Consider the following 57671-nt stretch of genomic DNA (forward strand, 5'->3'; position numbering starts at 1 on the left):
CAACGGGCGTCTGAGCGTGGAGAATTCGCCCAGCGGGGCGACGATCACGGCGACGCGTGACGGCGCGACCGTCCTGACCCCGCCCGGCAAGGGCCCCGCCTACGTCGGCAGCCCCCCGCTCGTCGGCGGCGACAACACCCTGACCAACGGGACGGGCGGCACGACGGTCTCCACCCGGGGCGCCCATCCCTTCGCCGCGCCCGGCACCACCGTCAGCCACAACGGCGACGGACACGTGACCGTCGAGCACGGCGCGGGGACCGGGAGCTTCGGCCCCGGCGGCGTCACGCACCTGGGCCCCAACCCGAACGGCCCGGTCGATGCCCAGGGCAGGCCCGTCGACACGGGCGGCAACCCGGTCGGCAACGGGCCGGGCGAGACACCCGTGTCCACCGTGACCGGCGACGGCCAGGGCGGCATCACCGTGCGGACCCCGGGGAACGGCCCCACGATCCACCACACCGGCGGCTTCGGCGGCCGGTCCACGGTGGACACCGGCAACGTCACGGTCACCAAGTCCGACAGCGGCTACGCCAACGCGACCACACCGGCGGAGAAGTCCGGGGTCCTGCCCGGCAAGGACAGCCCCTTCGCCCCGCAGGGCCCGCCCGCCACCTTCACCGTCGGCGCGAACCACCCGGGCGGGCCCAGCGTCCGGGTGCCGATCTGGGGCGGCGGCTCCGGCGTCACCAGCGGCAGCCTGCACGTCGACCACACCGGCAACGGGACCTTCCAGGTCGGCGGCCCGGGCGGCCCGGGCGACTCCGTCACCGTACGGCCGGACAACAGCCTCACCGGGGGCCCCGGTGTCCACGTCACCGACCACCCCGCCGTCACCCCGCCGCAGGGCGGGCAGGGGCCCTCGATCCCGGCCCACCAGACGGCCACGCTCAGCGACGGCACCACGGTCACCAACCTGGGCGGCCCCGCCGCCTTCACCCCACCCGGCGGCGCCCCGGGCACCACGGTCGACCACGGCACCGCCACCACCACCGACCCCGGCAACGGCGTCACCATCACGCAGAACCCGCACGGCTCGGCCGACTTCGAGTACACGGGCAACGGCGAGAACACCACGCTGCACGTCGGTCACAGCGGAGTCACCGGGTCGGTGGACAGCAACGGCACCACCCACACCTTCACCGCGGGCGACAGCAGCGCCGTCACGGTCCGGGACGCGGGCGGCACCAAGGTCGCCGGCATCGACGGCGCGGGCGGCTTCACCGAACAGCACTCGCCGGTGGACGACTACGCGTTCAACGGGGGCAGCACCCTCAAGCCGGACGACTACCGGGAGTTCGCCTGGGAGGCCGCCCGAGGCGCGCTCAAGGGCGTCATCCAGAACTTCGCGGTCGCCGGTGTCCAGATCGGCCTGGGCGCGGACCCCACGACCGCCCTGGAGAACGCCGCCCTCGGGGTGGGCACCTCGGTCGCCAACAGCGTCACCAACAAGCAGTTGGAGAACAGCCACATCTTCCAGACCAAGGGCCCCGAGGTCCTCTACACCGACATCCCGGTGAAGTTCATCAACACGGCCAACGACAACCAGAACCGGGAACTGCTCAACCCTCCGCAGCCGGAGGGCCCGGTGTCGCTCACCCCGGAGGAGCTGGCCTGGATCCAGGCCGAGCAGAGCGAACAGAGCCCGGGCCAGTAACCCCGCTCCGGCCCGCGACAGCCCGCCCGACCGTCCGCCCCTGCCGCACGACCGTCCAGCCCGCTCCACAGGAGAGGAACCGCCCCCATGCCGCAGTTCGACGTCAAGACCGAGATCACCGACTCCACGTCGGCGACCGTGACCAACGAGTACGACCAGGCCATCGCCCAGCTCCGCAAGATCAAGACCGATATCGACAACCTGCTCGCGGACGGCTACCGCACCCCGGCGGCGGAGACGAAGTTCCGGCCGTTCTTCGAGTCCTTCCACAAGGGCTACAACGACGTCATCGAGGGGCTGCCGGGCATCTCCCAGTACGTCAAGAGCGTCGGCGAGGGCTTCACCGAGACCGACACCCAGCTCGGCAACAGCCTCCCCCACTGATCCCTGTCGCCCAGCCCCACGGCGGACGGGCCGGACCGCAGACCTGTCCGGCCCGTACCGCCTCCGTTCGCTTCGGAAGGAACCGAGGAGCAGCCCCATGCGCCTGACCGTCACCGTCGTCGACCCCGATCCCCGGACGGGCCGGGCGGCCGACATCGTGATCGACACCGACCCCGGTGTCCCGGTCGGCGAACTGGCCGGAGAGCTCGGTCAGGCCCTGCTCGGCACCGCGCCCGCCGGCGAGCCGCCCGTGCTGTACGCGGGCGCCGACCGGCTCCCCGCGGAGCAATCCGTGGCCGCCGCCGGACTGCGCTCGGGCGGCCTGCTCGCCCTCGGGACACCGCTCGACGTGCCGCGGGCCGGCCAGGAGCCCGAGGGCGTGGTGGAGTTGCGCGCCATCGGCGGCACCGGCGCCGGATCGGTGTTCCGGCTGCCGCCGGGCAACTTCGACATCGGTTCCGACGCGACGGCCCGCGTCCGGCTGCCCGCCGATGCCCTCCCGGGGATCGCCGCCCACCTCGTCGTCGCCGTGAACGGCAGCGTCCTGGTGCGCGCCGCACACGGCGAGACCCTGCGTCTGGACGACAGCGAGCTGACCGGCACCGGGCAGTGGCGGGACTGGCCCGTCGCCGGTGTGCTGACCTGCGGGCCCGTCCTGCTGGAACGGACCGAGGCCACCGCCCCCGACGCCGCCGTGGTCCCCTCGGCCGACGGGACCGGTCTCGACTACAACCGCCCGCCCCGGCTGCTCCCGCCGACCCCGAAGAATCGTTTCCGGCTGCCGCGACCGCCCAGCAAGCAGGCCCGCAACAGACTCCAGCTGCCGATGATCTTCGCACCGCTCGTGATGTCCGGCGCCATGACGGCCCTCACCGGCAACTCCCGCATGCTCCTGTTCGGCCTGCTCTCCCCGGTCATGGCCCTGGTCAACCAGCTGACCGCCAAGCGGCGCGGCAAGGAGACGTACGCGGAGCAGCTCGCCGTCTACAAGGAGACCAAGGCCGAGCTCGACCAGGAGGTCGAGGAAGCGGTCCTCGCCGAGCAGGCCGCCCGCCGGGCCGCCTGCCCCGACCCGGCCACCGCCCTGCTCATCGCCGCCGGTCCGCGCCGCCGCCTGTGGGAACGCCGCTGGCGGGACGACGACTTCCTGCTCCTGCGGCTCGGGGTGGCCGACCGGCCCGCCTGGGTCGAGCTGGAGGACCCGGCCGAGGCCGAGCACCGCCGCCGGGTCACCCGCACCACGCACGCCGTGCCCGTCGCGGTCTCGCTCCGCGACGCGGGCGTCGTGGGCCTGGCCGCCGACGTACGCGCCTCCGACGCGGCGCTCCGGGTCGGGGGCGCGCCTGCCGAGGGCAGTGGCGCCGACGTCATGGCTTCCCTGGCGCGCTGGCTCGTGGCCCAGGCCGCCGTCCTGCACAGCCCGTCCGACCTGCGCATCTACGTCCTGTCCGGCTCGTCCGGCGCGGACCGCTGGTCCTGGGTCCACTGGCTGCCGCACTGCGCCCCGCAGGGCGAGGACACCGTGAGCCTCGTCGGGTCCGGCGCCGAGTCACTGGGCCGCCGCGTCGCCGAGCTGAGCGCCCTGATCGCCGCCCGCAGGGCCGCGGGCCGCAACGCTCCGCGCGGCGGCGCCGCCGGTGAGCCCGACATCCTCGTGGTCCTGGACGGCGCCCGCCGGCTGCGCGCGCTGCCCGGCGTCATCCAGATCCTCCGCGACGGCCCCGAGGTCGGGGTGTACGCGCTCTGCCTGGACGACGAGGAGCGGCTGCTGCCCGAGGAGTGCCAGGCCGTCGCCGTCGCCGGGGTAGGCGGTCTGTGGATCCGCCAGGCCGGAGTGGAACCGGTGACCGGCGTCCTCATGGACGCCCCCGAGCCGGCCTGGTTCACCGGGGTGGCCCGCGCGCTCGCCCCCGTACGGGACGTCGGCGACGACGCCGAGGAGGGCCTGCTGCCCACCTCGGCGCGACTGCTGGACGTGCTCGGTCTGGAACCGCCCACCGCCGAGGCCGTCGCCGCCGCGTGGGCGGTGTCCCCGCGCAGCACCAGGGCCGTGCTCGGGGAGGGCGTCGACGGCCCGTTCGCCGTCGACCTCAGGGCCGACGGGCCGCACGGCCTGATCGCCGGCACCACCGGCTCCGGCAAGTCCGAACTGCTGCAGACGCTCGTGGCCTCGCTGGCCGTCGCCAACCGGCCCGACGAGCTGAACTTCGTCCTCGTCGACTACAAGGGCGGCAGCGCCTTCGCCGAGTGCGAGGACCTCCCGCACACCGTCGGCATGGTCACCGACCTCGACACCCACCTCGTCGAACGCGCCCTGACCTCGCTCGGCGCGGAACTGCGCCGCCGCGAGCACATCCTCGCCGACGCCGGCGCCAAGGACATCGACGACTACACGGACAAGCGCGCCCGCCGCCGCGAACTCGGCCCGATGCCACGGCTCGTCCTGGTCATCGACGAGTTCGCCTCCATGGTCCGCGAACTGCCCGACTTCGTCTCCGGACTGGTCAACATCGCCCAGCGCGGCCGGTCGCTCGGCATCCACCTGATCCTCGCCACCCAGCGCCCCTCCGGCGCGGTCACCGCCGACATCCGCGCCAACACCAACCTGCGGATCGCCCTGCGCACCACCGACCCGGCCGAGAGCCGGGACATCATCGACGCCCCCGACGCCGGCCAGCTCTCCCCCCGCACCCCCGGCCGCGCCTACGCCCGCCTCGGCCACGCCGTCCTGCTGCCCTTCCAGACCGGCCGGATCGGCGGGCGCCGCCCCGACCTCACCACCACCTCCGAGGGCGACCACCCGGCCCCCCTCCTCACCGAACTGCACTGGGAGGAACTCGGCGACCCGCCGCCCGCCCGCCGGGGGGACGGCGAGCAGCGCGCCGTCCAGACGGTCACCGACCTGGCCGTCCTGGTGCAGGGCATCGGCGCCGCCGCCGAACTGCTCGGCATCCCCGAGCCCCGCCGCCCCTGGCTGCCGCCGCTGCCGGACTCCTACGCGCTCCCCGAGGGCAGCGGCCCGTCCTACGACGCCGAGGGCCGCCTCACCCCGGTCACGTTCGGGCAGGTCGACGTGCCCGCGGAACAGGCCCGCACCGACCTCGTCCTCGACTTCGACGCGATGGGCCACCTCCACCTCATCGGCGCGCCGCGCAGCGGCCGTTCCCAGGCGCTGCGCACCCTGGCCGCCGCCGTCGCCCGCGACCACAGCACCGCCGACGTCCACATCTACGGGCTGGACTGCGGCAACGGCGCCCTGCAGGCGCTGGCCGAACTGCCGCACTGCGGCGCCGTCGTGGACCGCGGCCAGGTCGAACGCGTGGTCCGGCTGCTCAACCGGCTGGTCGCCGAACTCAACAGCCGCCGCGCCCAGCTCGGCCGCGGCGGGCTCGCCGACCTCACCGAGCTGCGCCGCCGCCGCAGCCCCCTCAGGCGCCCACCGCACCTGCTGCTCCTGGTCGACCGCTTCGAGGCGTTCGAGCGCGACTTCGGCACCTACGACCAGGGCAGCGTCATGGAGAAGATGCTCCTGCTGCTCCGCGAGGGCGCCGCCGTCGGCATCCACCTCGTCCTCACCGGCGACCGGATCCTGACCTCGTCCCGGTTCGTCTCCACCACCGAGGACAAGCTCGTACTGCGGCTCAACGACCGCAACGACTACTCCGCCGTCGGCGTGCCCTACCGGGAGATACCCGCCGAACTGCCCGCCGGCCGTGCCATCCGGCTCAAGGACACCTGCAGCGTCCAGATCGCGCTCATCGACCCCGACCCCAGTGGCGCCGCGCAGGCGGCCGCCCTGGACCGGATCGCCAAGCTGACCGCCGAACGCGACCGCGCGGTACCGGCCCAGCTCCGTCCCTTCCGGGTGGACGTGCTCCCGGACCGGTTCTCCTTCGAGGACGCCCTTACCCGCATCCCCGAGGGCGCCTCCCCGCTGTGGGCGATGGTCGGTGTCGGCGGCGACGAACTCTCCGCCGTGGGAACGGACCTGGCCGCCGTCCCCACCTTCGTCATCGCCGGGCCGCCCCGCTCCGGGCGCAGCACGGTCCTGCTCACCATGGCCCGGTCCCTGCTCGCCCGCGGCAACAAACTGGTCGTCGTCGCCCCCCGGCCGTCTCCGCTGCGCTCCCTGGCCGGCCGGCCGGGTGTCGTGGACGTCCTCACCGATCCCGACGTGGCGCTCGCCGACTTCCGCAAGGCCCTGCACGGCGTCGACAGCCCGACCGGCGCCATCCTGCTGGACGACGCCGACATGCTGGCCCACTCCGAGATCGACTCCGACCTCACCACCTTCGCCCGCGGGGCCGCCGGGGACGGCTGGGGCCTGATCGCGGCCGGCAACAACGAGGCGTTCCTCAGCAGCATGAGCGGCTGGCAGGTCGCGCTCCGCCGCAACCGCTGCGGTGCGATCCTCGCCCCGCGCAACCTCAGCGACGGTGAACCCGTCGGCGCCCGTCTCCCGCACGGCCTGCTGGGGGCCGACCCCGAACCCGGCAGGGCGTACCTGCACCTCGGGGACGGCAGGTACGTGACCGTCCGCGTCCCCGAGCCGGGCGGCGGGCGCTGAACACCGCGCCGCGACGGGCCCGGTCCTCCCGCGGGAGGACTGGGCCCGTCGTGCCGCTCGCGGTCAGGACGGGGTGATCACACCGAAACTGAACGTCGAGGTGATCGCGTCGAACACGTCGTACAGCGGTTCCGCCAGCGGGAGGTTCGGGCTGGAGCAGGTGATCACCAGCACCTGGCCGCTCTCGTCCGGGAACGGCACCACCGTGTGCATGATCAGCAGCTTGGTCCTGATCCCGTGCGAGACCTCGGCCTCCTCGACGCCCTTCACCCGTCCCACCGGGCCGATCCCCGGCAGTTCCACGGTGCTGAACGTCCGGGCCGTGCCCTCGCCCTGACGGCCGCCCGCCGCCGAGAACTCCTTGCTCAGATCGTGCAGCGAGAAGCTCCGCCCCGGCGGTGGCGTGACCTTGAAGATCATCACGTTCGCCATCAGCAGGCCGTCCTCGTACATCGTGAACGTGCCCGCCGCGTACACCGCGCCGCGCCGCTGCGCGCCCTGCGCGATCCGCCGCACATTGCGGAACGTCTCGTTGATCCGGTCCCGCTCCGCCTTGTCCGGCGTCTGCTTCATCAGCGCGGCCCGGATGCCGGCCAGCGCCTCGCCGGACAGGTCGTACTCCACCCAGCCGTCCGGTATCCGAAGGCCGAACGCCAGGGTTCCGTCAAGGGCCATCGCCGCGCGCTCCTCAGTCAGTGCCGTGTGGACCTGTCGGGTGGGTCGGCTACTTCGCGGTCAGGGACTCCGCGCTCTGGTTGTCGTAGTCGGTGAACGCCTTGACGATCTGGTCGCAGGCGTCCTTCAGCTGGTTCCCCTGGCGCTTGAGCTGCGTACGGCCGTCGCTCCACGCGCTCTCGAAGTGGCCGCCGGAGGACGCCAGCGGTGCGCCCACGGCCGTCTCGTCGAAGCCCGTGGGCTTGGTGTCGATGAGGTCCATCACCCGGCCCAGCAGCCCGCTCAGATCCTCCAACTCGTCACCCGGAATCTGAATCTCTGCCATGAGGGCTCCTCTCCCGACCGGCGGTGATGAACTGCGTCGCGGTCAAGAACCTAGCGCGCACCGGTGAGTTCGCGTCCTGGCGTCATTGAACCCCGCCTGAATCGTTGTCAACCTCTGTGCGCACGGCGGGCGTTCCGTTCGGGCCCGCCGCGCGGGCGGAGAGCCGATCCGGCCGGCGACCCTCAGTCGGAGGCCACCGGCAGGACGTCCGGCGAGAGGGCGGAGGCACCGGCCGTGGCGGCCGTCACCCGGCGGCGGTGGTGCCTGCGGCACAGGACCTCGTAGCCGACCTCGTCGCCCGGACCGTTCACATCGCCGACCACGACCTGGGCACCCGCGACGACCATCTCACCACCCACCGTACGGGCGTTGTGCGTGGCCCGCGCCCCGCACCAGCACAGCGCCTCCACCTGCAACTGCTCCAGGCGGTCCGCCAGCTCGACCAGGCGCTGCGAGCCCGGGAACAGCCTCGTGCGGAAGTCGGTGGTGATGCCGAACGCGAAGACGTCCTTGTCCAGGTCGTCCACCACCCGGGCCAGCTGGTCGATCTGCTCCGGCGCGAGGAACTGCGCCTCGTCCACGATCACGTAGTCCACCCTGCCGCCCCTGGACAGCAGGTCCACGACGTACCCGTACAGGTCCATCCCCTCGGCGGCCTCCACCGCCTCCGTGACCAGGCCAAGCCGCGACGACAGCTTTCCCTCCCCCGCCCGGTCGTCCCGCGTGAAGATCACGCCCTGGAGCCCGCGGGCAGACCGGTTGTGCCCGATCTGCAGCGCCAGTGTGCTCTTTCCGCAGTCCATCGTTCCGGAGAAGAACACGAGCTCAGGCATGAGGGGGCGACGGCCTTTCGGGGCGGCGGACGGTGGTGGGCGGTGGGTGTGCGGGCGGCGTGCGGGACTCAGGAGCGTACTTCGAGCAGGGGCACCAACTGCTCGACGGGGGTCATCGAACCGTGCAGACCCACCATCGAGGACTCCCCCGGTTCGGTTCGGGTGGCGACGACGGCGACGTCGTCCCGGGCGACGGCCACGACGTCGCCGATGCGCCCGCGCACCCTGTCCTCCACGTGCGGGCCGAACCAGCCCATCCCGATGGCCTCGTCACGGGTGGCGACCCACATCTGCTCGCCGAGGACCTCGCTCCACACGGCGTGGACGTCGGCGGCCGCGCCGGGGACGGCGTAGACGTGCCGGGCCCGGGCCTCGCCGCCGAGGACGGCGACGCCCGCACCCAGTTCCCAGTCCTCGTCGAAGTCGATCCGCGACTCAGGGTCGAAGGGGATGTCGATCATGCCGTGGTCCGCGGTCACGTAGAGCGCGCTGCGCGGCGGCAACTGCTCCGCGAGCCGCTGGACCAGGCGGTCGGCCGTCATGAGCTGGCCGCGCCAGGCGTCGGAGTCGACGCCGTGCCGGTGGCCCATGGAGTCCAGCTCGCTGTAGTACGTGTAGACCAGCGCCCGGTCGGACGCGGCGAGCCGTTCGGCGGTGAGGTCCATGCGCTCGTCGCCGGTGAGCCGCCCGTGGAACGTGCCGCCGCTCAGGGCGATCTTCGTCAGCGGGGTGTGCTGGAAGGTGGGCGAGGTGACCTGGCAGGTCTCGACCCCGGCGTCCTGGACGAGCTGGAAGGCGGTGGGGTGCGGCTGCCAGTCCTGCGGGGACGTCCACGGCAGCCAGCGCAGCTGGTTCATCAGCCCGCCCGTGTCCGGGTTGAGGACGGTGTAGCCGGCCAGCCCGTGGGCGCCGGGCGGCAGGCCCGTGCCGACCGAGGCGAGCGAGGTGGCGGTGGTCGAGGGGAAGCCCGCGGTGAGCGGCTGCCCGGTACCGCCGGTCGAGGTGCCCAGCAACGAGGTGAGGAAGGGCGCCTCGTCCGGGTGCCGCAGGATCAGTTCCCAGCCCATGCCGTCCACCAGGAAGACGCAGACCCGGTCGGCCGGCGCCAGGCGCAGCGCGGTCGGCGGGAGGCCGGTCACACCGAGGCCGGCGGCCACCGCGGGCAGCAGGTCGCTGAGCGCGGCCGTGCCGTAGCGCGGGGCGGGGGCGCTCGCGGGGTCCAGCGGTGCGGACTCGTACGGGGGGACGGGATGGGCCATCAGGCGGCCGTGCTCGCGGTCGCCTCGGAGAGGGCCTGCGCGAAGGCCAGGGTCTGGCGCACGGTCTCGGGGCCGTCGCCCGCCTCGCTGACCCGCAGGCTCAGGTCGTCGGCCGTGGAGGAGCCGGTGTAGCCGTGGTCGGCCTCGCAGTTGGGGTCGCCGCAGGCGGCGGGCTCCAGGTCGATGCGGCTGACCGCGCCCCAGCCGATGGTGAGCACGACCTCGCGGGGCAGGGTGCCCACGGTGTAGGACTCGGGGTTGGCGACCACCCGGCTGAGCACGACCGAGGAGATCCGCTCCAGCTTCACCGATTCGGTGGAGGTGGTGGCGTACGGCGTCGGGGACGTGTCGTCGGCACCCTGCTCGTCGGTGTGGCTGACGATGAAGCGCGTGCTGGTCAGCACGAGCACGGTGACGTGCCGGCGGACCTCGTTGGCGTCGAAGGTGGTCTCCTGGTGGACCAGGTACGAGTGGACCGGCTCCCCGCCGACGGAGGCCTCCACGGCCTCGGCCACGAGGGTCGGGTAGTAGCCGCTGCGCTCGATCGCCGCGCGCAGCCCCTGGGTGGTCGTACCGGTCTTCGCCATGCGCACCATCCTAGTGCGGCGCATGTGTTCAGAAGGACGACAGTGCGCGTGGTCCGAGGTCCGTTCGAGCGGGGGGGCGCGCGAGCCGCACGGACGCGCCGAGCACCGTCAGTCCCTCGGCGGCGACGACGACCGGTTCGAGGTCGACGGAGACGACCTCGGGCAGGTCGTCGACCAGCAGCGAGACCCGCAGCAGCAGCTCCTCCAGGGCGGCGGTGTCGACCGGCTCGGCGCCGTGCCAGCCGAAGAGCAGCGGGGCGGCCCTGATGGAACGCACCAGCTGGGCGGCGTCCCGGTCGGTCGCGGGGACGAGGCGGTGCGCGGTGTCGCCGAGCAGTTCCGAGGCCGCGCCGGCGAGGCCGAAGGACAGCACGGCGCCGGCGCCCGGGTCGACGGTGGCGCGGACGACGGTGTCCACCCCGCGCGGCGCCATGGCCTGCACCACAAGGTGCAGCTCCTCGGGCTTGCCGAGGCGTGCGGTCAGCTCCTCGTGCGCCCGGCGCAGGTCGTCGGGGTCGGCGAGGTCGAGACGGACGGCGCCGAGGTCGGCGCGGTGGCGCAGGTGCGGGGCGGTGGTCTTCAGCGCCACGGGGTAGCCGAGGCGGCGGGCGGCGTCCAGGGCGGTGGCGACATCCGGCGCGGGCAGCGCGGAGCGCACGGCGATGCCGTAGCGGGCCAGCAGCGCGGCGGCGGAGGCCTCGTCCAGGGTGACGCCGGGGGCGCCGTCCGCGGCCCGTTCCCCGGTGTCCTTCAGCAGCCGCGCCACGTCCAGGCGGGCCGCGGCCCCGTCCACGTCGTCGAACTCGGGCACCTTGCCGGGGGTCGCGGCGTCCCGGCGCCACTGGGCGTAGGCGGCCGCCTGGGCGAGGGCCTTCACGGCGCGCTCGGCCGCGGCGTAGGCCGGGATGCCGGCCGCGGCGAGGCGGGTGCCCATGGCCTCGAGCGCGGTGTGGACGATCGCCACGGGTTTGCCGCCGCCGGCCTCGGCGACGGCGCGCTCCAGGGCGGCGGCGAGGTCGGGGTCGTCGCCGGTCTCGGGGTGCCCCTGCAGTTCGTCGCCGACGCGCGGGATGGCCGTGACGACGACGGCGTCGTGGGCGGGATCGCGCAGCGCGGCGCCGAGCGCGGCGTGGAAGTCCTCCGGCGCCGCGGAGGTCGTGAGGTCCGCGGGGCGGGCCGGCTCCAGTCCGGCGGTGAGGCACGCGTCGTAGGTGAGCAGACCGAGCGACTCGGAGTTGCCGAGGACGGCGACGCGGGATCCGGACGGCAGCGGCTGGCAGGACAGCAGCAGCCCGGTGTCCAGGAGCTCGGTGACGGTGTCGGTGCGGATGACGCCCGCCTGCCGCAGCAGCGCGGAGACGGTGCTGTCGGGGATGCGGGTGACCGGCACGGTGTGGCCGGGCGGGGTCGCCGCGAAGTGGCGTGCGCCCTTGACCACCACGACCGGTTTGACGGCGGCGGTGCGGCGGGCGAGCCGGTAGAACTTCCGCGGGTTGCCGAGGGTTTCGAGGTAGAGCAGCGCGACGTCGGTGGCCGGGTCGTCGTGCCAGTACTGGAGGATGTCGTTGCCGGAGACGTCCGCGCGGTTGCCCGCGGAGACGAAGGACGACAGCCCGGCGCCGCGCCGGTGCAGCCCGGACAGCATGGCGATGCCGATGGCCCCGGACTGGGTGAACAGCCCGAGCCGCCCGGCTTGCGGCATCTCGGGGGCCAATGAGGCGTTGAGCCGGACGTCGGCGGCGGAGTTGAGGACGCCGAAGGCGTTGGGCCCGATGACGCGCATGCCGTACGAGCGGGCCTGGCGGACCAGGGCGCGCTGCCTGCGGTTGCCCTCCGGGCCGGACTCGGCGTAGCCGGAGGACAGGACGAGCAGGCCGAGGACGCCGTGCGAGCCGCACTCGTCGACCACTTCGGCGACGTTCTCCGCGGGGACCGCGATCACGGCGAGGTCGACCTGTCCGGGGATCTCCGCGACGGAGCGGTGGGCCGGGACGCCCTCGGGCTCCAGGACCGGCAGGCCGGCGTCGAAGGAACGGTTCACCGCGTGCATCCGGCCGGTGAAGCCGCCCTCGGTGATGTGCCGCAGCACGCTGCGGCCGACGCCTCCGGGCCGCCGTCCGGTGCCGATCACGGCGATCGAGGACGGGCTGAGCAGCCGCCGTACGGACCGCGCCTCGGCGCGCTGCTCGCGGGCGCGCATGACGGCGACGGACTGCTCGGTGGGTTCGAGGTCGAACTCGAGCCGGACCACGCCGTCGGTGAAACTGCGCTGCTGGGTGTATCCGGCGTCCGTGAAGACCTTGATCATCTTGCGGTTGGCGGGCAGCACCTCGGCGATGAAGCGCCGGATGTCGCGCTCACGCGCCACGGCGGCGACATGCTCCAGCAGCGCGGAGGCGACGCCGCGGCCCTGGTGGGCGTCCTGGACGAGGAAGGCGACCTCGGCCTCGTCGGTCTCCGTGCGGTCGTAGCGGACGGTCGCGATGAACTCGCCGCCGACGAGGGCCGCCAGCCCCACCCGGTCGCGGTAGTCGTGGTGGGTGAAGCGGTGCACGTCCCGGTCGGACAGGCGCGGGTAGGGCGCGAAGAAGCGGTAGTACTTCGACTCGTCCGAGACCTGCTCGTAGAAGCTGACCAGCCGGCCCGCGTCGTCGGGCCTGATGGGCCGGACGTGGGCGATCCCGCCGTCGCGCAGGACGATGTCCGCCTCCCAGTGGACCGGGTACTCACGCTCTTCCGTGGGCGGCGGGCTCGTCATGGGGCCAGCGTACGGCCATCGGGGGACGCGGGATCGGTGCGACCATGTCAGGGACGGAAGGGACCGACCGGTGCGCCCGGCGTGGCAGACTGGTCTAGACCACCCTGGAACGACCCGAAGGACAACACCATGGCTGAGCGCCGCGTCACCGTCGGCTGGGCCGAGGGCCTCCACGCACGCCCCGCAGCGATCTTCGTCCGCGCCGCGACCGCCGTCGGCGTCCCCGTGACCATCGCCAAGGCCGACGGTGCCCCCGTCAACGCCGCCTCGATGCTCGCCGTGCTGAGCCTGGGCGCCGCGGGCGGCGAGGAGGTCGTCCTAGCCTCCGACGCCGAGGGCGCCGACGCCGCGCTCGACAGCCTGGCCAAGCTCGTGTCCGAGGGTCTGGAAGAGCTTCCCGAGACCGTCTGACCCGGTCGCCGGACCTGCGGGCCGGGGCCGCGAAATCCGACCGGATTTCGCGGCCCCGGCTATTTCGGCACTCGCCGAATTCTCCAGGCTCACGACGGAATCATGGGCGCAAAATACAGCGCACCCCTATTGTCTCAGTTGTATACGGCACTTCTGTTAAACGCGATCGCTCGTTTTGTGTACGGCATGTTTCCGATTCCTCACCCGGGGGGCGCGCCGCGGCCCGCGCGCTCCGGGCGGCGCAGCCGGTGCACCGAAGTGGCGCGCTCCACGTGGTCGGCCATCGCCGTGCGGGCGCGCTCGGCGTCCCCGCGGGCGACGGCGTCCACGACCGTTCCGTGCTCCTCCCAGGACTCCGCCGCGCGGCCCGGCGAGTCCACCGCGTACACCCAGGCGATCTTGTGCCGCAGCTGCGTCAGCAGCGCGACCAGCGTGGGACTCCCGGAAGCCTGCGCCAGCGTCTCGTGGAACCAGCCGTCCAGCGCCGGCAGATCGGACAACTGCCCCTGCGCGGAACGCTCCTGCCCGAGCCGCACCAACCCGCGCAGCACCTTGACGTGCGCCTCGGTGCGCCGCTGGGCGGCGCGCGCGGCACCCAGCGGCTCCAGCAGGCCGCGGATCTCCAGCAGGTCCGCGGCCTCCTGGTCGGTGGGCTCGGCCACGGACGCGCCGGCGTGCCTGCGGGTGCGGACGAAGCCCTCGGACTCCAGGGTCCGCAGCGCCTCGCGGACCGGGACCCGCGACACCCCGTAGCGCTTGGCGAGCTGCTCCTCGGTCAGCCGGGTGCCCGGCGCGAAGTGCCCGCTGATGATGTCGTCACGGATCGCCGTGCACACCGCCTGGGCCGAAATCCGGCGCTCCGCGCCGCCCGTCCCGTTCACGTCCGGTCCCACATCGCCGGTTTCCTCTCCTTGCCTGCCGACGGCTGCCGCTTAATTACCGCGTAACGCAGATGCCGGCGTTTCTGTGGCGACTCTATTCCAGCACGCCGTCGATTCCGGCGGCGGTCCTGAATTCATGGAGCGTTTTTGGACACAGCTCCGGGCATGCCGAAGGCCCCGGCGGGGGGAGCCGGGGCCTTCGGGTGGGGGGAGGGAGGTGGACCGGGCGGCCGCGAAGGCCGGGAAGACCGGAAAGACCGGCAAGACCAGGAAGACCGGAAAGGTCAGAAGAGGACGCCGTGGGAGCGCAGATACGCCACCGGGTCCACGTCGGAGCCGTACGCAGGGGTGGTCCGGGCCTCGAAGTGCAGGTGCGGGCCGGTCACATTGCCCGTGGCGCCCGACAGGCCGATCCGCGTGCCGGCGGAGACCGTCTGGCCAACCGAGACGCCGATCGAGGACAGGTGGCCGTACTGGGTGTACATGCCGTCCGCGTGCCGGATCACGACGTTGTTGCCGTAACTGCCGCCCCATCCGGCCTCGACGACCGTGCCGGCGCCGGCGGCGTGCACCGGGGTGCCGACGGCCGCCTGGAAGTCCACGCCCGTGTGGTAGCCGGACGACCACAGGCTGCTGGTCGCGTGGTACGGGGTGCCGATGGCGCCGTGCACCGGCAGCATCCAGGAGGTCAGGGACGTGCGGGCGCGGGAGCGCGAGGCGTGCGCGGCGCCGTCGCGGGCCGCGGCCCGGACACGGGCCCTGGCGGCGGCCGCGGCCTCCTTCGCGGCCCTGGCGGCCGCGGCCTTCTTGGCGGCCCGCACCTTCGCCACGTGCGCGACGTGTGCCGCGTGCCGCTTCTTCGCCGCCGAGACCGCCGCCCTGTGCTGGGCTTCCGCCTGCTCGGCGAGGCGGGCCGCCATGTCGCCGCTGACGGCGGCGCACTTGGCGAACGCGGACCGCTCGGCCTCCGCGGCCTGCGCGGAGGCGGTGAGCGTGCCGGCGGTGACGGCGGTGAGCGCGGCGGCGCAGGCGACGGTGGTACGTATGGTGAACGCCATGGGCAGGCGGAGATCCTTTCCTTCCTTCTCGCCTACCGGGTTAGCTGACGGGTTCGGAGCAGGAAGGTCTCCTACGGGCGCCCCGGTCAGGGACGGGCCCGATTCACCCCAGGGGACGACTCACATGGGTCCCCGGCTCCCCAGGCTCACGCCCGACGGGGACTCGGCGATCGTTGCTCCGGTGCCGCGGGAGGCGGCTGATTCCGCCGGACAACCCGAGGACGCTAACCGCGCCCCCGCGGCCGTTCCAAAAAAATCCGGCCTTTTGTGCGGGATGCCACACCGGCCCCCAACCGGTCCCAACCGCCCCCTGGATGACAAAACCGCAGTTCCCCGCACGTCCCGAGCCCCCCACTGCCGCTCCCGTCCACCCGCCCGGCCGACGGCCGGCCACCGCCCCCGGACACGTGACCGGAGTCACCCTCCGGGTCCGCCGGAGGGACGCCGGGGCGCGCGTCCCCCTGCGTAGGGTCCCCGCGTGACCACGACATCAGGGGCGACGACGCCCGCCACCCGCACCGCCGAGGATTTCCTGCGCGCCTTCCACGACCGGAACCCCGGCCTCCAGTCGGCCGGGGTCGAGGGGGCCCTCACCCGGGACGGGCGCACGACCCACCAGGTGCTGGCCGAGCACATCCGCGGTGCCCGCCGCGTCCTGGACCTGGGCTGCGCGGACGGCGCGCTCCTGGAGTTGCTCGCCGGGCACGGGGCCGGGGTCCTGGCCGGCATCGACCTGTCGGAGGGCGAACTGGCCCTCGCCCGTCGGCGGCCCGGGCTGGCGGGCGCCGATCTGCGGCAGGGGCGCGCCCAGGAGCTGCCCTTCGCCGACGGCTCCTTCGACGCCGTGGTGTCGCACATGGCGCTCATGCTCATGTCGGACCCCGACCAGGTGTGCGCCGAGGCGGCGAGGGTGCTCGCCCCGGGCGGCGCACTGGCCGTCGCCGTCGGCGGCGGCCCCGTCCCCGGCGAGGGAGTGGACCTCTTCCTGACGCTGGCCGTGCCGCACTTCAAGGCGGCTGCGCCCGAGCGTCGCCTGCCGCGGCTCGGCGACCGCAGGACGCGCGGGCGGGAGGGGCTGGACGCGCTCCTGGGACCGCTCGGGTTCGCGCCGGTGTCGTGGCGGACCGTGGTCATCGGCATGGACGGCACGCCCTTGGAGGTCTGGTCCGCACTGACCTCGACGTACTACGACATGGAGGTCCTCGGCGAGGAGCCGACAGCCGACCTGCGCGCCGAGTTCCTCGGCCGCGCGGCCGCCCTGGCCGGCCCCGACGGGCGGCTCCCGTGCGGCATGAGGATCAACATGGCCGCCACACGGCTCGCACCCTGAGTCCGCGCCCGCGGGTGACAGCACGCGGCCCCGGCCGCCGCAGGGGCGTCCGGGGCCGCGGTGCGGGCGGGCGGTCGTCAGGCGCCCGTGACGACCGTCACGGGGCCGATGCCGAGGTCGCGGACCGGGTCGCCGATCGCGGTGGCGTCACCGACCAGCACGACCACGAGCCGGTCCAGCGGGAACGCGGCCACGGCCGCGGCCGTGGCCTCGACGGTGCCGGTGGCCGCCAGGCGCTCGTACAGCCGCGCCTGGAAGTCGTCGGGCAGGAACTGCTCGACCTGGTCGGCGAAGGTGCCGGCGACGGCCGAGGCCGTCTCGTAGCGCAGCGGCGCGACGCCCACGAGGTTCTGGACGGCGACGTCCCGCTCCTCGTCGGTGAGGCCCTCCGCCGCCAGGGTGCGCAGCACCTGCCAGGTGTCGGCCAGCGCGGGCGCGGTGACGTCGGTCGCCACCGAGCCGCTGATGCCGAGCAGCGAGACACCGGTTCCCTCCGGCGTGGAGAGCAGGACCTGCCCGAAGGCGCGGACGCCGTAGGTGTAGCCCTTCTCCTCCCGCAGCACGCGGTCCAGGCGCGAGGTCAGCGTGCCGCCGAGGCAGTACGTGCCGAGCACCTGGGCCGCCCAGACCGGGTCGTGCCGGTCCGAGCCGGTACGACCGATGAGCACCTGGGTCTGCACCGAGCCGGGCCGGTCGACGATGATCACGCGGGCGGTGTCGTCCGCGGTGATCGCGGGCAGCGGGCGGCGCTCGGCGGGCTTGCCGCTCCACTCCCCCAGGGTGCTGCCGAGCAGCGCGTCGAGGTCGATCCCGGTGAGGTCGCCGACCACGACCGCGGTCGCGGTGGACGGCCGTACGTGCGCGTCGTAGAAGGCGCGGACGGACGCCGCGTCGATCCGGGCGACGGTCTCCTCCGAGCCCTGGCGGGGCCGGGAGCAGCGCATTTCGGCGGGGAAGAGCTCCTTGGACAGCGCCATGGCGGCCCGCCGCGCCGGGTTGGCGAGCTCGTGGGGGATCTCGTCGAGGCGGTTGCCGACCAGGCGCTCGATCTCGCTCTCCGGGAACGCCGGGGCGCGCAGCGCGTCGGCGATCAGGCCGAGGGCCTTGTCGAGGCGCGAGGCGGGGACCTCCAGCGAGACCCGGACGCCGGGGTGGTCGGCGTGCGCGTCGAGGGTGGCGCCGCAGCGCTCCATCTCGGCGGCGAACTCCTCCGCGGTGAGCTTGTCGGTGCCCTCCGACAGGGCGCGGGCCATGATCGTGGCGACGCCGTCCAGGCCCTCGGGCTCGGCGTCGAGCGGCGCCGCGAGCAGCACCTCGACGGCGACGACCTTCTGGCCGGGGCGATGGCTGCGCAGCACGGTCAGCCCGTTGGGCAGCTGGGACCGCTCGGGGGCCGGGAAGTCCCAGGGCTTGGGCTCCCCCGGCCGGGGCTGCGGGTGGAACGTCATGGTGCTGTGGACGTCGGTCACTGGTCCGCGCCCTCCTCGTCCTCGTCGAAGTCCTCGCCGGAGGCCGCCGCGGAGCCCGTGGGCTCGTAGACGAGCACGGCCCGGTTGTCCGGCCGCAGCGTGGCCGCGGCGACGTCACGCACCTCGTCGGCGGTGACCTCCAGGACCCGCTTGACCGCGGTCAGCGCCAGCTGCGGGCTGCCGAACAGCACGCTGTAGCGGCACAGTTCGTCGGCCCGGCCGCCGACCGTGGCCAGCCGGTCCAGCCATTCGCGCTCCAGCTGGGCCTGGGCCCGCTCCATCTCCTCCGGTGTCGGGCCCTCTTCGGCGAAGCGGGCCAGCTCCTCGTCGACGGCGGCCTCGATGTCGGGCACCTCGACCCCGCTGGAGGTCTTCACGTCCAGCCAGCCGAGCGAGGGTGCCCCGGCCAGCCGCAGCAGGCCGAAGCCGGCCGCGACCGCGCTGCGGTCCCGGCGGACCAGCCGGTTGTGGAGCCGGGAGGACTCCCCGCCGCCGAGGATCGTGAGTGCCAGGTCGGCGGCGTCGGCCTCGCGGGTGCCGTCCTTCGGCAGCCGGTAGGCGGCCATGAGGGCACGGGAGGGTACGTCCTCCTCGACGACCTCGCGGAGTTGCCCGCCGATCACTCCAGGGAGTGAACCGTCGCGCGGCGCCGGCTTGCCGTCGTGGGACGCGATGGTGCCGAAGTACTTCTCGATCCAGGCGAGCGTCTGCTCCGGGTCGATGTCGCCGACCACCGCGAGGACGGCGTTGTTCGGGGCGTAGTACGTCCGGAAGAAGGCGCGCGCGTCCTCCAGGGAGGCGGCGTCCAGGTCGGCCATCGAGCCGATGGGCGTGTGGTGGTACGGGTGCCCGTCGGGGTACGCCATGGCGGTCAGCCGCTCGAACGCCGTGCCGTAGGGCACATTGTCGTACCGCTGACGGCGCTCGTTCTTCACCACGTCGCGCTGGTTGTCCAGGCTCTCCTGGTCCAGCGCGGACAGCAGGCTGCCCATGCGGTCGGCCTCGAGCCACAGGGCCAGCTCCAACTGGTGGGCCGGCATGGTCTCGAAGTAGTTGGTCCGCTCGAAGCTCGTGGTGCCGTTGAGCGAGCCGCCTGCGGCCTGGACCAGTTCGAAGTGGCCGTTGCCCTTGACGTTCGCCGATCCCTGGAACATCAAGTGCTCGAAGAGGTGGGCGAGTCCGGTACGGCCCTTCACCTCGTGACGGGAACCGACGTCGTACCAGAGGCAGACCGCGGCGACCGGGGTGAGGTGGTCCTCGGAGAGCACCACACGCAGGCCGTTGGCCAGGCGGTGCTCGGTCGCGGTGAGGCCGCCGGATTCTGCCTCCGGCGTGGCCGTGTGACCCATGGGCAAGCTGTCCTTCCCGTCGCGTACTCGTTGTTTCGTGCCTAGACCTGCCACTCTAGGCAGCGGACAAACAGCCTGCGAAGTTCCCGTCACCGGCGCGCAGGAGCCGGGGGGTGGTCCGGGCTGTCGGCGGGGCGGTCCACAATGGTCCGCGTCAGTCACGTGTCCACACCCGATGAGGTCCAGCCGAAGGAGCAGCGCCCTGATGGCCCGCCGCACCACGAAGACCCCGCCGCCGGACGATTTCGAGGAGCGGATCCTCGACATCGACGTCGTCGACGAGATGCAGGGGTCCTTCCTCGAGTACGCCTACTCGGTCATCTACTCGCGTGCGCTTCCCGACGCCCGCGACGGGCTCAAGCCGGTGCACCGCCGCATCGTGTACCAGATGAACGAGATGGGGCTGCGTCCCGAACGCGGCTTCGTGAAGTGCGCCCGCGTCGTCGGCGAGGTGATGGGCAAGCTCCATCCGCACGGCGACGCCTCGATCTACGACGCCCTGGTGCGCATGGCGCAGCCGTTCTCGATGCGGGTGCCGCTGGTCGACGGCCACGGCAACTTCGGCTCGCTCGGCAACGACGACCCACCGGCCGCCATGCGGTACACCGAGTGCCGCACGGCCCCGGCCGCGATGCTGATGGTCGAGTCGATCGACGAGGACACCGTCGACTTCGCGCCGAACTACGACGGCCAGGAGCAGGAGCCGGTCGCCCTGCCCGCCGCGTACCCGAACCTGCTGGTCAACGGCGCCTCGGGGATCGCGGTCGGCATGGCGACCAACATGCCTCCGCACAATCTCGGCGAGGTCATCTCGGCCGCCCGCCACCTGATCCGGTACCCGAACGCGGACCTCGAGACGCTGATGCGCCACGTGCCGGGCCCCGACCTGCCGACCGGCGGCCGCATCGTCGGCATGGACGGCATCCGGGACGCGTACGAGAGCGGGCGCGGCACCTTCAAGATCCGCGCGACGGTCTCGGTGGAGGACGTCACGGCCCGCCGCAAGGGCCTGGTCGTGACCGAGCTGCCGTTCACGGTCGGCCCGGAGAAGGTCATCGCCAAGATCAAGGACCTGGTCGGCGCCAAGCGGCTGCAGGGCGTCGCCGACGTCAAGGACCTCACGGACCGCGAGCACGGGCTGCGGCTGGTGATCGAGGTCAAGAACGGCTTCCACCCGGAGGCCGTCCTGGAGCAGCTCTACAAGCTGACGCCGATGGAGGAGTCCTTCGGCATCAACAACGTGGCCCTGGTCGACGGCCAGCCGCTCACGCTGGGCCTGAAGGAACTGCTGGAGGTCTACCTCGACCACCGCTTCGAGGTGGTCCGCAGGCGCAGCGAGTTCCGCCGCGGCAAGCGCCGCGACCGCCTCCAGCTGGTCGAGGGCCTGCTGGTCGCGCTCGTCGACATCGACGAGGTCATCTCGATCATCCGCTCCAGCGACAACGCCGCCCAGGCCAAGGAGCGGCTCATCGAGCACTTCTCGCTGTCGGAGATCCAGACCCAGTACATCCTCGACACCCCGCTGCGCCGGCTGACCCGTTTCGACCGCATGGAACTGGAGTCCGAGCGGGACCGGCTCACCGCGGAGATCGAGGAGCTGACCCGGATCCTGGAGTCCGACACCGAACTGCGCAAGCTGGTCAGCACCGAGCTGGCGGCGGTGGCCAAGAAGTACGGCACCGAGCGCCGCACGGTCCTGCTGGACGCGACGGCGGCGGCGCCGATCGCCGCCGTGCCGCTGGAGGTCGCCGACGACCCCTGCCGCGTGCTGCTGTCCTCCACCGGGCTGCTGGCGCGCACGGCGAACGGCGAGGCCCTGGCGCCGGGCGACGGCAAGCGGGTCAAGCACGACGTCATCGTCTCCGCGGTGCCGACGACCGCGCGGGCGGACATCGGGGCGGTCACCTCGACCGGGCGGCTGCTGCGGCTGGCGGTGATCGACCTGCCGATCCTCCCGGAGATGTCGGGGCCGCCGAACCTGTCGGGCGGCGCGCCGCTCGCGGAGTTCCTGTCGCTGGAGCCGGACGAGCGGGTGGTCTGCCTGACCACGCTCGACGAGTCCTCGCCGGGGCTGGCGCTCGGCACGGAGCAGGGCGTCGTCAAGCGCGTCGTGCCGGACTACCCGGCGAACAAGGACGACTTGGAGGTCATCACCCTCAAGGAGGGCGACCGGATCGTCGGCGCGGTCGAGCTGCGCACCGGCGAGGAGGACCTGGTCTTCATCACCGACGACGCCCAGCTGCTGCGCTACCCGGCGGGCCAGGTGCGTCCGCAGGGCCGCCCGGCGGGCGGCATGGCCGGCATCAAGCTCACCGAGGGCGCCAAGGTGATCTCCTTCACAGTGGTGGACCCGTCGGCCGACGCCGTCGTCTTCACCCTGGCCGGCGCCCGCGAGGTGCTGGACGGGGCGGAGGAGAGCACGGCCAAGCTGACTCCGTTCGACCAGTACCCGCGCAAGGGCCGGGCGACCGGCGGTGTGCGCTGCCAGCGCTTCCTCAAGGGCGAGGACGTGCTGCTGCTGGCCTGGGCCGGCGTCGCCCCCGCCCGCGCCGCCACGTCCACCGGCGCCCCCGCCGACCTTCCGCCGAAGGACCCGCGCCGGGACGGCTCGGGTGTGGCGCTGACCAAGCGGGTCGCGGTGGTCGCCGGCCCGGTGTGACGGGCCGCACGACAGCAGCGAGGGGCGCGGCACCGGTGCGGTGCCGCGCCCCTCGGCGTACGCGGTCAGGACGCGTACGCCGTCAGCCCGCCGTGTCGGGCGGCGGGCCGGCCGGTGTGGCCCGGGGGGACCGGGCGCGGGTCGCGGGGTGGCCGTGCCCGGAGCGTCGGCGGCCGGGCGCGGCCCGGCGAACGGGGCGCCGGTGAGGCACGGGTGCCGGGCGCGATGGGCGGCGCAGGCCGCGGGGGCGGTCTCCGCGGAGCCGTCGGTGCTGCCGTGGACAACGCTGTCCGGCGGCAGCACTCCCGCGTGGGGGACGGGCGCAGAAGGGCGGGGGGACGGGGGCGGGGGGACGCGGTGCGGCGCCTGCGGCTACTCGTCCAGGCGCAGCCAGACCGCCGTGTCCTGGGGCAGCCGGCCGTCCTCGCCGAGCGGCCCGCTGGCGAGCAGGAGCTGCCGGTGGCGGGGAAGGTCCACCGGGGTCCCGGACAGGTTGACCACGCAGGCGAAACCGCCCTCGCGGCGGAAGGCGAGCACCTCGGCATCGCTGTCGAGCCAGCTCATCGGCCCTTCACCGAGGCCGGGTTCGGCACGCCGGATGTCCAGCGCCGTGCGGTACAGGGTGAGCATGGAACCGGCGTCGGCCTCCTCGGCCTCCGCCGTGTACGGCGCCCAGCCGGCCGGCTGGGGCAGCCAGAGCCGCTCGCCGCCGAAGCCGTACGGCGGCGCGTCCCCGGACCAGGGCAACGGCACCCGGCAGCCGTCACGGCCCGGGTCGGTGCCCCCGGAGCGGAAGTACATCGGGTCCTGCAGCCGGTCGGCCGGGATGTCCTCGACCTCGGGCAGGCCCAGTTCCTCGCCCTGGTACAGGTAGACCGAACCGGGGAGGGAGAGCGTCAGCAGGGCGGCGGCGCGGGCGCGGCGGGTGCCGAGCGCCAGGTCGGTGGGGATGCCGTGGGCCTTGGTCTTGAAGTCGAAAGCGGTGTCGGCGCGGCCGTAGCGGGTGGCCGTGCGGGTCACGTCGTGGTTGGCCAGCACCCAGGTCGCCGGAGCGCCGACGGGCGCGTGCACGGCCAGCGTCAGGTCGATCGAGGCGCGCAGCCGCTCCGCGTCCCAGGGGCAGGACAGGAAGTCGAAGTTGAAGGCGGTGTGCAGCTCGTCGGGCCGCAGGTAGCGCGCGAAGCGCTCGGCGTCCGGCAGCCACACCTCGCCGATCAGGACCCCGCCGTAGGAGTCCGCGAGGGTGCGCCAGGAACGGTAGATCTCGTGCAGTTCGTCGCGGTCGATGTAGGGGTGCGGGTCGCGCCCCTCCTCGAAGTCGGGCAGCTCCGGGTCCTTGGCCACCATGGCCGCCGAGTCGATGCGCACCCCGGCCACGCCGCGGTCGAACCAGAAGCGCAGGACGTCCTCGTGCTCCTGACGGACCGCGGGGTGCTCCCAGTTGAGGTCGGGCTGCTCGGGCGCGAACAGGTGCAGGTACCAGTCGCCGTCGGGCAGCCGGGTCCAGGCGGGGCCGCCGAACTGGGACCGCCAGCCGTTCGGCGGCAGTTCGCCGTTCTCACCGCGGCCGGGGCGGAAGTGGAACAGCTCGCGCTCCACGCTGCCCGGCCCGGCGGCGAGCGCGGCCTGGAACCAGACGTGCCGGTCCGATATGTGGTTGGGGACGATGTCGATGATGGTGCGGATGCCGACGCCGCGGGCCTCCGCGATGAGCTTCTCCGCCTCGGCAAGGCTCCCGAAGGCCGGGTCGATGGCCCGGTAGTCGGCGACGTCGTAGCCGCCGTCGGCCAGCGGCGAGGGGTACCAGGGACTGAACCAGATGGCGTCGATGCCCAGCGCCGCCAGGTACGGCAGTCTGGACCGCACCCCCGCGAGGTCGCCGGTGCCGTCCGCGTCGCCGTCGGCGAAGCTCCGTACGTACACCTGGTAGATGGCGGCGCCGCGCCACCACTCGTCGGTGGCCTCGGTCGGCTGGGTGTCTGCCACGTGACTGGTCCTTTCGGGCAGCTGGGACCACGCCGCCGGCCCTTGCGGCGGGCGGCGTGGTGCTGGTGGGGAGCGGCGTGGCGGTGGACGGGTGCGGGCCTCAGCCCTTCAGACCGCCGGCGGTCAGGCCGCTCATGATGTTGCGCTGGAAGACGAGGAAGATCAGCAGGGTGGGGACGGAGGCCATGGCGATGGCCGCCAGCAGCCAGTTCTCCGGCACCCCGCTGGCGAGCGAGTAGATGCCGACGTTGAGCGTCTGCTTCGTCGGGTCCGGCAGCGTGAGCATCGGCCAGAGGAAGTCCTTCCAGACCCCGACGATCGCGAAGATGGAGACCACTCCGAGGATCGGGCGGGAGATCGGCAGGACCACCGACCACAAGGTGCGCACCTGGGAGGCCCCGTCGATCGCGGAGGCGTCCAGCAGTTCCTGCGGCACCGAGTCGAAGAAGCGCTTCAGCAGGAAGATGTTGAAGGCGTTGGTGACCGAGGGCAGCCAGATCACCCAGGGCGAGTTGAGCAGGTTGCGCTGGAAGATCGGCACGTCCAGCACCGTCAGGTACTGCGGCACGACCAGTACGGTCGCCGGGATCATCAGCGTCGCCAGCATCATGCCGAGGATGACGTTGCCGAGCACCGGACGGAGTTTGGACAGCGAGTAGGCCGCCGCCACGTCGAGCACCAGCTGGAAGGCGAGCGCCCCGAAGGCGTACCAGAGGGTGTTGAGCAGCAGATGGGACAGGTCCATCACGGACCAGGCGCTCTTGTAGTTCTCGGGGTGGAGGGCGTTCGGGAGGACGGTCGGCGGGATCTGCGCGAACTCCTCGGTGGACTTCAGGCCGTTGGCGGCCATCCAGTACAGCGGGCCGAGGAAGACCAGCGTGAAGGCGGCGACCACCAGGAACAGGACCGTCCGGTAGATGATCTTGCCGCGCCGGGTCGCCATCTGCGTCGGCGATATCAGCGATCTCGTGCTGCTCATCGGTGGGTCCCCGCCCTACTCGTCCGCGGCGCGGCTGAGCCGCACGTACCCGGCGGAGAAGACCGCCAGCAGTACGAGCAGGACCAGGCCGAGCGCCGCGGCGCCGCCGTAGTTGTTGAAGCTGAACGCGTACTGGTAGATCAGGTAGACGACGGTGGTCGTCGAGCCCTCCGGGCCGGAGCCTCCGGTCAGCAGGAAGGGCTCGGTGAAGACCTGCATCGTCGCGATGATCTGCATCAGCAGCATCAGCGAGAGGATGAGCCGGGTCTGCGGGATCGTCACGTGCCAGATCTTGCGCAGCAGTCCGGCCCCGTCGAGCTCGGCGGCCTCGTACAGCTCGCCGGGGATGCCCTGCAGGGCGGCCAGGTAGATGAGAGTGGCGCCGCCCATGTTCATCCAGGTGGAGGCGATGACCACCGACAGCATCGCGGTGTCGGTGGACTGCAGCCATTGCTGGGCCGGCAGGTGCAGTGTCTCCAGGATGCGGTTGAACAGGCCGTACTCGGGGTTGTAGAAGTTCTTGAAGAGCAGCACGGAGGCGACCGGCGGCAGCATCACCGGCAGGTACACCAGCAGCCGGAGGTAACCCTGTGCGTGCCGCAGCTCGTTCAGCAGCAGCGCGACGAAGAACGGCACCGCGAAGCCGAGCAGCAGCGCCAGGCCGGTGAAGAGCAGGGTGTTGCGCCAGGCCTGCCAGAACGCGGGATCGTGGAAGACGTAGTTCAGGTTGGACCAGCCGGCCCAGGTGGTGTGCCCGTCCTTGGTCTTCTGGAAGGCCAGTACGAACTCCCGGACCATCGGGTACCAGGAGAAGAACGCGAAGCACAGCACGGCGCCGATGAGGAAGCCGTACGCGGTGAGGTTGCGGCGCAGGGAGCGGCCGGCCCGCCCCGGACGGTGGGGATCCGGGGCAGGGCGGCGTGCCGAGCGGCGCGACCGGCTCTTCACGGGAGTGCTGGCGGGCAGGGTGGGGGCGCTGGGGGCCGACATCGTTACTCCTGAGTGCCGGGGGGCCGGGGGCCGGAGCTGCTACTGGTTGGCGAGGACCTGGTTGACCTGGGTCTCCGCGGTGGACAGCAGCTTGGCGGCGTCCGCGTTCTTGTTGGTCAGGACGCCGGACATCACGTTGTCCAGGACCTTGTAGATCTCCTGGGCCTTCGCGGGCTCGGCCTTGCCGGGGATCGGGTTGTCCATGAAGGCGCGGAAGTTCTCCACCGGCATGGTGGCGCTGGCCGCCTTCAGCTGGTCGTCCTTGGTCTTGCTGGCGCCGGTGAAGAAGGCCGGCTGGGGCAGACCGACGGGCAGGCCGTCCGCCTTGCTGCGGGAGTACTCGAACTGGCCCTTGCCCGGGGTGAGGGTCTTGAAGTTGAGCCAGGCGATGGCGGCCTTGATCTTGTCGGGCGAGCTGCCCTTCTTGATCATGTAGTCGTTGCCGCCGAAGAGGGTGGCCTTGCCGCCGGGGATCGGGCCCATGCCGAAGTTGGCGTAGTCGGCGCCGAGCTGCTGGACCATGTACGTGATGTCGTCGGGCGCGGCCAGGAACATGCCGAGCTTGTCCGCCGCCATCTGCTTCTGCAGGTCGCCCCACTTGAGCAGCTGGGTCTGGCCCATGCTGTTGTCGGTCCAGCGCATGTCGTGCAGGTTCTGCACGATCTGCTTGCCGAGGTCGGAGTTGAACGCCGCCTTGCTGCCGTCCTCGGAGACGACGTCGCCGCCCAGGCCGTACATCGCGGCGGTGAAGTGCCAGCCGCCGGTGTTCTGCGCGCTGTAGTCGCCGTACCCGGCGATGCCCTTGCCCAGGCCCGCGATGGCCTTGGCCGCGGTGCGGACCTCCTCCCACGTGGTCGGCGGCTTGTTGGGGTCGAGGCCGGCCTGCGTGAAGAGCTTGCGGTTGATGAGCAGGCCCATGGTGTAGTTGCTGGTGGGCACGCCGTAGAGCTTGCCGTCCTTCTTCAGGACGCCCAGCACGTTGGGGTCGATGTCCTGGAGGGCGGGGACGGTCTTGTCCGTGACGTACGCGGAGATGTCCGCGGCCCCGTCGTTGTCCAGCACCTGCTGCAGGTCGGTGAAGTACGTGTAGAACACGTCCGGCTGGGACTTCGCCTTCAGAGCCGCGGTGAAGCGGGCCGGCTCCTCGCACTGACCGGGCGTCGACTTACCGTCGATGGTCACGTTCGGGTACTGCTTGTTGAAAGTGGCGACGTCCTCCTTCCACTCCTTGAGCTCCGCCTTCTTGGCGGCCGGCGGCATGCAGTCGATGGTGAGCGTGACCTTGGCCTTCGGGTCCAGCGGGGCGGTCGGGTCGGACGACGATCCGCCGCCGGCGTTGTCGTCGTTGCCCGCGCTGCTGCTGGTGCCGCAGGCGGAGAGGGCGACCAGGGCCAGCGCGGAGACGAGCGTGGCCGCGGAGGCACGGCGGGCGGGGCGGAACCAGGAGCTTCTCATCGGGTCCCCTTCGGGCATGAGCGTGGAAGCCCCCGGCTACGCACAGCGGGGGCGCCGCACACTCAAGCACTCCCCGCAGATGTCCGCAAGATGTCGCGCAGTTTTCGCAAAAGACTGACGAGCTTGCGCAGGTGGGCTGCGAAGCGTTTCAACGGCCATCGACCGGGCTGACCGGCGGGGCCGGCCGCGCGGGACCGGGCCGGGCCGGGTCGGGTCGTCGGTCCGGCGGGCGGGCGGACGGACAGGCAGGCAGGCAGGACGCGCAGGAGCCCGCGGTGCCGGGCACCGCGGGCTCTGAGGGGTACGCCGTCGCGCGGCGCGGGGTGGGCGAGGCTCAGCCGCGCACCGGCCCCGTCGTGCCACGGACGACCAACTCGGGCTCGTACAGCAGCTCGTCGGAGGCGACCTGCTTGCCCGCGATCTTCAGCGCGAGCAGTTCGACCGCGGTGCGCCCCATCGCCTCGATCGGCTGGCGCACGGTGGTCAGCGGCGGGTCCGTGCAGGTCATGAAGGCCGAATCGTCGTACCCGATCACCGAGACGTCCCCCGGCACCGACAGCCCCATCCGGCGCGCCGCGCGCACCGCGCCCAGTGCCATCGGGTCGTTGGCGCAGATGATCCCGGTGACGCCGCGCTCCCACAGCTTCGCGGCCGCCGCCTGGCCGCCCTCCAGAGTGAACATCGCCCGCCCCACGTGCTCGTCGGGCAGCGAGGTGCCGGTCGCCGCGGCCACGCCGCGGGCCGCCACCAGCTTGCGCCGCGACGGCACGTGGTCGGAGGGCCCCAGCAACAGGCCGATCCGCTCGTGGCCGAGCGAGGACAGATGCCGCCACGCCTGCTCGACCGCCACCGAGTCGTCGCACGAGACCCGCGGGAAACCCAGGTGCTCTATGGCCGCGTTGATCAGCACAACCGGCAGATTGCGTTCCGCGAGCAACCGGTAGTGGTCGTGCGGAGCGTCCGCCTGGGCGTACAGACCACCGGCGAACACCACGCCCGAGACGTGCTGTTGCAGCAGCAGCGACACGTAGTCCGCCTCCGACACCCCGCCCGCGGTCTGCGTGCACAGCACGGGCGTGAGCCCCTGTTGCGCCAGCGCCGCCCCGACGATGTCGGCGAACGCCGGGAAGATCGGGTTCTGCAGCTCGGGCAGCACCAGCCCCACCAGCCGCGCCCGGTTCCCCCGCAACTGCGTGGGCCGCTCGTACCCCAGCACGTCCAGAGCCGTCAGCACCGCCTGCCGGGTTCCCTCCGACACCCCCGGCTTCCCGTTCAGCACCCGGCTGACGGTGGCCTCGCTGACCCCGACCTTCTTCGCTACTTCGGCAAGCCGTCGCGTCATGTGTGCAAGCATACGACACGCCATGCAAGTGGTTTGCGCTCTTGCGCAAGACCGCTGGGGCCGACGGTACGGGGGCATGCCACCGGGGTTTCCGGGGCGGCCGTTCCGGCCCGCCCTCGACCTGCCCCGACGGGGATTTTCGGGGCGCCCTGGGGGGACACCCGCACGGTACGGGAGGGGCCGGCGCGCTGCGGTGGATTCAGAAGGTTAGGCTTACCTTCATGAGCACCTGCACGACCGCGTCCAGCTCGTTGGCGGAGCCCGTCGCCGCGACCGCGGCCACCGCGCGCACATGGCTGCTGCTGGAGCAACCGGGGCCGTGGGGGCCGAAGGCGCTGACCGGCAGCCATCTGGATCCGCGGGTGGGACGGGCGCTGGAACGGGCCGCCGCGGGGACCGGCGTGCGTGTGGGGCTGATCCGGCGGCCCGGGCCGCACGCGGACCGGCGGCGCGACGTCCCCCGGCGCACGGCGTACGTGGCGCACACGGTGCCGGGGCGCTCGTGGGTGCGCGAGGCCGTGCTGGAGGACCCGGAAGCCCTGCTGGGACTGGACTTCGCGGCACTGGGGCGAGGCGACCACCGCGGCTTCGGGATGCCGTACGAGGGCGACCCGCTGGCCCTGGTGTGCACCAATGGCAGGCGCGACCGCTGCTGCGCGCTCAACGGCCGCCCGCTGGCGGCCGAACTGGCCGCCTCCCGGCTCGGTCAGGTGTGGGAGGTGACCCACCTGGGCGGCCACCGCTTCTCGCCGACGATGCTCGTGCTGCCGTACGGCTACGCCTACGGCCGCGTGGACCTCCCGCTGGCCCGGCGGGTGCTGGAGGCCGCCCGTGAGGGCCGCGTCGTGCTGGAGGGCTGCCGAGGGCGCTCCGCGTGGGAGCGCCCGGGCCAGGCGGCCGAGCTCGCCGTGCGCCGGCTGACGGGTGAGGACGGGGCGGGGGCGCTGAGCGTGGACGGCACGCGCGTGCGGCACGTGGACGGCCGGGTCTGGGACGTCGGGGTGACCGCGGTCGCGGCCGAGCCGCTCCGGCCCGAGAGCTGCGGGGCGGCCCTGGGGGCACCACTGCGCATGGAGATCAGCGGCATTCAGCCGGCGCTCTTGACGAACTCCGTGGTGTAGGTCCTGCTCAGGTCCACCTTCGCGTTCTGCAGGTTGGGGTTGAAGGCCTTGAGGACCCGTTCCACGGTCTCGGGGCCGCCCTCGGGCATCACACCGTCCTTGGTGAACATCGGCAGCGTGCTCTCGATGGACTGCGTGTAGAGCTCCTGGCCGCCGCCCTGCGCGTAGTCGGCCGGCATCTTGGCCGCGATCTCGGCGGCGCTGTGCGTGGACATCCATGCGAGCGTCTTCACGAAGGCGTTGGCGAGCTTCTGGACGGTCTCCTTGTGGCCGTTCACCCACTCCGTCTGCATGTACAGGCTGGAGGAGGGGTAGAGCCCGCCGAGCGCCTGGCGGGAGCCCTCGGGGGTGCGCATGTCGATCAGCACCTTGCCGAGCTTCTTGTCCAGGACCGTGGCCACGGTCGGGTCGGTGGTCATGCCGCCCTGGATCGAGCCCTGTTCCAGCGCGGAGACGAAGGTCTGGCCGGCGCCGACCGCGACCGGGGTGAACTCGCTGGTCTTCACGCCGTTGCTGACGGCGAGGTACTTCGTCAGGAAGTCCGTGGACGAGCCGATGCCGGTCACACCCAGCTGCTTGCCCTTGAAGTCCGCGGGGCCGGTGATGTCGGCGGCGGCCTTCTCGGAGACGATCTCCACCTCGCCGGGGGCCTGGGAGAACTGGACCACCGACTCCACCTCCTTGCCCTTGACCTGCAGGTCGAGCGTGTGGTCGTAGAAACCCACCGTGCCCTGGACGTCGCCGGACACCAGCGCGGTCTCGGCCTGCACGCCCGCCGGTTCGGTGAGCAGTTCGACGTCCACGCCCTCGGCCTTGAAGTAGCCGAGCCGCTCGGTGAGCATCGCGGGGAGGTAGATGACCTTGTCCAGGCCGCCGACCATGATCTTGACCTTGTCGCCCCTGCCGCCTGATCCGGCGGCCGAGGAGTCGCCGCCGCAGGCGGTGAGCAGGGTCAGGGCGACGGCCGAGGCGGCGACGGCGGCGGGGACTCTGAGGGGTGCGCGCATCTGGTTCACGTCCTTGCGAAGAGGGTGGGAAGGTCAGCGGTCGGAGCCGGCCTCGGCCGGCTTCCAGCGGAAGAGCCGCTTCTCCAGGAAGGTCAGCAGGCCCTCGGCGAGCAGCGCGACGACCGCGAGGATCGCCATGGCGGCGTACACACCGGCGGAGTTGAAGGTGCCCTGCGAGGCGGCGACCAGCAGGCCCAGGCCCTTGGTGGCGCCGATGTACTCGCCGACGATGGCGCCGATGAGGGCGAAGCCGAAGCTCACGTGCAGGCTCGTGAAGATCCAGGAGGTCGCGGAGGGGATGACGACCTGCAAGGTGACCTGGCGGTTGCCGGCGCCCAGGATGCGGGAGTTGGCGACCAGGTTGCGGTCCACCTCGCGGGCGCCCTGGAAGGCGTTGAAGAAGACCGGGAAGAAGACCAGCACCACCGCGGAGGCGATCTTCGAGGCCGGGCCGAGGCCGAACCAGATGAGGAAGATCGGCGCGAGCACGATCCGCGGAAGCGCGTTGAGCACCTTGATGTACGGCCCCAGCACATCGGCCAGGAAGCGGATCCGCCCGAGCACGATCCCGAGCACCACACCGGCGACGACGCCGATCATCCAGCCGAGCAGGGCTTCGTAGAGCGTGTACCAGACCTGCTCCCACAACGAGCCCTGCGCGGTGCCGTCCACCGCCCAGGTGCGCATCTGCTCCCAGATCCGCGACGGCATCGAGAAGTGGAACGGGTCGATGACCTCGGCACGGGCCAGCCACTCCCACAGGCCGAGCACGGCGATCAGCAGCAGCACCCGGCTGCCCTGCACGAGGTACAGGCGGTTGCGGGCGGCGCGGGCCCGGGACCGGGCCCGGTCGGATCCGCCGCCGGTGTCCTTGGTGGCGGCGGCCGCCGGGGCCGCCACGGTCTCAGGCGACATGCGCCGCACCCCTCTCGCGGGTGATGCGGACCTCTTCGCCCAGTGAGGCCCAGATCTCCCGGTAGATCTCGATGAACCGCGGCTCCAGCCGCACCGTCTCGACCTTGCGCGGACGCGGCAGGTCGATCTCGAAGACCTCCTTGACCGTGGCCGGCCCGGCGGTCATCACGACCACCTTGTCCGCGAGTGCGATGGACTCCTCCAGGTCGTGGGTGACGAAGACGACCGAGGCGCCCGTGCCGGACCACAGCTCCAGCAGCTCGTCCGACATCAGCGCGCGCGTCTGCACGTCCAGGGCCGAGAACGGCTCGTCCATGAGCAGGATCTCGGGGTCGTTGACGAAGGTGGCCGCCAGCGCGACGCGCTTGCGCTGGCCGCCCGACAGCTGGTGCGGGTAGCGGTCCTCGAAGGCGGTGAGGCCGACCCTGGCGAGCCATTCGCGGGCCCGCTCCCTGGCCTCCACCCGGGGCACGCCCCGGAAACGGGGACCGGCCATCACGTTGGACAGCACAGTGCGCCAGGGGAAGACGGCGTCCTGCTGGAAGACGAAGCCGACCTTGCCGCCGATGCCGCGCACCGGCTCGCCGGCGACCAGCACCTCGCCCTCGGTGGGCTCCTCCAGCCCGCTGACCAGGGTCAGCGTCGTGGACTTGCCGCAGCCGGTCGGTCCGACGACGGCCACGAACTCGCCGCGCCCGACGGTCAGGTCCAGATCGCGCACAGCGGTGTGGAGGGCCCCGGACGGGGTCCGGAACGCTTTGCTCGCACCCCGCAGTTCGATGGCGGGGCTGGTGTGTGTGCTCATGCGCCGGGACGCTAGAGGTGGCCCGGCCCACGGCGGCAGCCTTGCGGTCACAACCGCGCCTTGTGCCCACAACCCCCTGTTCTGCTCATTCTGCTCGCGCTACAACAACGAAAGGGCCACAGGGGCTGGGCAGCGGGCCCGGTGCCGTTTACGTTGCGTTCACAGCCAGGCAAACGGACGAGCGAATTCCGCATGGGCGCGGACCGCCGGAGAGGACACGGTGACGTCATGCGCATCCGCTGGCCCCGCCGCGTCTTCGCCCAGGTCCTGCTCGTCCAGCTGGTCCTCACCACCGGTGTGATCACCCTGGCCACCGGCCTGTTCCTCGCCCCGCTGAGCTCGCAGCTCGACCAGCAGGCGATGCGCCAGGCCCTGTCGATCGCCCAGACCACCGCCGCCACCCCCGGCCTCGCCCGCGATCTGCTCCGCACCCGCCCCAGCGTCACCGGCCCGGTGCAGCAGGAGGCCGAGCGCATCCGCCGCGCCACCGGAGCGCTCTACATCGTCGTCATGGACACCCACGGCGTGCGCTGGTCGCACACCGACCTCGCGCAGATCGGGCGGCACGTGTCCACCGACCCCAGCGTGGCGCTCGGCGGCCAGGAGATCATGCAGATCGACCGGGGCACCCTCGGCCGTTCCGCCCGCGCCAAGGTGCCGCTCCGTACCGACCTCGGCCGCATCGTGGGCGCGGTGTCGGTCGGCATCGCGTACGACAGCGTGCGCGAACGGCTCCTGGCGACCGTCCCGGTGCTTCTGCTGTACGCGGGCGCCGCGCTGGGAGTCGGTGTGCTGGCGGCGCTGCTGGTGTCCCGGCGGCTGCAACGGCGCACGCACGGGCTGGCGTTCGCCGACATCTCCGCGCTGCTGGACGAGCGCGAGGCGATGCTGCACGGCATCCGCGAGGGGGTCGTGGCGCTCGACGGCGCGGGCAGGATCCGGCTGCTCAACGACGAGGCGCAGCGGCTGCTCGGACTCGGCCCGGACGCCACCGGCCGCGCCCTGGACGACGTGCTGCCGGTGGGCCGCACGACCGACGTGCTGGCCGGCCGGGTCGCGGGCACCGACTTGCTGACCGTCAGCGGTGCCCGGGTGCTGGTCGCCAACCGGATGCCCACCGGGGACGGTGGCGCCGTCGCCACCCTGCGCGACCGCACCGAACTGGAGCGCCTGGGCCGCGAACTCGACAGCACCCACGGTCTGCTGGACGCGCTGCGCGCGCAGGACCACGAGCACGCCAACCGCCTGCACACCCTGCTGGGCCTGCTCGAACTCGGCCTGTACGACGCGGCGGTGGAGTTCGTCGCCGAAGTGGCCGACGGACGGCGGGCCTCTGCCGAGCAGGTCGCGGAACGCGTCCACGACCCGCTGCTGTCGGCACTGCTGGTCGGCAAGTCCGCGATCGCCGCCGAACGGGGCGTGGCCTTGTCCGTCGCACCCGCGACACTGCTGCCCGACCGCGTCGTCGACCCCCGAGACCTGGTCACCGTGCTGGGCAACCTCATCGACAACGCCCTGGACGCGGCGGCCTCCATGGTCGAGGTCGAGCTGCGCGCCGAGGGCACGACCGCCGTACTGCGGGTGTCCGACGACGGGCCGGGCGTGCCGCCCGATGCCCGCGAGCGGATCTTCGCCGAGGGGTGGACGACCAAGGTCTCCCCCGCGCACCGGGGCCGCGGGCTCGGTCTGGCGCTCGTGCGCCGGCTCGCCGGACGGTACGGCGGCACGGCCCGCGTCACCGCCCGCGCGGGGGGCGGCGCGGTCTTCACCGTCGTCCTGCCGGAGGCACTGACCGCGCCCGAACCCACCGCGACGGCACCCGTATCCGCAGGGGGAGCACGATGATCGACGTCCTGGTCGTGGACGACGACTTCCGCGTCGCCGAGATCAATTCCGCCTACGTCGGCAAGGTCCCCGGCTTCCGGGTCACCGCGCGGGCCCACACCGCCGCGCAGGCGCTGGCCACGCTGGAACGCGCGCACGTCGACCTGGTGCTGCTGGACCACTACCTGCCGGACGAGACCGGCCTCACCCTGGTGCGGCGCATGCGCCAGCTCGGTCACCACGCGGACGTCATCATGGTCACCGCCGCGCGGGACGTGGCGACCGTGCAGGCCGCGATGCGCTTCGGTGCCCTGCAGTACCTGGTCAAGCCGTTCAGCTTCGCCGGACTGCGGGTGAAGCTGGAGGGGTACGCGGCGCTGCGCCGGACCCTCGACGGCTTCGGCGGCGGGGGCGGGGAGGCGGGCCAGGAGCAGGTCGACCGGATCTTCGGCGCGCTGCGCACGGCGGCCGCGGCCCCGGCGGGGCTCCCGAAGGGGCACTCGGCGCCCACCGCCGAACTCGTGCGCAAGGTCCTCACCGAGGCGGCGCAGCCGCTGTCCGCGCACGAGGTCGCGGCCCGTGCGGGGATCAGCCGCTCCACCGCCCAGCGCTACCTGAAATTCCTGGAACGCGAGGGCCGGATCAGCCTCACCCTCAAGTACGGCGACACCGGCCGGCCGGAGCACCGCTACGCCTGGGCGGAGCCCTCCACCGCGCGTAACCGCCCTGTCTGAGGGGGCCGTTGCGGGCCGAGGAGCGCCCGAACGCCTTCCCGGGACCCGGCGGGGCCCGGGAGGGCGGCCACGGGCCCACAGGGCCCGTGCAGGGCCTCCTAGGCCGCTCCGGCGCCCGTGAGGGCCCGGACTTCCACCTCCGCGTACGCGTCGGCGTCGGCCGGCTCACGGGTGAGCAGCGTCCCGGCCCAGCCGGCCAGGAAGCCCAGGGGGATCGACACCAGCCCCGGGTTCTGGAGCGGGAAGTAGGCGAAGTCCAGCCCCGGGAAGAGGGAGTCCGGGCTGCCGGACACCACCGGGGACAGCACCACCAGCGCCATGGCCGGGACCAGGCCGCCGTACACCGACCACACCGCGCCCCGGGTGGTGAACCTGCGCCAGAACAGCGTGAAGAGCAGCACCGGCAGATTCGCCGAGGCCGCGACCGCGAACGCCAGTCCCACCAGGAACGCCACGTTCTGTCCCTGTGCGAACAGGCTCAGCCCGATCGCCACGCCGCCGATCCCGACGGCCGCCAGCCGGGCCACGCGCACTTCCTCGTGCTCGCGGCGCGCGGCGCCGGGGCGCGGGCGGCGCAGCGTCGCGTACAGGTCGTGCGCCACGGAGGCGGAGGACGCCAGCGTGATGCCCGCGACGACGGCGAGGATGGTGGCGAAGGCGATGGCGCCGACGACCGCGAAGAGCACCGTCCCGCCGGTGGAGCCCGCTCCCCCGCCCAGGTCGAGGGCGAGCAGGGGCACCGCGGTGTTCCCGGCCGCGTTGGAGGTGCGCACGGCGTCCGAGCCGACGACGGCGGCCGCGGCGACGCCGAGCACGATGATCATCAGGTAGCAGCTGCCGATGAGACCGATCGCCCAGACCACCGAGCGCCGGGCCGAACGGGCGGTCGGCACGGTGTAGAAGCGGGACAGGATGTGCGGCAGCCCGGCCGTGCCGAGCACCAGAGCGAGGCCGAGGCTCATGAAGTCCAGCCGCGACGTCCAGTTCTCGCCGTACTTCAAGCCCGGGGCGAGATAGGCGCGACCGTGGCCGCTGCCGTCGGCCGCCGCGCGCAGCAGCCCGCCCAGGTCGCCGTGGAAGCGGATCAGGACCAGCACCGTGAGGGCGAGCGTGCCGCCCATCAGCAGCACCGCCTTGACGATCTGGATCCATGTGGTGGCCCGCATGCCGCCGAAGGTGACGTAGAAGACCATGAGCGCGCCCACGCCGACCACGGTCCAGGTACGGGCGGCCGAACCCTGGCCGCCGAGCAGCAGGGCGACCAGGCTCCCGGCGCCGACCATCTGCGCGACCAGGTAGAGCACGGAGACGACCACCGAGGCGGTCCCCGCGGCGATCCGCACCGGCCGTTGCCGCATCCGGGCGCTGAGCACGTCGGCGAGGGTGTACCGGCCGCAGTTGCGGACGAGTTCGGCGACGAGGAAGAGGACGACCAGCCAGGCGACCAGGAAGCCCACCGAGTAGAGCATGCCGTCGTACCCGAAGAGCGCGATGAGGCCCGAGATGCCGAGGAAGGTCGCGGCGGACAGGTAGTCGCCCGCGATGGCGAATCCGTTCTCCAGGGGTGAGAAGAGCCGGCCGCCCGCGAAGAACTCGACCGAGGAACTGCGCCGGCGCCCGGCCCAGGCGGTGATGGCGAGGGTGACGGAGACGAAGACGGTGAAGAGGACCAGTGCGAGTCCCTGGTGGTTGCCGGTCACCGCATCCGCTCCTGGGTGTCCCAGCGCAGTTCCAGGGCGGCCCGGTCCCGGCGCAGCCGGGCGTGCCGGGCATAGGCCCAGGTCAGCAGGAAGGTCGAGGCGAACTGGGCGAGACCCAGGGCCATGGCGACATTGAGCTCGCCGGCGACCGGCCGGGCCATCAGGCGGGGGGCCGTGGTCGCGAGCACGACGTAGAGCAGGTACCAGGCGAGGAAGGCCATCGTCGCCGGGAAGACGAACCGCCGGTAGCGGCCGCGGACTTCCTGGAACGGGCCGCTGCGCTGCACCTCCCGGTACACGGCGGCGCGACCGGACGGCGCGGCCTGTGGGGTTGCGGGCGCCGGCGGCGGTTCCGGTCCCTCCCAGTCCCCGGCGGCCAGGGCGTCGTACCAGGGGTCGTCCACCCGCAGCCCGCTGGGCTCCGCCCCGTCGTGCTCTTTCACGGACTCTCCTCGCTTCACGGACCGTTCGGCCGTGCGCCCAAGCATGGACATTGCGGGAAGATCCGGGAGGCCCCAAGCAGAAACCTTCACCCCATCAGGTGACGATCCTCCGCCCCGGGAGGTGGGCGGCGGCCCTTTCGCCTAAAGGACCTGGCGGGGCGGTCCGGGCCGGAGTCGCGCGGCGGGGCGGTACCGCCGGCGCCCGGCGTCCGGATCGGACCGCCGAAGCGGCCCGATCCGTTCGCCGCGGGTCAGACGTCGATCTTGGATCGGTCCAAGGTCGACGCCGAATTGGTGATGAACTCGCGGCGCGGTGCCACGTCGTTGCCCATCAGCAGGTCGAACGCCAGCTCGGCGCCGTCCAGGTCGCTGATGTTGATCCGGCGCAGCGTCCGGTGCCGCGGGTCCATCGTCGTCTCCGCCAGCTGGTCGGCGTCCATCTCGCCCAGACCCTTGTACCGCTGGATGCTGTCCTTGAAGCGGATGCCCTTGCGCTCGAACTCCAGCAGCGTCTCGCGCAGTTCGCGGTCGGAGTACGTGTACACGTACTTCTCCTGGCCCTTGCGGGGGTTGGTGAGCTCCACGCGGTGCAGCGGCGGGACCGCGGCGAAGACCCGGCCCGCCTCGACCATGGGCCGCATGTAGCGCTGGAAGAGCGTGAGCAGCAGGCACCGGATGTGGCTGCCGTCTACATCGGCGTCGGTCATCATGATGATCTTGCCGTAGCGCGCCTGGTCGATGTCGAAGGTGCGGCCGGAGCCGGCTCCTATGACCTGGATGATCGCGCCGCACTCGGTGTTCTTGAGCATGTCCGAGACCGAGGACTTCTGGACGTTGAGGATCTTGCCGCGGATCGGCAGCAGCGCCTGGAACTCGGAGTTGCGCGCGAGCTTCGCGGTGCCGAGCGCCGAGTCTCCCTCGACGATGAACAGTTCGCTGCGGTCCACGTCGTCACTGCGGCAGTCGGCGAGCTTCGCCGGCAGCGACGAGGACTCCAGCGCGGTCTTGCGGCGCTGCGCCTCCTTGTGCTGCCGGGCGGCGATCCGGGTGCGGGCCGCGGCGACGGCCTTCTCCAGCACGGCGCGGGCCTGCTGCTTGTCGTCCCGCTTGGTGGAGGTCAGGAAGGCCTTCAGCTCACGGGAGACGACATTGGCGACGATGCGGTTGGCCGCCGAGGTGCCGAGCACCTCCTTGGTCTGGCCCTCGAACTGCGGCTCGGCGAGCCGGACCGTCACGACCGCGGTCATGCCCTCCAGGGCGTCGTCCTTGACGATGTCGTCCTCGGCGACGCGCAGCAGCTTGTTGGCGCGCAGCACCTCGTTGACCGTCCGGGTGATGGCCCCCTCGAAACCGCGGACGTGCGTGCCGCCCTTGGGCGTCGCGATGATGTTCACGAAGGAGCGCAGCGTGGTGTCGTACCCGGTGCCCCAGCGCAGCGCCACGTCGACGCCGAGCTCGCGGGTGACCTCGGTGGGGCTCATGTGGCCGCGGTCGTCCAGGACCGGGACGGTCTCCTTGAAGGTGCCGCTGCCGGACAGCCGCAGCACGTCGCAGATCGGCTTGTCCGGGGTGAGGTACTCGGCGAACTCGCTGATGCCGCCGTCGAAGTGGAAGGTGTCCTCGACCGGCTTGCCGTCCTCGTTGCCGTTGTCCCTGCGCTCGTCGCGGACGACGATCGTCAGGCCGGGCACCAGGAACGCGGTCTGGCGGGCGCGCTGGTGGAGCGTGTCCAGGGAGAGCTTGGCGTCCTTCAGGAAGATCTGGCGGTCCGCCCAGTAGCGCACGCGGGTGCCCGTCCGGGTCCGCGGCACCTTCTTGGACTTGTCGAGCCCGCTCTCCGGCTCGAAGTTCGCCTCCGGGCCGGGCTTGGCGAACCGGCCGGGCACCCCGCGCCGGAAGCTGATGGCGTGGGTGTGGCCGCCGCGGTCGACCTCGACGTCGAGCCGGGCGGACAGGGCGTTGACGACCGAGGCGCCCACGCCGTGCAGACCGCCGGAGGCCGCGTACGACCCGCCACCGAACTTGCCGCCCGCGTGCAGCTTGGTCATGACGACCTCGACGCCGGACAGGCCGGTCTTGGGCTCGATGTCGACGGGGATGCCGCGGCCGTTGTCGCGCACCTCCACCGAGTTGTCCTCGTGGAGGATGACGTCGATGTGGTCGCAGTGGCCGCCCAGGGCCTCGTCGACGGAGTTGTCGATGATCTCCCAGAGACAGTGCATCAGGCCGCGGCTGTCGGTGGAACCGATGTACATGCCCGGGCGTTTGCGCACCGCCTCCAGGCCCTCGAGTACCAACAGATGCCGCGCGGTGTAGTTGGAGCCGTCACGATCTGCACCGGTCAGCAACGCGGTGGACGGCACGGATGTTTCGGCGGTCACGCGGGACGTCTCCTCGATGAAGTTCTACAGCCGTATCGGTCAGAGGGTACCGAGGCCACGCGCGGCCGTTTCGCCGCGACCCGGTATGCGGTCCATGCTAGCCCGCTATCGAAGACATGTTCGATCCCTCGTTTGAGTGATACACATGTCACGTTCCCCTGGAGGCATGAACCATTTAGGCTGCGGGCACGTCCTCATCAACAACCGGCAAGCCAGCCGGCGGGACATAACTGAAGAATCTGACCAGTTCCGCCTGATTGCCCCGAATACGACAAATAACCACACCAGAGGATCATTCGCCGCCAATCGGTAGCATCCAGCCGCTACAACAACGGTTTCCAGGAAAAAGGCACGAGCGGGAACAGTTTCGGCCTGGTTGGATGTTGACCCTGGTACGACAGCTCGTCGAGCTAGAGAAGAGGCGACGTGACTACAGTTCTGACCCCCGCGAGCCCGCTGACGGCGGCGGATCGCTGCGACCGTTGCGGCGCCCAGGCCTACCTGCGCGTCGTTCTGATCAGCGGCGGTGAGCTGCTCTTCTGCGCGCACCATGGGCGTAAGTTCGAGCCCGAACTGAAGAAGATCGCTGTGGAAATACAGGACGAGACCGGCCGCCTCACGGCCACGCCGACCGTCGCGGTCGATGACGAACGCTGACGCGTAGCACTGCGACGAGCTTTCAGCGACGGGCGGCCCCCCGCGTGGAGGGCCGCCCGTCGGCTTGTCCGCTTGCTCGTCCTCTCGTTCCTCCTCGCGGCACGGCGCCCCTGGCGCCGTCCGCACCGCGCATCCCGTGACGCCTGGACGCGCCACGGCACGCGACGATCCATCATCCGGTCACGAGTGCTGCCCGACCAGCCCGGAGACCGACGAGACCCTGGTGTAGACCCCCGGGCGGCCCGCCTCGGCGCAGCCGGAGCCCCATGACACCAGGCCGATCAGCCGCTGCCCCGCCACGAGCGGGCCGCCGCTGTCCCCCTGGCAGGAGTCCCGCCCGCCGGTGAGTTCACCCGCGCACACCATGGAACCGGACAGGTACTTGCCGTCGATGCTCCCCGGATAGGCCTTCTGGCACACCGAGTCGGGGAGCACCTCCACCGGGGCCGCCCGCAGGGTGCTCGAGTAGGTGCCGAGCCCCGTCGTGTCACCCCACCCCAAGACCTTCGCCGGGGTGCCGGAGCGGTAGACGGCACTGTCGCCGGGCTTCGCCATCGGAATCGCGGCCGACGCCGGAAGCCGCTGGGCGAGGGTGACGACGGCCACGTCCCCGTTGTTGGTCGCCGGATCGTAGGCCGGGTTCACCCAGACCTTGCGGACCGGCACCTCCCGGCCCCCCGCGCCGCTCAGGTCCGTGCGCCCGCCGATGACCCGCAGGTCGGGCACCTGCCTCCAGTCCCCGCCGAGTGCGGCGGGGGTGAAGCAGTGTGCCGCGCTCACCACGGTGGCCGGACCCACGAGGGCGCCGGCGCAGAACTGCCCGGAACGCGTCGTCCCGTACCGGGAGCGACTGGAGATGGCCACGGCCCAGGGGTACTGCTGGGTCGACACGGGCGCACCGCCTATGACAGCGCCGGTGGCCCCCTGCCCCGGCGACTTCGGGCTCGCCACCTCGCGGGACCCTTCCGGTGCCGCGGGCGCCGCCGCCCGGCCGAGCTGTGCGGAGGACTCCGCGCCCCGGGCTATGGACTCCCGTCCCGGCTCGGCGGCCGAGGCCCCTTGCGTCTGCGCCGCGTACGAGGCCCCCTCCCCGTCCTGCGACGCGGCCTCGGGCACGGCGGCGCCCCCCGCATCCTGGGCCACGGGTTCCACACCCGGCGAGGCGGGCTCAAAAGTGGCGGCGTACGCGGTGTACGCGGGGGCCACCAGCGGCATCGCGAGCGCTGATACCAGCGTCAGTCCGCCGATCATCGAGCGGATCGAGGAACGCATGCACTCTCCTCACCCTCCGGAACAACAAGTGCACTCAGCGTTACCTGAGTGATCCACCCCCGCATCCGGAGGGGGCTCCGGAAAACGTCGACGGGCCCGCGGCCGCAAGAAGCGGTCGCGGGCCCGTCAGGGAGCCGGTCCGATCAGTCCAGGTAGTCGCGGAGCACCTGGGAACGGGACGGGTGGCGCAGCTTGGACATCGTCTTCGACTCGATCTGGCGGATGCGCTCACGGGTGACCCCGTACACCTTGCCGATCTCGTCGAGCGTCTTCGGCTGGCCGTCGGTCAGGCCGAAGCGCATCGAGACCACGCCGGCCTCGCGCTCACTGAGCGTGTCGAGGACGGAGTGCAGCTGCTCCTGGAGAAGCGTGAAGCTGACCGCGTCGGCCGGGACGACAGCCTCGGAGTCCTCGATGAGGTCACCGAACTCGCTGTCGCCGTCCTCGCCCAGCGGGGTGTGCAGGGAGATCGGCTCGCGGCCGTACTTCTGGACCTCGATGACCTTCTCCGGGGTCATGTCGAGTTCCTTGGCCAGCTCCTCCGGGGTGGGCTCGCGGCCCAGGTCCTGGAGCATCTGGCGCTGGACGCGGGCCAGCTTGTTGATGACCTCGACCATGTGCACCGGAATACGGATGGTGCGGGCCTGGTCGGCCATCGCGCGGGTGATCGCCTGGCGGATCCACCACGTCGCGTACGTGGAGAACTTGAAGCCCTTGGTGTAGTCGAACTTCTCGACCGCACGGATCAGGCCCAGGTTGCCCTCCTGGATCAGGTCCAGGAAGAGCATGCCGCGACCGGTGTAGCGCTTGGCCAGCGAGACCACCAGACGGAGGTTGGCCTCCAGCAGGTGGTTCTTGGCCCAGCGGCCGTCCTCGGCGATGATCTCGAGCTCGCGCTTGAGCTTGGGGGCGAGCTTGTCCGCCTGAGCCAGCTTGTCCTCGGCGAACAGACCGGCCTCGATGCGCTTGGCGAGCTCCACCTCCTGCTCGGCGTTGAGGAGGGGGACCTTGCCGATCTGCTTCAGGTAGTCCTTGACCGGGTCGGCGGTGGCGCCGGCCGCGGCGACCTGCTGCGCGGGCGCGTCGTCCTCGTCGTCGTCGGAGAGCACAAAGCTCTCCGCCTCGGTCTCGGCGGCCGGCACGTCCTCGTCCTTGCCGGGCGTGACCTCCTCGAGGAGCTCCTCGCCCTCGACGAGCTCGTCGTCCTTCTTGGCCTTGGGATCGGCGGCGGTCTTCTTGGCCGTCGTCTTCTTGGCGGCGGTGGTCTTCTTGGCCGCGGTCTTCTTCGCCGCGGCCTTCTTGGCGGGCGCCACGCCCTCGTCGGCCGCGTCCGCCATCGCTTCCGCCTCGACGGCGGACGCGGGTGCCGCGGCGGCCTTGGCCGCCACGGTCTTCTTCACCGGCGCGGCCTTGGTCTCGACGGTCTTGGTGGCAGTACGCTTCGCCGGGCTCTTGGCTGCGACGCTCTTACGGGTGCGCTTGGGCGCCTCAGCGGCACTCACCATCAGCGTCACACCCTCCTCGTCGAGGACCTGGTTGAGGCTGCGCAGAACGTTCTTCCACTGGGTTGCCGGGATCTGGTCCGCTTCGAAGGCTCGGCGCACGTCGTCGCCGGCGATCTGACCCTGAGCCTTACCCCGCTCGATGAGCGCCATCAGAGACTCGGACTCGGCGATCTCCGGCGGGAGCGTACGGGATGTGCTGGCCGACACGAACAACCTCTCGGAACGATGGAAAACGACTAGGGTGGAACCGCTCAGCAACTCAGCGTCATGTTCGTCGCGGATATTCCTCGCGCGGCCGCCACCTCTTACCTCATCGCGCTGCTCGCCAGAGCGTTACGCCCGGCCCCACGTGGTCCGAGTCACACCCCGAAACGACACCAATCCGTCGATAGCGGGACACTCGCCGTGAACCGGCCGCCGCATTCCGTCCACCCGTCCGATGCGGCGGACGGCTCCGCCGCCGGGCCCGGAGGGTGTGGGCCGGCGGCGGAAGTCGGTGCCGTCTCCGGCTCGCTCCGGGCGATCAGTGCTCGCGCGGTGCGGGGACGACATGGTCGGGGGTCGCGGCGGCGGGACCCGGCTCGGTGTGCACGGCCAGCAGCTGGCGCATGACGGCCTCCGCCTCGGCACCGTCGGAAGCGGCCAGCGCCTCGACCACCCGCGCGTGGAGGGCGACGGAGTGATCGCCGGGGCGCTCGCAGCCGGTGACGGGGCCGCCGGAGACCTGGAGAGCGGCGGAGACGATGCCGGACAGGTGCTCCAGCATGCGGTTGCCCGCGACCTGCAGGAGCAGGGCGTGGAACTCGGCGTCGGCGCGGGAGAAGGTCAGCCCGTCGCCCTGACCGACGGCGTGGGCCATGATCTCGGTCATGTCCACCAGCCGCTGCTGGATGTCCTCCCGGCCGTGACCGGCGGCCAGGCGGGCCGCCAGCGGTTCGATCGTCCAGCGCAGCTCGAACAGCTCACGGCGCTGGTCGTCCCGCTGGGGACCGAAGGCCCGCCACTCGATGATGTCGGGGTCGAGCAGGTTCCAGTCGCTGACGGGGCGGACCCGGGTGCCGACGTTGGGCCGGGCGCTGACCAGACCCTTGGCCTCCAGCACACGCAGCGATTCACGGACGACGGTGCGGGAGACCTCGAAACGCTGGCCGATCTCCTCGGGGACGAGCGGACGGTCGGCGCCCAGATCGCCGGAGACGATCATCTGGCCGAGTTGCTGGACGAGTTGGCCGTGGAGCCCGCGGCCACGGCTGCCGCCCGCCCGGCGGCCCACCCGGCCCATGTCGGTGTCGCCCTCCCAGGAGGGCGCACCGCCCGGCCGGTCCAGCGAGGAACCGGCGGAGACGTCGGCGTACGGATAGCGGTCGAGCTCGCCACCGCCGACGAGGCTGGGGTCGACGGAGCGGGCGGCGGTCATCATGGTGTGCGCAAGGGTACTCACGCATCATTTGTCGGCGATGACGCCCGGCGCCTTGAGGGCTTTGCTGAAAAGCACACGAAAGGGTGAGCACTCATCACCTGATAATTGACGCTTTATCGGAAGGAAATGGGGTTTCTCCGGCGCAAGACCGTTGCCACATAGGCACACAACAGAGCGAAGAGCGACAAGACGAAGGAATACCGGACGGGTTGGGTCGCCAGCCGTACCGCGTCGATCGCCGGCGCGGTCGCCGCCCGGCGCACCACCGGTGCCACCAGCAGGGGCACCGCCAACACCCCGGCCAGACCCAGCGCGGTGGTCCGGAACACCCCGGCCGCCAGCACACCGGCCCAGCAGCACACGAGCGCCAGCACCCCCCACGTCACCGCGATACGGGCCAGGACCAGGAGCCGCGGCAGTCCGTGACCACCGAGGAAGTGCGCCTCCAGCACTCCCGCCGCAGCCGCGCAGCCGGCGATCACCAGCGCCGCGCCGCCGTTCACGACGAGCTTGGCCAGCAGCAGGCGCAGTTGGCGCGGCACCGGCGCGTTGGCGGGCGCCAGCGCCGGGTACCGGAACTCCTGGCCGTAGGAGAGGGCTCCGAGGAGCCCGCCCCCGAGGGCGGCCGGGGGAAGCGGCAGGGAGTGCGCCCAGCCGGTCAGCAGGCGCAGGGAGACGGCATGGTGCCCGGTGCGCAGCAGCACGAGGGTGGAGAGGGCCGAGGCGAGAACGCCGGCGAGGGCGATCAGCCACGGGCCGCGGATGCCCGCGAGGCGGCGCAGTTCGTAGCGGACCGGACGGGCCGGCCCGGCAGGCGGACGGGCCTCGCGCACCGGCGCCAGGGAGACGGCGCCGGGGGCGCGGTCGCCGTGCGGCGACTCCGGGACTCCGGTGTCGCCCACCTCGTCCGCGAGGCGGTGCAGCAGGATGCCGTGCCGGAAGGCGGTCTCGCCGATCCGGGCGGTGGTCGTGCCGTAGACGCAGATACGGCTGCCGCTCTCGTGGGTGATCTCGGTCTCGTCGTCGGCGAGCAGCAGCGCCAGGCGTTCGGCCTGCGGCGACTGCACGGCGACATAGGGGCGCAGCCGTCCGCGGCCGAACTCCTGGGCGGACTGGTCGGCGACGAGCCGTCCCGCGTCGAGCGTGACGATGCGGTCCGCGAGGCGTCCGGCAGTGCGAGGATCGCTCACGGTCACGACGACCGTGCCGCCGCGCGCCGCATAGGTCTTGAGCAGTCCGTACAGCCAGGCGGTGTCGCGGGGCGACAGGTCCTGCGCGGGGTCGTCGAGCAGGAGGGCGGGAGGGTCGCCGAGCAGGGCGGCCGCGACACCGAGGCGCCGGTCCATGCCGAGCGAGAACTCGCCGAGACGGCGGTCGGCCGCGTCGCGCAGGCCCACGATCTCCAGGACCTGATCGGCGCGTTCGGCCGGTGCGCCGGCAGCGGCGGCCAGCATCCGCAGGTGGCCGCGGGCGGTGCGGGAGGGGTGTCCGGGGACGTCGCCGAGGAGCACGCCGACGATGTTCGCCGGGTGGGCGTGACGGTGCAGGGGCCGGCCGCCGAAGAGGGTGATGCCGCGGCCGGGTTCGAGTTCGAGCATCAGCCGCAGGGCGGTCGACTTGCCCGCACCGCTGTCGCCGAGCAGGGCGGTGATCTCCCCGGGGCGGGCGTCAAAGGTGAGGTCGTCCACGGCGGGTGCTTCGTCGCCGCGGGACGCGCTGGTCAGTCCGATGGCCTGGATCACCCTTGCACGATAACGTGCGAAAGGTCCGAAATTTACACCTCTGGGCGCAACATGGGCGGATTGAGGATGGTTGCGCCACCCGCGCGGAACAACTGTGCGGGACGACCGCCCTGACGGGTCGTCGTACCGCCGGTGGGGACGAGGAATCCCACCGTGCCCGTCACCTTGCGGTGGAAGTTGCGTGGATCGAGCGCGACGCCCCACACGACCTCGTAGACCCGGCGCAGTTCGCCGACGGTGAACTCCGGCGGGCAGAAGGCGGTGGCCAGGGCGGAGTACTCGAGCTTGGACCGCGCGCGTTCGACGCCGTCGCCGAGGATCCGCGCGTGGTCGAACGCGAGGGCGCCGTCCTCGCCGTTGCGCAGCAACTCCCCGACGGGGGCCCAGCGGGCACTGCGCGCGTCGCCTCCGGCGCGGGGGGCGGGAAGGTCGGGGGCGAGCACCAGGTGGGCGACGCTCACCACGCGCATGCGCGGGTCGCGCTGGGGATCGCCGTACGTGGCCAGCTGTTCCAGATGCACCCCCTTGCCGGCCCGGAGCCCGGTCTCCTCCTCCAGTTCACGGGCGGCGGCCTCGGCCAGGTCCTCGTCGCCGCGTACAAAACCGCCGGGCAGCGCCCATCGGCCCTGGTAGGGGGGCTCGCCACGACGGACCGCGAGGGCGCTCAGGGCATTGCTGCGCACCGTGAGCACGACGAGGTCGACGGTGACGGCGAACGGCGGGAAAGCTGACGGGTCGTAGGGCGACATGTCCGCGATCATAGTCGTCTGCCTGACGATAAGCAGCAGGTTGGAGGGATGACGGGGCCCGCTCTCGGCCCGTTGTTCGACGTGCTGGTGAGGCGGGGCCGCGGGGGCGGGGCGCCTTCGTGAAGCAGGGGTGCCCTCCGGCTCAGGAACCGAGCTGCAGTCCCGCCGCGGCCTCCTCGACGACAGCCGTTCCGAGCCGGCCCACGCGCACCGCGAACGGCTCGCCCGCGACCGCCAGCCCCGTCAGCCGCAGCTCGCCGAGGGGCGCACAGCCCAGGGGGCGGACGACCACGATGCGCTCGGGGACGTCCGGGCGGATACCGGCGAGAGTGATCAGGAGCTGTACCGCTCCGGCGGCCGCCACCGCAGCGGGGCGGGACGCGGTCGGGTGCGGGGCGGGTACGCGATCGGGGGCTCGCTGCTCGCCCGCGTACATCTCGGGGAGCCGGTGGCCGAAGACGGCGGCCGCGTCGAGCACGCCGCGCAGCAGTGCGGCAGCCTCCCTCTCGTAGCCGTGGGCGGCGAGCCCGGCGACCGCGACGGCGGTGTCGTGGACGCGCACGGCCCCTCCCCGGTGCCCGAAGGGGTTGTGGCCGGGCGCCGCGGCCGAGAGCGTGCGCAGCCCCCACCCCGAGTCGAGCTCAGGCGCCGCCAGCAGGCGGGCGAGCTGCTCGGTCTGCACCTTGTCCAGGAGTCCGGGGGCGACCCCGCCGCCGGCGGCCAGCCCGGTGTCCAGCAGGTGCGCCGCCGCCGATCCGAGGTGCGGCACCGGTCTTCCGTCCGGGGTCAGCGCGGCGGCCGGGCGGCCGCCCGCACGGTCGTCCAGCCAGAAGTCGTCACGGAAGCGGCGGCGCAGCGCCTCCGCCCGCTCGCGCCACTCCTCGGCCCCGGGACGTCCGTACGCGTCCAGCAGATCCGCGCCGTGCAGCATGGCGCGGTGGGCGTGCGCCTGCACGTCGCAGCGCACGGGCCCGCCGGGCACGGGGTCGGGCATGTACCCGGCGGGGGTCAGGGACGACCTCAGCCACCGCAGGGAGCGCTCCGCCGCGGGCAGGAGCTGCTCGGCATCCCGGTCGTAGATCCCCCAGCGGCGTGCCTCGGCGAGCACGGTGACGAAAAGCAGCCCGGCCTCCACGCCCGAGCACGTGGGCGGCAGGTGCGGGCCGGCGTGCCGCAGCGGTCCGGGCACCCGGCCGGTCTCCGGGTCCTGCCGGCGGGCCAGGGTGCGCAGGGTCCCGGCCGCCAGCCGTGTGCCGAGCGGCAGCAGCATGCGCGCCGCCCAGGCCGCGTCGGCCGGGGCCAGACCGAGCCGCCAGGGAGCCCCCGCCGCCACGTGGGCGTCCAGCGGATGCCCTGGTTCCCGCAGCAACAGCCCGCGCAGGTCGTCGAGGGCGGTGCGGAGCAGCGACGCCGCCCCGCCGTCCTCGCAGTCGATCCGCGCCGCGGACCACGGCGCGGTGGTCGGTCCGGACGCCGGGCCGGCCGGCTGCGCCCCGGCAGGCTCCAGGACCACCCGCAGCTCGATCGTGCGGGACGCCCCCGGCGGCAGCACGAGGTCCCAGCTCAGCAAGCCGGCCGAGGCCATCGCGTTGTCGGGCCCCGGCACGGCGACGACCCGGACCCGTCCGCCCTCGCCCGCCCACAGCAGTCCCCCGTCGCTGACGCTGGCGGGCAGCTCCGGGCCGGACGTCCCCGCGGCGATCGCCGGTAGCTCGGCGAGATCGCAGGCCAGGGACACCTCGCACGGGATGCGCACCTCGCGCGGCCCGGTGTTGTGCACGGTGATGCGCTCGGTGCCGCCCGCGGAGCGCAGCCGCTCCACGGTCAGGCCCGGATCCGGGGCCGTGTCACCGGGCACCCGCGCCACCGCCGTGAACCGTGCCTCCCCGGCCGACACCGGCAGGCCCTGCACCGGCACCGGGGCCGCCCCCGCCAGCCGGAGTTCGCAGCGGGCGAGCACGCGCCGCCCGGCCTGGTAGAAGCCGTCCAGGCCGTCACCGCGCAGCTGCCCGTCCCGCCCCGAGACCGCGAGCGACGGGGCCGCGACGCAGATCACCGCGTCGTGCACCGCCTGCGGCCCCCGGTCGGCGCGGGAGGACGACCGATTGGCCTGATGCGGGCCCATGCCATCTCCTCGTCGGCTCGGGCGGGCGGTGCCGCCACTACCCCGGTGAACGCCCGTGTGGGCACTCGGGTCACGCGCCGTCTACCGTTCCTGATCGGGAAACCGTTCGTATCAGCGGAAAGAGAGCCATGGCCGTCTACCGCCAGCCAGGGACCGTCATCACCGACCGCACCTTCCAGGTACCGCTCGACCACGCGGATCCACGTGGTGAGCAGATCGAGGTGTACGCCCGCGAGGTCGTGGCGGTCGGCAAGGAACGGGAGCCATTGCCCTGGTTGTTGTTCCTGCAGGGCGGGCCGGGAGGCAGGTCACCGCGACCGCTGGGCCGCGACGGCTGGCTCACCCGGGCGCTGGACGACTACCGTGTACTGCTCCTCGACCAGCGCGGCACCGGCCGTTCCACCCCCGCGAACCGGCAGACCCTGCCGTTGCGCGGCGATGCCGCCGCCCAGGCCCGGTATCTGGAGCACTTCCGGGCCGACTCGATCGTCCGCGACTGCGAGTTGATCCGCCGCGAACTGCTCGGCCAGAGCGTCCGGTGGAGCCTGCTGGGGCAGAGCTTCGGCGGATTCTGCACGCTGACGTATCTCTCCCTCGCCCCCGAGGGGATTCGCGAGGCGTTCGTGACGGGCGGTCTCGCGGGTCTGCGCAGCAGCGCGGAGGACGTCTACCGGGCCGCCTATCCGCGGGTGGAGCGCAAGGTCGAGGCCCACTACGCGCGCTATCCGGAGGACGTCGAGACGGTCCGCGCCGTGGCGCGGCACCTTCGGGAGCACGAGGTGACGCTGCCGAACGGCGGGCTGCTGACCGCCGAGGCGCTCCAGACCCTCGGCCTGATGCTGGGCACGGGCACCGGCTCGCACACGCTGCACTACCTGCTGGAGGACGCGTTCCTGCCGGGGGCCGCGGGTCCGCAGCTGTCCGACTCCTTCCTGGCCGAGGTGCAGGGTCACCTGTCCTTCGCGGGCAATCCGCTCTACGCGGTGCTGCACGAGTCGATCTACGGCCAGCGGTCCGTGTCGCCGCGGGGCACCGGCTGGGCGGCCGAGTCGGTGCGCGGCGAGTTCCCGCAGTTCGACGTGGACAAGCCGCTGGCGGACGACGCGCCGGTGCTGCTGACCGGGGAGATGATCTACCCCTGGATGTTCTCCACCGACCCGGCGCTCGCCCCGCTCCGCGAGACGGCGGAACTGCTGGCCCGGCGCGAGGACTGGCCCGACCTGTACGACCCGCGCCAACTGGCGGCGAACGAGGTGCCGGTGGCCGCGGCGGTGTACCACGACGACATGTACGTCGACGCGGCCGACTCCCTGGCCACCGCCCGGTCGGTGCGCGGCCTGCGGACGTGGGTCACCGACGAGTACGAGCACGACGGGCTCCGGGTGAGCGGCGGCCGGGTCCTCGACCGGCTGATCCGGCTGGCCCGCGGCGAGCTGTGAGGATGGCGGCGCGGCGGGCCTGCCCGCCGCGCCGCCGGCGCAGGTAGCGGCGCAGCGGCTCGGGGGAGATCCCGTTGTTGACAGCGGCGTACAGCAGCCGGGCGAAGGTGTAGTCGGGGGCGAGGTGCAGCGCGCGACCGAAGGCCACGCGCGCGGTGGCCTCGTCCCCCGCCGACCAGGCGACCCAGCCGGCCAGTGTCAGAGGTGCCGCGGCGTGCTCGTGGTAGGGCTCGACGCAGCGGCGGGCGAGCGCCCGCCACAGGCGCAGGGCTGCGTCGGTGTGCGGCGGGTCCATCCATTCCGCGGCCCGGTCACGGGTGTCACGGTCCTGCAGCCCGAGGATCATCGCGGCGGCCTCGTCGTCAGCGAGCAGGGCGTCGTCATGACGGTCGCCGATCGGGCCGTCGTCCTCGGGGGAGGCCGCCTTGAACCGGTCCAGGGCCTGCTCGATCAGTCGCAGCGTGGTCCGCCGCACCTCGTCGGAGTCGTCGCGTTCGAGCATGCGCGGCACGAGTCCGGCGGCCGCCGTGTCCAGTGCCTCCTCCCGCGCGATGCCCGCCGTCGACCCCGCCGGGGGCGGGGCGAGGCGGTCCTCCAGCGCCTTGCGGGAGCCGCGTACCCGGATACCCGCGTAGGCGGCCGCGGCCGCCATCACCGAGTCACCGGTGGGTGGGACCGGCACGCCCTCGGGAGGCCCGCACTCGGTGTCCGGGCAGGAGTAGGACCACCAGCGGCCGGCGGAGACGCACAGCGCCTCCACCACGGGCACGTCGAGGCTGCCGCAGGCCACCCGCAGGCCCTGTGCCAGCGGCCGGAGGCGCTCCATGACCTGCCCGGGGGTCTCCCCGGGGGCGGGGTCCTGGACGAGGAAGAGCACGATGGCGTCCGGGCGGCCGCCGCGCTGTGTACTGCCGGTGATGAGGCAGTCGGCCAACTGCGCCGCCGCGTCCGGCCATTCACCGGGGTTGCGAGGGATGCCCAGCCGGGCGCGGCCGCCGAAGCGGCCGCGTTCGCCGTGCAGGGCCATCATCAGAATGCTGTCGTCCGGGTGGAAGCCGCACAGGTAGGGGAGCGCGGCGGCGAGCTCGGCCGGGCTGCGCAGGGTGACCTTCGGGTCGTCCGAGGGACGCGGAGATGCGGTGTGCTGAGTCATGATCCGAAGGTGGCGCACAGCATGGATCTCCGCCAGACCCCTCCAAAACCTGTGGATAAACCGTCCATATCATCACAAGAACGCCGGACGAGTTATCCACAGGTGCGGCGAGGGCGGTTGGCACAGTGTCGGTGTCATCGGGTTGCATGGGGGCATGACCACCGCACTGCGCACCACCGCCGACACGATCCTCAGCCGGCTCGTCGGGGACCCGACGGGCACCGCCCGCCTGCGCGAGGACCAGTGGCGCGCGGTCGAGGCGCTGGTGGCCCAGGGCCGCCGGGCCCTGGTCGTCCAGCGCACGGGCTGGGGCAAGTCCGCCGTCTACTTCGTGGCCACGGCGCTGCTCCGGGAACGCGGCAGCGGTCCGACCGTGATCGTCTCCCCGCTGCTCGCCCTCATGCGCAACCAGATCGACGCCGCCGACCGCGCCGGCATCAGGGCCCGGACGATCAACTCGGCCAACCCCGAGGAGTGGGACACCGTCCAGGCAGAAGTCGCCGCCGGGGAGGTCGACGTCCTGCTGGTCAGCCCGGAACGGCTCAACAACCCCGACTTCCGCGATCAGGTACTGCCCAAACTCGCCGCCACCACCGGCCTGCTCGTGGTCGACGAGGCGCACTGCATCTCCGACTGGGGCCACGACTTCCGGCCCGACTACCGCCGGTTGCGCACCATGCTCGCCGACCTGCCGCCGGGCGTCCCCGTCCTCGCCACCACGGCCACGGCCAACGCCCGCGTGACGGCGGATGTCGCGGAACAACTGGGCACCGGCGACCACGAGGGCGCGCTGATCCTGCGCGGGCCGCTGGACCGCGAGAGCCTCTCGCTCGGCGTCCTGCCGCTGCCGGACGCCGCACACCGGCTCGCCTGGCTCGCCGACCACCTCGGCGAGCTGCCGGGCTCCGGCATCATCTACACGCTCACCGTGGCGGCCGCCGAGGAGGTCGCGGCCTTCCTGCGGCAGCGGGGACACGAAGTGGCCGCGTACACCGGCCGCACGGAGGACGCCGACCGGCGGGTCGCCGAGGCCGCGCTGCTGCGCAACGAGGTCAAGGCCCTGGTCGCGACCTCCGCCCTCGGCATGGGATTCGACAAGCCCGACCTGGGCTTCGTGCTCCACCTGGGCTCGCCCTCCTCCCCCATCGCCTACTACCAGCAGGTCGGCCGCGCCGGCCGAGGAGTCGATCACGCCGAGGTCCTGCTGCTCCCCGGTCCGGAGGACGAGGCGATCTGGCGCTACTTCGCCTCGCTCGCCTTCCCGCGCGAGGAGCAGGTCCGCCAGACCCTCGCGCTGCTGGCGGAGGCGGGGGCGCCGATGTCCGTGCCGGCCCTGGAGGCCCGCGTCGACCTGCGCCGCACCCGGCTGGAGACCATGCTCAAGGTCCTCGACGTGGACGGTGCCGTCCGCCGGGTGCGCGGCGGCTGGACGTCCACGGGGCAGCCCTGGGCGTACGACACCGAGCGTTACGCCTGGGTCGACCGGCAGCGCAAGGACGAGCAGCAGGCCATGCGCGAGTACGCCACGACCACCGCCTGCCGCATGGAGTACCTGCGGCGGCAACTCGACGACGAGGACGCCGCCCCCTGCGGCCGCTGCGACAACTGCGCGGCGCCGCGCTACTCCGCCGAGGTGTCCCGGGAGGCACTGGAGTCCGCGCGGGCGGCGCTCGGGCGCCCCGGCGTCGAGGTGGAACCGCGCCGGATGTGGCCCACGGGCCTCCCGGCGGTGGGCATCGACCTCAAGGGCCGGATCCCGGCCGGCGAACAGGCCGGGCCCGGCCGCGCCCTCGGACGGCTTTCCGACATCGGCTGGGGCAACCGGCTGCGGCCGCTGTTCGCCGTGAACGCTCCGGACGCGCCCGTCGCGGACGACGTGGTCAACGCCGTGGTCACGGTGCTGGCGGACTGGGCCCGAGGACCGGGCGGCTGGGCCAGTGGGGCACCCGACGCACCGCACCGCCCGGTCGGTGTGGTGACCGTCGCCTCCCACACCAGGCCGCGGCTGATCGCCTCGCTCGGGCAGCGCATCGCCGACGCCGGGCGCATGCCGCTGCTCGGGGAGCTGGTCCACACAGGTGACGTCGAGCCCTCGCGTGTGCCGCGCAGCAACAGCGCGCAGCGTCTGCGCGCGCTGCACGGGGCCTTCGCCGTTCCGCCCGCTCTCGCCGACGCGATCGCGGCAACGCCCGGACCGGTCCTGCTCGTCGACGATTTCACCGAAACGGGCTGGACCCTGGCCGTCGCCGCACGACTGCTGCGCAGGTCAGGAGTTGCAGCAGTGTTTCCGCTGGTCCTGGCCCTGCAAGGCTGATCCGCGGTCAGATGGTGGACAGCACCCGGGGATCTATGCGGCGGACGATCCGATAACAGACACAACGACTAATTGACCGTTGCCGCTCGCGTGTACGGCAGCGAGAATTGGGAGCGTTCCCCGTTCGGCTCCTCGAGCCCCCCGATCGGCATGCGCCCGCGCACCCGGTCTCGGACGCATACCCGAAGGGAGGATCGCGGCCATGGGCTTCGCTCCGGAAACCTCCTCCGGCACGTCCTCCCGCCCCGCCCGCCGTGCGCGCGCCCTGGAACCGGCGGAGTGGACAGCCTCCGGCTTCCCGCTGCTGATCAGCCCACGCGACGTGGTCAAGGACCTGCACGCGCGGCACCTTCCCGCGCCGGGCACGGCGGTGCTCGCGGTCCTGTCACCCGACGGACGGCTGACGGCCAGCGCCTCGTTCGCACAGCGCGAGGGCGTCGTCGACGGCTGGGAACGGCGCAACGCGATCCTGTCCCACCTGCGCCGGATCACCCCGGACGACCTGCGCCGGCGTACGCCCGTGCGCACCGCCGTCCTCCTGGTGTGCCGCGAGGGCGGCGCGGAGTGGACCGAGGCGGACGGGGCGTGGGCGTGGGGCCTGCGGGACGCGTGCTCGTTGCACGGCCTGCGCCCCGGCTCCTACATCACTTTGACCGAGGACGGCTGGCGCGTGTACGGCGAGGCCCGCGTGGGACGTAACCCCAACGCCTCATCCTGGTCGCGCGAACAGCACGGCGCAGCGGCCCTGCGCCCCGGAGAGGAGGCACCGGCCCTGCGCCGCGCGGCAGCGCGCTGATCAGGCGTTCGCGCCGAGCAGCCCGTTGATCCGCTGGGGGTCGCCGCACACGATCAGCAGCGCACCGGCCCGTCGCACGGCCGAGGGCAGCAGCGCGGCCACGACCTCGTCCGAGCCACCGTTGACCGCGACGACCACGACCGGACGGCCCTGGGCACGCTCGGCGTCGTGGGCCGCGTAGAAGACGTCGTCGCCGGCGTCGTACTGCGCCCAGTAGGACGCCTCGCCGAAACTCAGCTCGTGGGCGGCCCAGGGGTGCTGCTCACCGGTGGTGAGCACCAGGACCTCGCCGGGCGCCCGACCGCTGTCGAGCAGCAGGTCGACCGCCTCGTCGGCCGCGTCGAGCGCACCCTCCACCGGAGCGGGGATGAGCTGGATCTGCGTCGCCGCCGCACCGGCGGAGCCGGCCTGTGCGACCTCGGCTTCCCGGGGCGGCCGCGGCTGTGACGGAACGGCCGGACCGCGAGCCGGGCCGGGACGGCCGGGCCGGGCGTTGACCGTGGTGCCTCCGCGCGGTGGCGCGGGGCGCGGGGACCCGGGACGGGGGCCGGGGGCCGGTACAGGACGGGGGGTCGACGCGGACCGGCCGGCGGCCGGGGCTACGCGAGAACCCGGGACACTCTCGTGAATCTGAGGCTCCTCGGGGATGAGAGGCATGTGCAGATGTCTATCAAATGCACCGGAACAGCGCAGCGGCGGGTAGGTCACAACTCGGCTCAGAAATCGAAGCCGAGCTGCTCGCCTGTCTCCCCCGCCACCACGGTCTCCCGGACTTTCTTCAGGTGTTGCCAACGCGGCAGCGTATCGAGGTATGCCCAGGACAGCCGGTGGTGGGGGGTGGGCCCCAGCTCCGCCAGCGCAGCCCGGTGCACCGGCGAAGGGTACCCGGCGTTGTCCTCGAAACCGAACGGAGCATAGTCCACGCCCAGTTCGGCCATCATGGCGTCCCGCCGCACCTTGGCGATCACCGAGGCCGCGGAGACGGCGATGCAGGACTGGTCACCCTTGATGACCGTCCGTACCCGCCACGGGCCGCCGAGGTAGTCGTGCTTGCCGTCGAGGATGACCGCGTCGGGCCGTACGGGCAGGGCCTCCAGGGCACGCGTCGCCGCGAGCCGCTGGGCGGCCGTCATCCCGAGGTCGTCGATCTCCTCGGGCGACGCGTGGCCGAGCGCGTAGCAATGGACCCAACCGACCAGCAAGGCGGCGAGTTCGCCCCGGCGCTTGACGGTGAGCAGTTTGGAATCGGTGAGCCCTTCCGGCGCCCGCCGCAGTCCGGTGACGGCCGCGCAGACGGTGACCGGTCCGGCCCAGGCCCCCCGGCCGACCTCGTCGACGCCCGCGACGATCTTGGCGCCGAGTGTCGCGCGCAAGGAGCGCTCGACGCTGTGGGTGGGAGGTTCACGGACCATGGCAACGCCCACCCTACGCTCCCGCGCCGGGCCGCCGGAGGCGGGGTCCCGCAGGACATCGCCTCCTCCGGGCACGTTCCTCGGGGCACGTCCCTCAGGGCCGCAGCAGGGGCAGCATCACCTGGTCGACGACCTCCACCAGGTCGCGTTCGGAGATCTCCCGTCCGCCCATCTTCGACCGGTACATCATCAGGGCGGGCACGACGTCGGCGACGATGTCCCCGGTGGCGTCCGGCCGCACCTCCCCGCGTTCGACCCCGCGCCGTACGACGTCCATGATGCGGTGCTTGGTGGGTTCGACCACCCCCTCGACGACCAGTCGCACGAAGCAGTGCGCCGTCTCATGGTCGGACTCGTCGATCACCGCGCGCAGGGCCAGTCCGCTCTGCGAGTACATCGCCTCGCGCATCCTCAGCACCAGGAAGAGGAGGTCCTCGCGGAGGCTGCCGAGGTCCGGCACATCGGGGACGGCGGGGAGCGCGGCCTGCAGCGCGTCGGTGGCCAGCGCCTGCTTGGACGGCCAGCGCCGGTAGACGGCCGCCTTGCCGGTCTGGGCGGCGGACGCGACGCCCTCCATGGTCAGTCCCCGCCAGCCGACGGTGCCCAGTTGCTCCAAGGCGGCCTTGAGGATGGCGCGTTCCAGCACCGGCCCGCGGCGACGCGGCGCGACCTGCTTGGACGGCTCCGTTGCCGCCTCGTGCGACATGACCATGGCACCTTCTCGGCTCTTCGCTTCTAGTGAACGCTTGCGTTCACTAACAACACCACTCTAGTGTCGTCCATAGTGAACGCAGCCGTTCACTAGTCACCGTCTGGGGGATCTCGTGACGACTGAGCAACTCACCTCACCACACAAGCCCGGCGCCGCGCGACGCGACGGCAGGCCGGGGATCGCACTCGCCGTGATCGCGGCCTGCCAGCTCATGGTCGTGCTGGACGCCACGATTGTGAACATCGCGCTCCCGCACATCCAGACCGCGCTCTCCTTCTCCACGACCGACCTGTCCTGGGTGCTCAACGCCTACACCCTCACCTTCGGCGGCCTTCTGCTGCTCGGCGGGCGGGCCGGCGACATCCTGGGCCGCCGCAGGGTCTTCGTCTTCGGCATCCTGCTGTTCTCACTCGCCTCCCTTCTCGGGGGCTTCGCGCAGGAGCCGTGGCAGCTGCTCGCGGCGCGCTCCCTGCAGGGCGTCGGCGGCGCGA

Annotated in this window: 45 protein-coding genes and 1 riboswitch (2 of these 46 only partly in view); of the genes, 14 read left to right on the forward strand and 31 right to left on the reverse strand. The window is 72.5% G+C overall.

Annotation, left to right across the window (positions count from 1 at the left end; all coding sequences use genetic code 11):
- From PV364_RS08465 to PV364_RS08475, 3 genes are all read left to right on the forward strand, one after another.
- On the forward strand, positions 1-1657 hold the 3' end of the coding sequence (locus PV364_RS08465; RefSeq protein ID WP_319659113.1) for a hypothetical protein. It extends 3506 nt beyond the left edge of the window; only the last 1657 of its 5163 coding nucleotides appear in the window; its start codon lies off the left edge, out of view; its stop codon occupies positions 1655-1657.
- 87 nt (positions 1658-1744) lie between these two features.
- The gene (locus PV364_RS08470; protein WP_319659114.1) at positions 1745-2041 is read left to right on the forward strand and encodes a WXG100 family type VII secretion target; all 297 of its coding nucleotides are present in this window, start codon (positions 1745-1747) and stop codon (positions 2039-2041) included.
- Between the two features lie 97 nt (positions 2042-2138).
- Entirely contained in the window at positions 2139-6608 is a 4470-nt protein-coding gene (locus tag PV364_RS08475; protein ID WP_319659115.1) for an FtsK/SpoIIIE domain-containing protein, read from the forward strand.
- A gap of 63 nt (positions 6609-6671) precedes the next feature.
- On the opposite strand, the gene PV364_RS08480 is transcribed toward PV364_RS08475, so the two are convergent.
- The 6 genes from PV364_RS08480 to PV364_RS08505 form a co-directional block, all read right to left on the reverse strand.
- Positions 6672-7283 (reverse strand): hypothetical protein, encoded by a 612-nt coding sequence (locus PV364_RS08480; protein WP_319659116.1) that lies wholly within the window; start codon positions 7281-7283, stop codon positions 6672-6674.
- A 49-nt stretch (positions 7284-7332) separates the two neighbouring features.
- Positions 7333-7608 (reverse strand): hypothetical protein, encoded by a 276-nt coding sequence (locus PV364_RS08485; protein WP_319659117.1) that lies wholly within the window; start codon positions 7606-7608, stop codon positions 7333-7335.
- A 182-nt stretch (positions 7609-7790) separates the two neighbouring features.
- On the reverse strand, positions 7791-8441 hold the full coding sequence (locus PV364_RS08490) for a thymidine kinase (protein WP_319659118.1): 651 nt from the start codon (positions 8439-8441) through the stop codon (positions 7791-7793).
- A gap of 68 nt (positions 8442-8509) precedes the next feature.
- Positions 8510-9700 carry an alkaline phosphatase family protein gene (locus PV364_RS08495; RefSeq protein ID WP_319659119.1) on the reverse strand — a complete coding sequence of 397 codons (1191 nt, stop codon included), beginning with the start codon at positions 9698-9700 and terminating at the stop codon, positions 8510-8512.
- Positions 9700-10287 (reverse strand): DUF5998 family protein, encoded by a 588-nt coding sequence (locus PV364_RS08500; protein WP_319659120.1) that lies wholly within the window; start codon positions 10285-10287, stop codon positions 9700-9702. The genes PV364_RS08495 and PV364_RS08500 overlap by 1 nt, the downstream gene beginning before the upstream one ends.
- 28 nt (positions 10288-10315) lie before the next feature.
- Positions 10316-13045, reverse strand: coding sequence for a GNAT family N-acetyltransferase (locus tag PV364_RS08505; RefSeq protein WP_319659121.1), 2730 nt, complete (start codon positions 13043-13045; stop codon positions 10316-10318).
- Between the two features lie 129 nt (positions 13046-13174).
- Here PV364_RS08505 and PV364_RS08510 point away from each other — a divergent pair, with 129 nt between their 5' ends.
- Positions 13175-13456 carry an HPr family phosphocarrier protein gene (locus PV364_RS08510; protein ID WP_319659122.1) on the forward strand — a complete coding sequence of 94 codons (282 nt, stop codon included), beginning with the start codon at positions 13175-13177 and terminating at the stop codon, positions 13454-13456.
- A 200-nt stretch (positions 13457-13656) separates the two neighbouring features.
- On the opposite strand, the gene PV364_RS08515 is transcribed toward PV364_RS08510, so the two are convergent.
- Positions 13657-14349, reverse strand: coding sequence for a GntR family transcriptional regulator (locus tag PV364_RS08515; RefSeq protein WP_319659123.1), 693 nt, complete (start codon positions 14347-14349; stop codon positions 13657-13659).
- A 272-nt stretch (positions 14350-14621) separates the two neighbouring features.
- Positions 14622-15395 carry a M23 family metallopeptidase gene (locus tag PV364_RS08520; RefSeq protein WP_319659124.1) on the reverse strand — a complete coding sequence of 258 codons (774 nt, stop codon included), beginning with the start codon at positions 15393-15395 and terminating at the stop codon, positions 14622-14624.
- 14 nt (positions 15396-15409) lie between these two features.
- Positions 15410-15574: riboswitch (cyclic di-AMP (ydaO/yuaA leader) on the reverse strand.
- Positions 15575-15873: 299 nt separating this feature from the next.
- Here PV364_RS08520 and PV364_RS08525 point away from each other — a divergent pair.
- Positions 15874-16725, forward strand: a complete 852-nt coding sequence (locus PV364_RS08525; protein WP_319659125.1) for a class I SAM-dependent methyltransferase — start codon at positions 15874-15876, stop codon at positions 16723-16725.
- A gap of 77 nt (positions 16726-16802) precedes the next feature.
- Here the strand turns inward: PV364_RS08525 and PV364_RS08530 are convergent, their stop codons facing one another.
- Both PV364_RS08530 and PV364_RS08535 read right to left on the reverse strand, forming a co-directional pair.
- The gene (locus PV364_RS08530) at positions 16803-18173 is read right to left on the reverse strand and encodes a M16 family metallopeptidase (protein ID WP_415924536.1); all 1371 of its coding nucleotides are present in this window, start codon (positions 18171-18173) and stop codon (positions 16803-16805) included.
- Between the two features lie 17 nt (positions 18174-18190).
- The gene (locus PV364_RS08535; protein WP_319659127.1) at positions 18191-19543 is read right to left on the reverse strand and encodes a pitrilysin family protein; all 1353 of its coding nucleotides are present in this window, start codon (positions 19541-19543) and stop codon (positions 18191-18193) included.
- Between the two features lie 205 nt (positions 19544-19748).
- On the opposite strand from PV364_RS08535, the gene PV364_RS08540 reads away from it, so the two are divergent.
- Entirely contained in the window at positions 19749-22202 is a 2454-nt protein-coding gene (locus tag PV364_RS08540) for a DNA topoisomerase IV subunit A (RefSeq protein ID WP_319659128.1), read from the forward strand.
- Positions 22203-22574: 372 nt separating this feature from the next.
- On the opposite strand, the gene PV364_RS08545 is transcribed toward PV364_RS08540, so the two are convergent.
- The 5 genes from PV364_RS08545 to PV364_RS08565 all read right to left on the reverse strand — a co-directional run bounded on the left by PV364_RS08545 (position 22575) and on the right by PV364_RS08565 (position 28954).
- The gene (locus PV364_RS08545; RefSeq protein WP_319659130.1) at positions 22575-24188 is read right to left on the reverse strand and encodes a glycoside hydrolase family 13 protein; all 1614 of its coding nucleotides are present in this window, start codon (positions 24186-24188) and stop codon (positions 22575-22577) included.
- 100 nt (positions 24189-24288) lie between these two features.
- Positions 24289-25167, reverse strand: a complete 879-nt coding sequence (locus PV364_RS08550; RefSeq protein WP_319659132.1) for a carbohydrate ABC transporter permease — start codon at positions 25165-25167, stop codon at positions 24289-24291.
- Positions 25168-25182: 15 nt separating this feature from the next.
- A complete protein-coding gene (locus PV364_RS08555; RefSeq protein ID WP_319659133.1) occupies positions 25183-26157 on the reverse strand; it encodes a sugar ABC transporter permease in 975 nt (324 codons plus the stop codon).
- 39 nt (positions 26158-26196) lie between these two features.
- Positions 26197-27612, reverse strand: coding sequence for an ABC transporter substrate-binding protein (locus PV364_RS08560; RefSeq protein ID WP_319659135.1), 1416 nt, complete (start codon positions 27610-27612; stop codon positions 26197-26199).
- A 334-nt stretch (positions 27613-27946) separates the two neighbouring features.
- The gene (locus PV364_RS08565) at positions 27947-28954 is read right to left on the reverse strand and encodes a LacI family DNA-binding transcriptional regulator (protein ID WP_319659136.1); all 1008 of its coding nucleotides are present in this window, start codon (positions 28952-28954) and stop codon (positions 27947-27949) included.
- Between the two features lie 221 nt (positions 28955-29175).
- Between PV364_RS08565 and PV364_RS08570 the strand changes: the two genes are divergently transcribed.
- Entirely contained in the window at positions 29176-30075 is a 900-nt protein-coding gene (locus tag PV364_RS08570) for a sucrase ferredoxin (RefSeq protein ID WP_319659137.1), read from the forward strand.
- On the opposite strand, the gene PV364_RS08575 is transcribed toward PV364_RS08570, so the two are convergent.
- The 3 genes from PV364_RS08575 to PV364_RS08585 are packed head-to-tail and all read right to left on the reverse strand — an operon-like array spanning position 30042 to position 32802.
- Complete coding sequence (locus tag PV364_RS08575) at positions 30042-31082, reverse strand: ABC transporter substrate-binding protein (RefSeq protein ID WP_319659138.1); 1041 nt, start codon at positions 31080-31082, stop codon at positions 30042-30044. The genes PV364_RS08570 and PV364_RS08575 overlap by 34 nt on opposite strands.
- Before the next feature lie 33 nt (positions 31083-31115).
- Positions 31116-31997, reverse strand: a complete 882-nt coding sequence (locus tag PV364_RS08580; RefSeq protein ID WP_319659139.1) for an ABC transporter permease — start codon at positions 31995-31997, stop codon at positions 31116-31118.
- The gene (locus tag PV364_RS08585) at positions 31987-32802 is read right to left on the reverse strand and encodes an ABC transporter ATP-binding protein (protein WP_319659140.1); all 816 of its coding nucleotides are present in this window, start codon (positions 32800-32802) and stop codon (positions 31987-31989) included. Before PV364_RS08585 ends, PV364_RS08580 begins: the two co-directional genes overlap by 11 nt.
- Positions 32803-33030: 228 nt before the next feature.
- Between PV364_RS08585 and PV364_RS08590 the strand changes: the two genes are divergently transcribed.
- Both PV364_RS08590 and PV364_RS08595 read left to right on the forward strand, forming a co-directional pair.
- Positions 33031-34647: a sensor histidine kinase gene (locus PV364_RS08590; RefSeq protein ID WP_319659141.1), complete on the forward strand. Its 1617-nt coding sequence runs from the start codon at positions 33031-33033 to the stop codon at positions 34645-34647.
- Positions 34644-35360 (forward strand): response regulator, encoded by a 717-nt coding sequence (locus PV364_RS08595; RefSeq protein ID WP_319659142.1) that lies wholly within the window; start codon positions 34644-34646, stop codon positions 35358-35360. The genes PV364_RS08590 and PV364_RS08595 overlap by 4 nt, the downstream gene beginning before the upstream one ends.
- A gap of 98 nt (positions 35361-35458) precedes the next feature.
- Here PV364_RS08595 and PV364_RS08600 read toward each other — a convergent pair whose 3' ends face one another.
- The 3 genes from PV364_RS08600 to PV364_RS08610 all read right to left on the reverse strand — a co-directional run bounded on the left by PV364_RS08600 (position 35459) and on the right by PV364_RS08610 (position 39884).
- The gene (locus tag PV364_RS08600) at positions 35459-37060 is read right to left on the reverse strand and encodes a cation acetate symporter (RefSeq protein WP_319659143.1); all 1602 of its coding nucleotides are present in this window, start codon (positions 37058-37060) and stop codon (positions 35459-35461) included.
- Positions 37057-37548, reverse strand: coding sequence for a DUF485 domain-containing protein (locus tag PV364_RS08605; RefSeq protein WP_319659250.1), 492 nt, complete (start codon positions 37546-37548; stop codon positions 37057-37059). Before PV364_RS08605 ends, PV364_RS08600 begins: the two co-directional genes overlap by 4 nt.
- 206 nt (positions 37549-37754) lie before the next feature.
- On the reverse strand, positions 37755-39884 hold the full coding sequence (locus tag PV364_RS08610) for a DNA topoisomerase IV subunit B (protein WP_319659144.1): 2130 nt from the start codon (positions 39882-39884) through the stop codon (positions 37755-37757).
- 426 nt (positions 39885-40310) lie between these two features.
- On the opposite strand from PV364_RS08610, the gene PV364_RS08615 reads away from it, so the two are divergent.
- Positions 40311-40541 (forward strand): hypothetical protein, encoded by a 231-nt coding sequence (locus PV364_RS08615; protein WP_319659145.1) that lies wholly within the window; start codon positions 40311-40313, stop codon positions 40539-40541.
- Between the two features lie 180 nt (positions 40542-40721).
- Here PV364_RS08615 and PV364_RS08620 read toward each other — a convergent pair whose 3' ends face one another.
- The 6 genes from PV364_RS08620 to PV364_RS08645 form a co-directional block, all read right to left on the reverse strand.
- Complete coding sequence (locus PV364_RS08620; RefSeq protein ID WP_319659251.1) at positions 40722-41492, reverse strand: serine protease; 771 nt, start codon at positions 41490-41492, stop codon at positions 40722-40724.
- Positions 41493-41956: 464 nt separating this feature from the next.
- Complete coding sequence (locus PV364_RS08625) at positions 41957-43525, reverse strand: RNA polymerase sigma factor (RefSeq protein ID WP_319659146.1); 1569 nt, start codon at positions 43523-43525, stop codon at positions 41957-41959.
- 316 nt (positions 43526-43841) lie between these two features.
- A complete protein-coding gene (locus PV364_RS08630) occupies positions 43842-44759 on the reverse strand; it encodes a FadR/GntR family transcriptional regulator (RefSeq protein ID WP_319659147.1) in 918 nt (305 codons plus the stop codon).
- 92 nt (positions 44760-44851) lie between these two features.
- Complete coding sequence (locus PV364_RS08635; protein WP_319659148.1) at positions 44852-46480, reverse strand: ABC transporter ATP-binding protein; 1629 nt, start codon at positions 46478-46480, stop codon at positions 44852-44854.
- Positions 46481-46512: 32 nt separating this feature from the next.
- A complete protein-coding gene (locus tag PV364_RS08640) occupies positions 46513-47229 on the reverse strand; it encodes an NUDIX hydrolase (protein WP_401974947.1) in 717 nt (238 codons plus the stop codon).
- Between the two features lie 142 nt (positions 47230-47371).
- Positions 47372-49354, reverse strand: coding sequence for a glycogen debranching N-terminal domain-containing protein (locus PV364_RS08645; RefSeq protein WP_319659150.1), 1983 nt, complete (start codon positions 49352-49354; stop codon positions 47372-47374).
- A gap of 128 nt (positions 49355-49482) precedes the next feature.
- Between PV364_RS08645 and PV364_RS08650 the strand changes: the two genes are divergently transcribed.
- Positions 49483-50793, forward strand: a complete 1311-nt coding sequence (locus PV364_RS08650; protein WP_319659151.1) for an alpha/beta fold hydrolase — start codon at positions 49483-49485, stop codon at positions 50791-50793.
- Here the strand turns inward: PV364_RS08650 and PV364_RS08655 are convergent.
- Entirely contained in the window at positions 50705-51946 is a 1242-nt protein-coding gene (locus tag PV364_RS08655) for a DUF4192 domain-containing protein (protein WP_319659152.1), read from the reverse strand. The two genes, PV364_RS08650 and PV364_RS08655, sit on opposite strands and share 89 nt — an antisense overlap.
- Positions 51947-52100: 154 nt before the next feature.
- Here PV364_RS08655 and PV364_RS08660 point away from each other — a divergent pair, with 154 nt between their 5' ends.
- Positions 52101-54260: a RecQ family ATP-dependent DNA helicase gene (locus PV364_RS08660; protein ID WP_319659153.1), complete on the forward strand. Its 2160-nt coding sequence runs from the start codon at positions 52101-52103 to the stop codon at positions 54258-54260.
- A 202-nt stretch (positions 54261-54462) separates the two neighbouring features.
- Entirely contained in the window at positions 54463-55056 is a 594-nt protein-coding gene (locus tag PV364_RS08665) for a hypothetical protein (protein WP_319659154.1), read from the forward strand.
- Here the strand turns inward: PV364_RS08665 and PV364_RS08670 are convergent, their stop codons facing one another.
- The 3 genes from PV364_RS08670 to PV364_RS08680 all read right to left on the reverse strand — a co-directional run bounded on the left by PV364_RS08670 (position 55057) and on the right by PV364_RS08680 (position 57180).
- Entirely contained in the window at positions 55057-55713 is a 657-nt protein-coding gene (locus tag PV364_RS08670; RefSeq protein ID WP_319659155.1) for a hypothetical protein, read from the reverse strand.
- Positions 55714-55772: 59 nt separating this feature from the next.
- Positions 55773-56468, reverse strand: coding sequence for a ribonuclease HII (locus PV364_RS08675; RefSeq protein ID WP_319659156.1), 696 nt, complete (start codon positions 56466-56468; stop codon positions 55773-55775).
- 94 nt (positions 56469-56562) lie between these two features.
- Complete coding sequence (locus PV364_RS08680) at positions 56563-57180, reverse strand: TetR/AcrR family transcriptional regulator (protein ID WP_319659157.1); 618 nt, start codon at positions 57178-57180, stop codon at positions 56563-56565.
- 112 nt (positions 57181-57292) lie between these two features.
- Between PV364_RS08680 and PV364_RS08685 the strand changes: the two genes are divergently transcribed.
- Positions 57293-57671, forward strand: partial view of an MFS transporter gene (locus tag PV364_RS08685; protein WP_319659158.1) — the start only. 1169 nt of this gene lie beyond the right edge of the window; the window shows 379 of its 1548 coding nt (coding positions 1-379); its start codon is at positions 57293-57295; the stop codon falls past the right edge of the window.

It is taken from the genome of Streptomyces sp. MI02-7b (assembly GCF_033793585.1).
Lineage (GTDB): Bacteria > Actinomycetota > Actinomycetes > Streptomycetales > Streptomycetaceae > Actinacidiphila.

Coding starts and splice junctions, on each gene's coding strand:
- PV364_RS08470 (WP_319659114.1), top strand. CDS start 1,745: ATGCCGCAGTTCGACGTCAAGACCGAGATCACCGACTCCACGTCGGCG.
- PV364_RS08475 (WP_319659115.1), top strand. CDS start 2,139: ATGCGCCTGACCGTCACCGTCGTCGACCCCGATCCCCGGACGGGCCGG.
- PV364_RS08480 (WP_319659116.1), bottom strand. CDS start 7,283: ATGGCCCTTGACGGAACCCTGGCGTTCGGCCTTCGGATACCGGACGGC.
- PV364_RS08485 (WP_319659117.1), bottom strand. CDS start 7,608: ATGGCAGAGATTCAGATTCCGGGTGACGAGTTGGAGGATCTGAGCGGG.
- PV364_RS08490 (WP_319659118.1), bottom strand. CDS start 8,441: ATGCCTGAGCTCGTGTTCTTCTCCGGAACGATGGACTGCGGAAAGAGC.
- PV364_RS08495 (WP_319659119.1), bottom strand. CDS start 9,700: ATGGCCCATCCCGTCCCCCCGTACGAGTCCGCACCGCTGGACCCCGCG.
- PV364_RS08500 (WP_319659120.1), bottom strand. CDS start 10,287: ATGGCGAAGACCGGTACGACCACCCAGGGGCTGCGCGCGGCGATCGAG.
- PV364_RS08505 (WP_319659121.1), bottom strand. CDS start 13,045: ATGACGAGCCCGCCGCCCACGGAAGAGCGTGAGTACCCGGTCCACTGG.
- PV364_RS08510 (WP_319659122.1), top strand. CDS start 13,175: ATGGCTGAGCGCCGCGTCACCGTCGGCTGGGCCGAGGGCCTCCACGCA.
- PV364_RS08520 (WP_319659124.1), bottom strand. CDS start 15,395: ATGGCGTTCACCATACGTACCACCGTCGCCTGCGCCGCCGCGCTCACC.
- PV364_RS08530 (WP_415924536.1), bottom strand. CDS start 18,173: ATGACGTTCCACCCGCAGCCCCGGCCGGGGGAGCCCAAGCCCTGGGAC.
- PV364_RS08535 (WP_319659127.1), bottom strand. CDS start 19,543: ATGGGTCACACGGCCACGCCGGAGGCAGAATCCGGCGGCCTCACCGCG.
- PV364_RS08540 (WP_319659128.1), top strand. CDS start 19,749: ATGGCCCGCCGCACCACGAAGACCCCGCCGCCGGACGATTTCGAGGAG.
- PV364_RS08550 (WP_319659132.1), bottom strand. CDS start 25,167: ATGAGCAGCACGAGATCGCTGATATCGCCGACGCAGATGGCGACCCGG.
- PV364_RS08555 (WP_319659133.1), bottom strand. CDS start 26,157: ATGTCGGCCCCCAGCGCCCCCACCCTGCCCGCCAGCACTCCCGTGAAG.
- PV364_RS08560 (WP_319659135.1), bottom strand. CDS start 27,612: ATGAGAAGCTCCTGGTTCCGCCCCGCCCGCCGTGCCTCCGCGGCCACG.
- PV364_RS08565 (WP_319659136.1), bottom strand. CDS start 28,954: ATGACGCGACGGCTTGCCGAAGTAGCGAAGAAGGTCGGGGTCAGCGAG.
- PV364_RS08570 (WP_319659137.1), top strand. CDS start 29,176: ATGAGCACCTGCACGACCGCGTCCAGCTCGTTGGCGGAGCCCGTCGCC.
- PV364_RS08575 (WP_319659138.1), bottom strand. CDS start 31,082: ATGCGCGCACCCCTCAGAGTCCCCGCCGCCGTCGCCGCCTCGGCCGTC.
- PV364_RS08580 (WP_319659139.1), bottom strand. CDS start 31,997: ATGTCGCCTGAGACCGTGGCGGCCCCGGCGGCCGCCGCCACCAAGGAC.
- PV364_RS08585 (WP_319659140.1), bottom strand. CDS start 32,802: ATGAGCACACACACCAGCCCCGCCATCGAACTGCGGGGTGCGAGCAAA.
- PV364_RS08590 (WP_319659141.1), top strand. CDS start 33,031: ATGCGCATCCGCTGGCCCCGCCGCGTCTTCGCCCAGGTCCTGCTCGTC.
- PV364_RS08595 (WP_319659142.1), top strand. CDS start 34,644: ATGATCGACGTCCTGGTCGTGGACGACGACTTCCGCGTCGCCGAGATC.
- PV364_RS08605 (WP_319659250.1), bottom strand. CDS start 37,548: ATGCTTGGGCGCACGGCCGAACGGTCCGTGAAGCGAGGAGAGTCCGTG.
- PV364_RS08640 (WP_401974947.1), bottom strand. CDS start 47,229: ATGTCGCCCTACGACCCGTCAGCTTTCCCGCCGTTCGCCGTCACCGTC.
- PV364_RS08645 (WP_319659150.1), bottom strand. CDS start 49,354: ATGGGCCCGCATCAGGCCAATCGGTCGTCCTCCCGCGCCGACCGGGGG.
- PV364_RS08650 (WP_319659151.1), top strand. CDS start 49,483: ATGGCCGTCTACCGCCAGCCAGGGACCGTCATCACCGACCGCACCTTC.
- PV364_RS08655 (WP_319659152.1), bottom strand. CDS start 51,946: ATGACTCAGCACACCGCATCTCCGCGTCCCTCGGACGACCCGAAGGTC.
- PV364_RS08660 (WP_319659153.1), top strand. CDS start 52,101: ATGACCACCGCACTGCGCACCACCGCCGACACGATCCTCAGCCGGCTC.
- PV364_RS08665 (WP_319659154.1), top strand. CDS start 54,463: ATGGGCTTCGCTCCGGAAACCTCCTCCGGCACGTCCTCCCGCCCCGCC.
- PV364_RS08670 (WP_319659155.1), bottom strand. CDS start 55,713: ATGCCTCTCATCCCCGAGGAGCCTCAGATTCACGAGAGTGTCCCGGGT.
- PV364_RS08675 (WP_319659156.1), bottom strand. CDS start 56,468: ATGGTCCGTGAACCTCCCACCCACAGCGTCGAGCGCTCCTTGCGCGCG.
- PV364_RS08680 (WP_319659157.1), bottom strand. CDS start 57,180: ATGGTCATGTCGCACGAGGCGGCAACGGAGCCGTCCAAGCAGGTCGCG.